The following is a 56,728-nucleotide window of genomic DNA, read 5'->3' on the forward strand; positions in this document are numbered from 1 at the left end:
GGGCGCGCTGCCCAACCTGCTGCCCGGCGGGCGCCCGGTCGACGACCCGCAGGCGCGGGCGCAGACGGCGGCGGCATGGAACATCTCCGCACTGCCCGCCGCCACCGGACGCGACACGGCGGCGATCCTCGACGCGGCGGGTTCGGGCGATGTGGGCGCCGTCCTCGTCGGCGGCGTCGACATCGCCGACCTGCCCGATCCGGACGCCGCCATGGCGGCTTTGCGCGCCGCACCGTTCGTGGTGAGCCTGGAGCTGCGCGAGAGCGCGGTCACCGCGGTCGCCGACGTGGTGTTCCCCGTGGCCCCTGTCGTGGAGAAGTCGGGTTCGTTCGTCAACTGGGAGGGGCGGCAGCGTCCGTTCCCCGCCGCGCTGCAGACCAACGCGAACGCCGACCGCAGGGTGCTGCACATCCTCGCCGACGAGATGGGTGTGGACCTCGGACTGCCCACGCCGGAGGCGGCCGCGGCCGAGATGGCGGAGCTCGGCCTGTGGGCCGGCGCGCGGCCGGCCGGTCCGGACGAGGCCGCGCTGGCCTCCCCCGTACCGGAGGCTGGCCAGGCGGTGCTGGCGAGCTGGCGCATGCTGCTCGACGCCGGTCGTCTGCAGGACGGGGAGCCGCATCTCGCCGGCACCGCACGCCCACCGGTGGTCCGGATGTCGGCCGGGACCGCCGCCGAAATCGGGTGTGCCGAGGGCGATCCCGTGCGCGTCGGCACCGAACGCGGTGACGTCGTCCTGCCGCTAGCCGTCACCGACATGGCCGACCGGGTGGTGTGGCTGCCGACGAACTCCCCCGGCGCCGCACTGCACCAGCGGCTCGGGGCCGGCGCGGGCGCCGTGGTGACGATCGGCCGGGCCACCTGATGATCCACCCCGACCCGACCCTGTTCGGCCACGACCCGTGGTGGCTGATCCTCGCCAAGGCTGTCGGCGTCTTCGCGTTCCTCCTGCTAACGGTGCTGGCGGCGATCCTCATCGAACGCAAGGTGCTCGGCCGCATGCAGATGCGCTTCGGGCCCAACCGCGTCGGGCCGAAGGGCCTGCTGCAGTCGCTGGCCGACGGCATCAAGCTGGCGCTCAAGGAAGGCCTCACCCCGGCAGGAGTGGACAAGCCGATCTATCTGCTCGCCCCGGTGATCGCGACGGTGCCGGCGTTCCTCGCCTTCGCCGTGATCCCGATGGGCGGCGCGGTGTCGGTGTTCGGCCACCGCACCGCCCTGCAGCTGACCGACCTGGCCGTCGCGGTGCTCTACATCCTCGCCGTCACCTCGGTCGGCGTGTACGGGATCGTGCTGGCCGGCTGGGCGTCCGGGTCCACCTACCCGCTGCTGGGCGGACTGCGGTCGAGCGCCCAGGTGGTGTCCTACGAGATCGCCATGGCGCTGTCGTTCGCGGCGGTGTTCCTCTACGCGGGCACCATGTCCACCTCCGGCATCGTGGCCGCGCAGGAACGCACGTGGTTCGTGTTCCTGCTGCTGCCTTCATTTCTCGTCTATGTCACGTCGATGGTCGGCGAGACGAACCGGGCGCCGTTCGACCTGCCCGAGGCCGAGGGCGAACTGGTCGGCGGGTTCCACACCGAGTACTCGTCGCTGAAGTTCGCGATGTTCATGCTCGCCGAGTACGTCAACATGACGACGGTCTCCGCGCTGGCCACCACGATGTTCCTCGGCGGCTGGCACGCACCGTGGCCGATCAGCATCTGGGACGGCGCCAACACCGGCTGGTGGCCGCTGCTCTGGTTCACCGCCAAGGTGTGGGCGTTCCTGTTCCTCTACATCTGGCTGCGCGGCACCCTGCCGCGGCTGCGCTACGACCAGTTCATGGCCATCGGCTGGAAGGTGCTCATCCCGGTGTCGCTGGCCTGGATCATGGTGGTGGCCACGGCCCACAGCCTGCGTGTACACGGCGAAGGAGCGTGGGCGACCGCCCTGCTCATCGGCGGCACCCTCGCCACCCTGCTGCTCGCCAGGACACTGTGGCGGGCGCAGCGTCCCGGCAACCAACGATTCATCGCCGACCCGGTCGCGGGCCCGGATTCCTTCCCGGTGCCGCCGTTGCCGCACGAACATGCCGCAGCGACGGCCGAGTCCACCCCCAAGGAGAAGACCGATGCCTAAGCTCTGGGACGCCGTCGCCGGATTCGCGGTCACCTTCACCACGATGTTCAAGAAGCCGATCACCGAGGAGTATCCGGAGAAACCCGGTCCGGTCGCCCCGCGGTACCACGGCCGCCACCAGCTCAACCGGTACGCCGACGGTCTCGAGAAGTGCATCGGCTGCGAATTGTGCGCATGGGCCTGCCCGGCCGACGCGATCTACGTGGAGGGCGCGGACAACACCGAGGCCGAACGGTTCTCGCCGGGCGAGCGGTACGGCCGGGTGTACCAGATCAACTACCTGCGCTGCATCGGCTGCGGTCTTTGCATCGAGGCGTGCCCCACCCGGGCGCTGACGATGACCAACGAGTACGAGATGGCCGACGACAACCGCGCCGATCTGATCTGGGGCAAGGACAAGCTGCTGGCGCCGATGCAGGCCGGGATGACGCCGCCGCCGCACGCCATGGCTCCCGGCGCATGCGACGACGACTACTACCTCGGCCGGATCGCCCCCGTCCCGGAGATCACCACGTGACCGATGCCGTGATGCTGCTCGCCGCCGAGGGCGCCACCCGCACCACCACCACCGAGGCCGTCATGTTCTGGGTGCTCGGCACCATCGCGGTCATCGGCGCGGTCGGGGTGGTGGCCGCACCGAAGGCCGTGTACTCCGCGGTGTCCCTGGCCGGCACGATGATCGTGCTGGCCATGCTCTACATCGCCCAGGACGCGCTGTTCCTCGGTGTCGTGCAGGTTGTGGTCTACACCGGTGCGGTGATGATGCTGTTCCTGTTCGTGCTGATGCTGATCGGCGTCGACCTGTCCGAGTCGCTGACGGAAACACTTCGCGGGCAACGGGTCACGGCGATCGCGGTCGGCGCCGGATTCGGCATACTGCTCATCGCCGGCATCGGCAGCGTGTCGACCACCGGGTTCACCGGACTGGCCGAGGCCAACGCGGGCGGCAATGTCGAGGGGCTGGCCGCCCTGATCTTCACCCGCTACCTGTGGGCCTTCGAACTGACCGGGGCGCTGCTCATCACCGCGGCGCTGGGCGCCATGGTGCTGGCCCACCGCGAGCGCTTCGAGCACCGGAAGACCCAACGCGAACTGGCCATCGAACGCTTCCAGACCGGCGGGCACGCGACGCCGATGCCCAATCCCGGTGTGTACGCCCGGCACAACGCCGTCGACATGCCGGGCCGGCTGCCGGACGGCTCGGCCTCCGAATCGTCGGTCAGCGCGACCCTGCAGCGGCGGCCCGTGCCCACGATGGACGTCGCACCGATCGACGGCAACGGTAGGAACGGCCACGCCAACGGCAGGAACGGTCGTCGATGAACCCCGACAACTACCTGTACCTGTCGGCGCTGCTGTTCACGATCGGCGCCGCGGGAGTACTGCTGCGCCGCAACGCGATCATCATGTTCATGTGTGTGGAACTGATGCTCAACGCGGCGAACCTGGCGTTCGTCGCATTCTCCCGGATGCACGGCCACCTCGACGGACAGGTGGTGGCGTTCTTCACCATGGTGGTCGCGGCCTGCGAGGTGGTGATCGGCCTCGCGATCATCATGACCATCTTCCGCTCCCGCCGCTCGGCCTCGGTCGACGACGCCAGTCTGCTGAAACACTAGGCGCGCATGACACTTCCGGTATGGCTGCTCATTGCCCTCCCGTTGGCGGGCGCCGCGGTCCTGTTGCTGGCCGGGCGTCGCACCGACCGGTGGGGCCACCTGCTGGGTTGCGCGGCGGCGATCGCGTCCTTCGTCGTCGGCGCGGTGCTGTTCGCGGGCATGCTCGGCCGCGAGGCCGAGGACCGCGCGGTGGTCGAGACGCTGTACTCCTGGGTGCCCGTCGCAGGCCTTCAGGTCGACTTCGGACTGCAGCTCGACCAGCTGTCGATGTGCTTCGTGCTGCTGATCACCGGGGTCGGCTCGTTGATCCACGTCTACTCCGTCGGCTACATGAAAAGCGACGTCGGTCGCCGAAGGTTCTTTGCGTACCTCAACCTCTTCCTGGCCGCCATGCTGCTGCTGGTGCTCGCCGACAACTACCTCGGGCTCTACATGGGCTGGGAGGGCGTCGGTCTGGCGTCCTACCTGCTCATCGGGTTCTGGTCGCACAAGCCGTCGGCGGCCGCCGCGGCAAAGAAGGCGTTCGTGGTCAACCGGGTCGGCGACATGGGCCTCGCGATCGCGCTGATGATCATGTTCGCCACCGTCGGCTCGGTGTCGTTCGCGACGGTGTTTGCCGGCGCCGACCAGCTTTCCGACGGCATGCTCACCGCCGTCGGTCTGATGCTGCTGCTCGGCGCGTGCGGCAAGTCAGCACAGGTGCCGCTGCAGTCGTGGCTCGGTGACGCCATGGAGGGCCCCACCCCGGTGTCGGCGCTGATCCACGCCGCCACCATGGTCACCGCGGGCGTGTACCTGATCGTGCGGTCCGGACCGATCTTCGACCTCGCTCCCACCGCGCAACTCGGCGTGGTCATCGTCGGCGCGGTCACCCTGCTCTTCGGCGCGATCATCGGCTGCGCGAAGGACGACATCAAGAAGGCGCTCGCCGCGTCGACGATGAGCCAGATCGGCTACATGGTGCTGGCCGCCGGACTCGGTCCCGCCGGATACGCGTTCGCGATCATGCACCTGCTCACCCACGGCTTCTTCAAGGCGGGGCTGTTCCTGGGCGCCGGTTCGGTGATGCACGCCATGGACGACGAGGTGAACATGCGCCGCTACGGCGGGTTGCGCACCGCGTTGCCGATCACCTTCGCGACGTTCGGACTGGGATACCTGGCCATCATCGGGATACCGCCGCTGGCCGGATTCTTCTCCAAGGACGGCATCATCGAGGCCGCGCTCGGCGCGGGTGGCGCCAAGGGGATCATCCTCGGCGGCACGGCGATACTCGGCGCAGGCATCACCGCGTTCTATATGACCCGGGTGATGCTGTTGACGTTCTTCGGTGAACGCCGGTGGGCGGACCACGTCCATCCGCACGAAGCGCCGAAAGTGATGACGTGGCCGATGATCCTGCTCGCGGTCGGTTCGGTGGGCTCCGGCGCGCTGTTCGCGATCGGCGGGACACTCGAACACTGGCTCGAACCCGTCGTCGGCAGCCACGAGATCCATCACGTGGCACCGGTGTGGGTGGTCACCGCGATCATCCTCGGCGTGGTGGCCGTCGGTATCGCGGTGGCCGTCCGTGCCTACGGCACCCGGCCGGTGCCCGCAGAACCGCCTGCCGGATCGGCACTCACCGCGGCGGCCCGGCGTGACCTCTACGGCGACGCCGTCAACGAGGCGGTGTTCATGCGTGGAGGACAGGTGGTGACCCGGGCGATGGTCGGCGTCGACGACAAGGGCGTCGACGGCGCCGCCACCGGACTGGCCGCGGTGGTCGGCAGGTCATCGGGTGCGTTGCAGCAGTGGCAGACCGGGTTCGCCCGGTCGTATGCATTGTCGATGCTCGCCGGCGCCGCACTGGTGATCGGCATGATCATGGCGGTACGGGTGTGGTGAGCGCTTTTCCGTGGCTGAGCGTGCTGTGGGCGGTGCCGATCCTGGGCGCAGGCGCCGTGATGCTGATGCCCGCGACCCGGCGGACACTGGCCAAGTGGGTGGCGCTTGCCGTCGCGGTGGCCGTGCTGGTGTTGACCGCCGTGATCGCCGTCCGTTTCGACCCCACCGGCGCGCAATACCAGTTCGTCGAATCACGCCGGTGGATACCGTCGTTCGGCACCGGATACATCCTCGGCGTCGACGGCATCGCACTGGCCCTCGTGGTGCTGACCGCTGTGCTGGTACCGCTGCTGATTGTCGCCGGCTGGAACGACGCAGGCGCGCAACGACGCTCGGTCCACACTTATTTCGCGTTGACCCTGGCCGTCGAGGGCATGGTCATGATGTCGCTGGTCGCGCTGGACGTGCTGCTGTTCTACGTGTTCTTCGAGGCGATGCTCATCCCGATGTACTTCCTGATCGGCGGCTTCGGCGGCGAGAACCGGTCCGCGGCGGCGGTGCGATTCCTGCTGTACAACCTGTTCGGCGGGCTGATCATGCTGGCCGCGGTGATCGGCCTCTACGTGGCGACGGCGGGCAGCGCCGCCTTCGACGCAGGCACCTTCGACTTCCGGGTCATCGTCGCCGCAGTGTCGTCCGGAGAGTTCGCCCCCAGCCCCGCGGTGCTGAACCTGCTGTTCCTCGGGTTCATGTTCGCGTTCGCCGTCAAGGCGCCACTGTGGCCGTTCCACCGCTGGTTGCCCGATGCGGCAGTGGAGGCCACGCCGGCCAGTGCGGTGCTGATGATGGCCGTGATGGACAAGGTCGGCACCTTCGGGATGCTGCGCTACTGCCTGCAGCTGTTCCCCGACGCCTCGACGCTGTTCCGGCCCGTGGTGATCACCCTGGCGGTGATCGGCATCGTCTACGGCGCGATCCTCGCGATCGGGCAGACCGACGTCATGCGGTTGATCGCCTACACCTCGATCTCCCACTTCGGCTTCATCATCCTCGGCATCTTCGTGATGACCAGTCAGGGCCAGTCGGGGTCCACGCTGTACATGGTGAACCACGGCATCTCCACCGCGGCGCTGTTCCTCATCGCGGGATTCCTGGTGTCGCGGCGCGGTTCCCGCATGATCGACGCCTACGGCGGTGTCCAGAAGGTGGCGCCGGTACTGGCAGGCACCTTCCTGGTGGCCGGGCTGGCGACGCTGTCGCTGCCCGGCCTGGCCCCGTTCATCAGCGAATTCCTGGTGCTGATCGGCACATTCACGCGGTACCCGGTGCTGGCGGTGATCGCCGCGACCGCGCTGGTGCTGTCGGCGGTGTACATCCTGTGGATGTACCAGCGGATGATGACCGGCCCGGTTCCCGACGAGCTGGCCGACGGCGCCCACCGGATCCGTGACCTGGTGCCCCGTGAACTCGTCGTCGTCGCACCGCTGATCGCACTGCTGCTGATCCTCGGCGTCTACCCGAAACCGGCTCTGGACGTGATCAACCCGGCGGTCGAGCACACGCTGACCACGATCGACCAGCGCGATCCGGCTCCGAGCGTCGCCGTGTCGACCGAAGCCGAAGGGGGCCGCTGACATGCCCACGCCGAGCGTCGAGTACGGCCTGCTGTCGCCGATGCTGATCGTGCTCGCCGCGGCCGTGCTCGGAGTTCTCCTCGAGGCGTTCCTGCCCCGGCGCAGCCGCTACGGAGCCCAGGTCGCACTGGCCCTCGGCGCCCTCGTCGCGGCGCTCGTCGCGGTGGTCGTGCTGGCGCGCAGGCACACCGAGAGCCGGGCGGTGATGGGCGCCGTCGTGGTGGACGCCCCCGCGCTGTTCCTGCAGGGCACCGTGCTGCTGGTCGCCGTGCTGGGAATCCTGCTCATCGCCGAGCGTCAGATCCCCGCCCGGGGCGAAACCGGGGACACAGCAGGTGGACTCGACTCCTTCACACCGCAGGCGTCGGCGATCACCGGCAGCGTCGCCGAGCAGTTGGCCACTAAGGCGGGGGTGATCCAGACAGAGGTCTTCCCGCTGACCATGTTCGCCGTCGGCGGCATGCTGCTGTTCCCGGCCGCCGACGACCTGCTCACCATGTTCATCGCGCTGGAGGTGCTGTCACTGCCGCTGTACCTGCTGTGTGGCCTTGCGCGACGGCGGCGGCAGCTGTCGCAGGAAGCGGCGTTGAAGTACTTCCTGTTGGGCGCCTTCTCCTCAGCGTTCTTCCTCTACGGCGCGGCCATGCTGTACGGCTACGCCGGCACGCTGGACCTGCGCGGCATCGCCACCGTCGTCTCCGCCGGGACAGGGCGACCGATCACGCTCGCGCTGATCGGCACCGGCCTGCTGCTGGTCGGTGTGTTGTTCAAGGTCGGTGCGGTGCCGTTCCACTCGTGGATCCCCGACGTGTACCAGGGGGCGCCGACCCCGGTGACCGCGTTCATGGCGGCGGCCACCAAGATCGCCGCATTCGGGGCGATGCTGCGCATCTTCTACGTCGCCCTGCCCGAACTGCGGGACGACTGGCGGCCGGTGCTGTGGGCGATCGCCATCCTCACCATGGTGATCGGCACGGTCACCGCCGTCACCCAGACCGACGTCAAACGCATGCTGGCCTACTCCGCCGTCGCGCATTCGGGCTTCGTCCTGACCGGCGTGATCGCAGAGAACCGGGCGGGCCTGTCCTCCACGCTGTTCTACCTGTTCGCCTACGGCTTCAGCACGCTGGGCGCCTTCGCCGTGGTGAGCCTGGTTCGCGACGCCAATGGCGAGGAGGAGACGGCGATGGCTCGCTGGGCAGGGCTGGGCCGGCGGTATCCGCTTGTCGGAGTGGTGTTCTCGCTGTTCCTGCTCGCGTTCGCCGGGATTCCGCTCACCAGTGGCTTCGTCAGCAAGTTCGCGGTGTTCAAGGCGGCGGGCGAAGGTGGCGCGATCCCGTTGGTGGTGGTCGGTGTGGTCGCCAGCGCCATCGCCGCGTACTTCTACGTGCGGGTGATCGTGCTGATGTTCTTCACCGAACCCCCCGACGACGCGCCGGAAGTGGTGGTGCCCAGCGGCCTGACGACGGCCGCGGTGACCATCACGGCCGCGGTCACCCTCGCGCTCGGCGCGCTACCGCAGCCGCTTCTCGATCTGGCCGACAACGCCGACCAATTCCTGCGCTGAGATGATCGGGCCATGACCGACCTCGACGCGCTCGTGCTGATCCTCGACCAAGGTGCCGTGCGGCTGATCACGATGAACCGGCCGCGGGCGCGGAACGCGTTGAGCCGGCGGCTGATTCGCGAGCTCTATACAGCGCTGACCGATGCCGACGCCGATGCCTCGGTGCGCGCGGTGGTGCTGACCGGCGCCGATCCGGCGTTCTGCGCCGGGGTCGACCTCAAGGAGGCCCAGCAGCTCGGCACGGCCTACTTCGAGGAGTTCCGTGAGCACAGCTGCATCAATGCCACCGGCCGGATGCGGACACCGATCATCGGGGCCGTCAACGGCGCGGTCTTCACCGGCGGCCTGGAGATGGCGCTGGGCTGCGACTTCCTGATCGCCTCGGAGCGGGCGGTGTTCGCCGACACCCATGCCCGGGTCGGCATCCTGCCCGGCGGAGGGATGACCGCGCGATTGCCCCACGTCGTCGGGTCGGCGATGGCGCGCCGGCTGTCGATGACCGGTGAGGTGGTCGACGCCGCCCGCGCCGAACGGATCGGCCTGGTCACCGAGGTCGTCGCCCACGACCGCCTCGTCGAACGGGCGTTGGAGTTGGCGCACCAGATCGCCGAGGTACCGGCGCCGACGATGGCCGGGTTGAAGGAGATCTACGCGCGCGGCCAGGAGCCCGTCCTCTCCCCCGCGCTGGCGGCCGAGCAGGAGATCGCGGCGGCGCAGACGCGGGACTTCGCGGACCTCGGTGAGCGGTTCAGCCGGGTGAGCGCGCGCAACAAGGGGCAGATCGCCGGGGAATAGCTCGCCGCCGGTCGCGGTTGTGGCGCGCATGACCACACTTTCCGGCAAGACCGCACTGGTGACCGGCGCCTCGCGAGGAATCGGACGCGCGATCGCGCGCCGACTGGCCGCCGACGGGGCCGTCGTCGCCGTGCATTACGGCAGCAACGACGCCGCGGCCGCGGAGACCGTCGACGCCATCCGCGCCGCCGGCGGCGAGGCATTCGCCGTCCGAGCGGAACTCGGCGTCGACAACGACGTCGAGACACTGTTCGCCGCACTCGAACACGGACTCGACGGTCGTCCTCTCGACATCCTCGTCAACAACGCCGCCATCGCCACCGCGGACGCCACCATCGAGAAGGCGACGCCCGAGCAGTTCGAGCGCGAGTTCGCGATCAACGTCCGGGCGCCGTTCTTCATCACCCAGCGAGCCCTGCCGCTGCTGCGCGACGGCGGCCGCATCATCAACGTCTCGTCGGGCGTCACCTGGTTCGCGACACCGCAGATCGTGTACTCGATGACGAAGGGCGCGCTGAACGTCCTCGGCCGGTCCCTGGCCAACACGCTCGGCGAGCGCGGCATCACGGTGAACAATGTGGCGCCGGGGGTCACCGACACCGACATGAACTCGTGGCTGCATGACAGTGCCGACGCGCAGCGGGGATTCACGAACATCACGGCGCTCGACCGGATCGGCAAGGCCGAGGAGATCGCCGACGCCGTCGCGTTCTTCGCGTCCCCCGACAGCCGCTGGGTGACGGGCCAGACGCTCGACGTCAACGGCGGGATGTACCTCGGACCGAAAGAGAAGCTGCTGCCGAGCTAGTCGTCAGCGCTGCCCTATGCCACCACGCCGCGCGCCACGATGGCCGTGGTCTGGTCGACCCAGGTGTCGTCGAGCGGGTGACCGGGCACTAGCAGCAGCCGGAGCATGGTGGCGCCACCGATGATCTCGACGAGCCGGTCGGGATCGACGTCGTCGTGCACCTCTCCGCGGCGCACCGCGTCGGCGAGCCGGGTGTGCACCGCGGCGAACACGCCGGCGAATCGGCCCATCACCCTGGCGTTCAGTTCGGCGTCAGCGGACATGTCGGCGATCAGGCCGGGCAGCGCCGCCCGCACCACCGGAGTGGTGAACACGTCGCGGGTGGCTTCGATCATCGCGCGCACGTCGGCGGCGATGTCGCCCGCGGGCGCCGTCAGCGCGGTCGGCGCCGCGGGGAACGCCGCCTCGTGCACCAGTTCGGCCTTGCTGGACCACCGCCGGTAGAGCGCGGTCTTGGTAGTGCCGGCCCGCTGCGCCACCGCCGCCATCGTCAGGTTCGAATAGCCGATTTCCACAAGCAGATCCGCGGTCGCGCGCAGTATGGCAGCGTCAATGCGCGGATCCCGGGGCCGACCGGCGCCGGGGGTCTTGTCAAGCGAAACAGGGTCTGCTTTCATAACGCTACCCACCGTATCGTAATTGCGGCAAAGGAAGGGTCTCATGCCCACAGAACCGGCTGTCGAAGACGTCGGCCGTCTGCAGCGCTCCGGCCGCGACACCAGCACGCTGCCCGATGTGCTGTCCCAGTGGCTGGCCACAGTGCTGCCCGGCGGGGTTGCGCCCCACGTCACCGTCGAGAGCGGCATCGATGCGAACGGGATGTCCTCGGAGACAATCGTGCTCACCGTGCGACGGGACGTCGACGGCGCTCCCGTCGAGGAGCGGTTCGTCGCCCGGGTCGCGCCGTCGGCGGAGGACGTGCCGGTGTTCGACTCCTACCGCCTGGACCACCAGTTCGAGGTGATCCGGCTGGTCGGCGAGTCGACCGACATCCCGGTGCCGCAGGTGCGCTGGCTGGAGCCGACGGGATCGGTGCTGGGCACCCCGTTCTTCCTGATGGACCATGTCGAGGGCATCGTGCCGCCCGACGTGATGCCCTACACGTTCGGCGGGAACTGGTTCTACGACGCGCCTGCCGAGAAGCAGCGCGAACTGCAGGACCGCACCGTCGAGGTGCTGGCCAAGCTGCACGCCGTGCCACAGCCGGAACAGACCTTCGGCTTCCTGGCCGAGGAGGCGCCGCAGCGGAATGCGTTGCGACGCAATCTCGATTGGCTGACATCGTGGTACGCGTTCGCCGTTCCCGACATCGGCCGCTCCGAGCTGATCGAGCGGGCGCTGGCGTGGCTGGAGGAACACTGGCCCGCCGAGATCGCCGACGCGGACCCGGTGCTGGTGTGGGGTGACGCGCGGATCGGCAACGTCCTCTACGAGGATTTCCGGCCCGTCGCCGTCCTGGACTGGGAGATGGCCACGCTCGGCCCGCGGGAAATGGATCTCGCGTGGATGATATTCGCGCACATGGTGTTCCAGGAGCTCACCGGCCTCGCCGGGTTACCGGGCATGCCGGACTTCATGCGCGAGGCCGACGTCAAGGCCACCTACACCGAACTGACCGGCGTCCCCGTCGGCGACCTGCAGTGGTTCTACGTGTACTCGGCCGTGATCTGGGCGTGCGTCTTCATGCGGACCAGTGCGCGGCGGGTGCGCTTCGGCGAGATCGAGGCGCCCCAGGACGTGGAATCGCTGTTCTACCACGGCGCCTTGCTGCGCCGACTGATCGGAGACGACGCCTGATGCTCGGACCCATGGACGAGTTCCCCGTTCACCAGATCCCGCAGCCGATCGCCTGGCCGGGCTCGTCGGACCGCAACTTCTACGACCGGTCCTACTTCAACGCCCACGACCGCACCGGCGACATCTTCGTCATCACCGGGATCGGGTACTACCCGAATCTCGGTGTGAAGGACGCTTTCATGCTGGTCAGGCGGGGCGACACGCAGACCGCGGTGCACCTGTCCGACGGCGTAGACCAGGACCGGCTGCACCAGCACGTCGGCGGCTACCGGGTGGAGGTCGACGAACCGCTGCAGCGGCTGCGAATCGTGCTCGACGAGACCGAGGGCATCGCGGCCGACCTGACCTGGGAGGGCCTGTTCCCCGTCGTGCAGGAGCAGCGGCACCTGCTGCGCACCGGCCACCGGGTGACCCTCGACGCGCAGCGGTTCGCACAGGTGGGGACGTGGAGCGGGCACCTCGTCGTCGACGGTGAGGAGATCGCCGTCGACCCCGCCCGCTGGATCGGGACACGGGACCGGTCGTGGGGTATCCGGCCCATCGGCGAGGCCGAACCGGCAGGCCGGCCGGCTGATCCGCCGTTCGAGGGCATGTGGTGGCTGTACGTGCCGATGGCGTTCGAGGACTTCGCGATCGTGCTGATCATCCAGGAGGAGCCGACCGGCTTCCGGTCGCTCAACGACTGCACCCGCATCTGGCGCGACGGCAGGGTCGAGCAGCTGGGCTGGCCGCGGGTGAAGATCCACTACACGTCCGGGACCCGGATCCCCTACGGCGCGACGATCGAGGCCACCACCCCAGACGGTGCGCCGGTGGTGCTGGAGGTGGAGTCGAAGCTGGCGGTGCCCATCCACATCGGCGGCGGCTACGGCGGCGACTCGGACTGGATCCACGGAATGTGGAAGGGCGACAAGTTCACCGAGCGGCTGACCTACGACATGACCGACCCGTCGGTATCGGGGCGGGCGATGTTCGGCGTCATCGACCACGTCGGGCGGGCGAGCTGCAGTGTCGGCGGCCAGACCGTCGAAGGGTGGGGCCTGTTCGAGCACGGGGCACTCGGCCGCCACGATCCGTCGGGCTTCGCGGACTGGCTGACCCTGGCGCCCTAGCGGAAGCGGCGGTGCAGCGACTGCTTCGATACACCGAGGATGCGGGCGATGTCCCCCCACGAGTAGCCGGCGGTGCGTGCCGCACGAATCGCCACGTCGTAGTTCTCGCGCGCGCGGTCGAGGTCGTCGCGAGCTGAATGGAGTCCGCGTCGGCATTCGCCCGACATGATCTCGGTGATGACCGGGTCGGGTTCGTCGACAGCAGGCCGGGGGTCGCGTGCTCCGCATTCGAGTTCCTCGAGGGTTCGGCGGCGCATCTCCTCGAGATCAGGGTGATTGGCCCACCATGGTTGCCACGGTTGGGGCGGACCGGGCGGCTCCGGCATGCCGCTCTCGTCGGGTGCCATGGGCGCAGTATGCGGAGGAGCACCGACAGGTCGGGTGCGGATTGGGCAGACATAAACGACCCGCGCCCGTCAACAAAAGGTGACGCACACAGGCGCACACACCACCCGCCGAGCGCGCCGCACCGACGCACCCCAACGACCCGCACCCGTCAACAAACGGTGACGCACGCAGGTGCACACACCACCCGCCGAGCGCGCTCAGGCGGTCTGGGTGACCGGCGCAGGCACCTTGCCGAACACCATCGACTCCTCGATGCGGTCGAAGCGGTGGTCGATGACGTCGAGGAAGTAGTTGTGCCGGACATGCCACGGCCGACGGGTGCCCGAGCGCGGCAACGCGTGCGGGGCCCGCTGAATGTAACCGGCCTGCAGGTCGAAGGTCGGCTTCTCCTTCATCGGCACCTCACCGAGATGCGGATAAGCGTGGGTGTAGCCGTGAGAGTCCATGTAGGCCAGCAGCTTTGCCACCGCCTTGGCGGTCATGTCGGCACGCAGCGTCCACGATGCGTTGGTGTAGCCGATGCACCACGCCATGTTCGGCACGTCCTCGAGCAGGTACTCCTTGTAGACGAACCGGTCGGTGGGTTTGATCTCGCTGCCGTCGATGCTGACTTTGATGCCACCGAGCGCCTGCAACTGCAGTCCCGTTGCGGTGACGATGATGTCGGCGTCGAGATGGCCGCCGGACTTCAGGGCGATACCGGTGGCATCGATGTGATCGATGTGGTCGGTGACCACCTCGGCCCGCCCGTCGCTGATGTGCTCGAACAGGTCGTGGTCGAGCACCAGGCACATCCGCTGGTCCCACGGGTTGTAGCGGGGATTGAAGTGGACGTCGACCTCGTAGTCCGGCGGCAGCGCCGCCATCGTCCGGTTCCTGATCAACTTCCGGCCGAACTTCGGCGCCTTGCGGAACATGAAGTAGGTGAGCACGTGGAACACCGCGTTGCGCAGCCGGACCACCGGGTGAGCCAACTTCGGCGGCAACAACTTCCGGATGAAGTCCACCATCGGGTCGATACGCGCCATCGACATCATGTACGTCGGTGAGCGCTGCAACATGGTGACATGCGCGGCCTCCTTGGCCAGCGCCGGAATCAGGCTGATCGCGGTGGCGCCACTGCCGATCACCACCACGCGCTTGCCGGAGTAGTCGAGGTTTTCCGGCCAGAACTGCGGGTGCACCACCTCGCCGCCGAACTGCTCGACACCGGGGAACTCGGGGGCATACGGCTCGTCGTAGTTGTAGTAACCGGTGCCGCAGAACAGGAAGCGGCCCCTGTACTGCTTCTCCTCGCTTCCGTCGGGCCCCTCGTGCACCGCGGTGACCGTCCAGGTGTCGGTGCTGGAGTCCCAGTCGGCCGAGCGCACGTGCGTGTTGAACCGGATGTGCCGGTCGATGCCGTTGTTGCGCGCCGCATCGGTCAGGTAGTCGCGGATATCCGCGCCCTCGGCGACGTTCTCGGGCCGTCGCCACGGCTCGTAGGGGAAGCTCAGGGTGAAGATGTCACTGTCGGACCGGATGCCGGGATAGCGGAACAGGTCCCAGGTGCCGCCGATACGCGCCCGCCGCTCCAGCAGGGTGTACGTCAGCTGGGGGTTCTTCTCGTGGATCCGGTAGGCCGCGCCGATCCCGGATATACCTGCCCCGATGATGATGACGTCGGAGTATTCGGCGTGTGCCATCCCGATGAACCTCCCTTGGTCCGCTCGGGTACCACGATAGGACTCAGCCCTTGAGCTCGTCGACTATCCGGGCCAACGCCTCGATCTCGATGGGTCCCGGCTGGTAGAGACAGATCCGGTCGGACACCCCGGCCACCCGGTCGCGGATGTGCGCGGCCACCTCGGCCGGCGTGCCGCACGCGGCGATCGTGTGCAGCACCTCGTCGTCGATCAAGGTGCCCATCTCCTGCCAGCGGCCCTGCTTGGACAGCGCGTGCAGGTCGGGCTGGAGATCGCCCCAGCCGTGGACCTCGAGCACCGGGCGGTACGCCGGGGTCGACCCGTAGAACGCCAGCAGTCTGCGGGCGGCGGCGTGGTCGGGGTTGTCGTCGCCGAGGACCGACACGATGATCTCGGGCACCACCGCGAACTCGTCGAGTTTGCGGCCCGGGCCCTCGCGCACGGCCGGCAGCGTCGCCTCCTCGAGGTACCGCCGCGATCCGAACGGCATCACCAGCAGACCGTCGGCGATCTCGGCGGTGGCCCTGGTCAGCCGCGGTCCCAGCGCGCCGACGTAGATGGGCGGTGGACCATAGGGATTCGCGCGCGGGGTGAATGTCGGCGTCATCAGCGTGTGCCGGTAGAACTCGCCGCGGAAGTCCAGCCGCTCCCCCGTCGACCAGGTCTGGAAGATCGCCCGCAGCGCCGCGACCAATTCGGTCATCCGGGCCACCGGACGGTCGAAGTCGGCGCCGAACCGCTTCTCGATCTGGGTGCGGATTTGGGTGCCCAATCCCAGCGTGAACCGGCCCTCGCTGAGCAACTGGTGATCGATGGCCTGGTGCGCGAGGTGGATCGGGTTGCGCGGAAACGCGATCGCCACGTTGGTCATCAGCTGCAGGCCGCCGACCGTCGAGGCGAGCGTCAGCGGCGCGAACACGTCGTGCGGCCCCTCGAAAGTGAACACGCCCGCCGCCCCGGCCTCGCGCAGTGCATGCGCCCGGTCGATCGCGTCCGTCGGGCCGAACAACGCCGTCATGACCTCCACGGCGTGAGAGCCTAGTCGGATGACCATGCCAGCCGAGGCGGATGTCGTCGTGGTGGGCGCGGGATTCGCCGGATTGTCGGCCGCCCGCGAGCTGATCCGGCTCGGCCGGGAGGTGGTGGTGCTGGAGGGCCGCGACCGCGTCGGCGGCCGGTCGCTCACCACCACCATCGCCGGCACCCCGATCGACCTGGGCGCGACGTTCGTCGGGCCCACCCAGGACGCGGTCACCGCCCTGGCAGCGGAGCTGGGCTGCCCCACCGTGCGGACCCACAGCCGCGGCAAGAACCTCATCCGCTGGCGCGGCAAGGTCCGGTCCTACCGCAGCACCGTCCCGCGGCTGTCGATCATCGAACTGGTCGACGTGTCGCGGATCCAGTGGCGGTTCGAACGGCTGTGCCGGCAGGTGAAGGTGGCCGAGCCGTGGGCGTCGCCCGCGGCGCACCGCCTCGACGAGCAGACCCTCGAGAGCTGGCTGCGTTCGGTGCACGCCAGCGCGTCGACCCGCGACCTGATGGCGATCATGGCGCGCGTGACGTGGGGCTGCGAGCCCGACGCGGTGTCGATGCTGCACGCCGTGCGCTACGTCAAGGCCGCGGGCGGGATCGGGCGGATGCTCGACGTGGAGGGCGGCGCACAACAGGACCGCTTCCCGGGAGGGACTCAGGAGATCGCGCTGCGGATGGCCGAACAGCTGGGTGCCCGCGTCGTGCTGAGCACGCCGGTGCAGCGCATCGAACGCCACGACGACGGCACGGTCACCGTGCACGGCGCGTCCGGCACCTCGACGACGGCGAAGGCGGTCGTCGTCGCCGTCGCACCCGCCCACCGGGACGCCATCACCTTCGAGCCGGCCTTGCCAGAGGGCTTGCGCGAGCTGGCCGCGCACTGGCCGCAGGGCCGGCTGAGCAAGGCCTACGCCGCCTACGAGACGCCGTTCTGGCGGACCGGCGGCTGCTCGGGCGAGGCGCTGTCCGACGAGGGCCCGGTGTTCATCACCTTCGATGTCAGCCCGGGCGACGGGCCCGATGCGGACGGCCCCGGCATCCTGCTCGGCTTCACCGATGCGCGGACGTTCGATGCTCTACCGCCGCAGGACCGCCGCCACGAGGCGCTTGGCGGCTTCGCGGCGCTCTTCGGCGACCCGGCACTGTCGCCGATCGACTACGTCGACCACTGTTGGGGCGCCGAGGAGTTCGCGCCCGGCGGGCCGACCGCGGCCGTGCCGCCGGGGTCGTGGACCACCTATGGTCCTACGCTGCGCCGGCCGGTCGGGCCGATCCACTGGGCGGGCACCGAGACCGCCGACGAGTGGACGGGTTTCCTCGACGGCGCCGTGCGGTCGGGACTGCGCGCGGCGGCCGAGGTGCACGCCGCCCTCGGCTAGGAGGTGGCGCGGCGGTCGGCCGCCGAGGACTCCAAGAGCTCGCGTAGGTGGCGGTTGACCTCTTCGGGGCGCTCGAGGATCGCGCAGTGGCCGCCGCTCAGTTCGACGAACGCCGCGAGGTTGGGGGCGTTCTCAGCGATCCGCCGCGACGACGTGATCGGCAGCAGCCGGTCCTTCTCGCTGCCGATCACCAGAGTGGGCACCGTCAGGTCCTGCAGGCCGATGTGATCCCTGCCCATCGCGTCGACCAAGATGCGGGCCCAGCCGCCCCGACCCGCCGGCGGTGTGTTCACGAACAGTTCGTAGACGAAGTCGGCGACCGACGGGTCGGCGTCCCGCCCGACCGCGAGCGTCGAGACGAAGCGGCGGCTCGACCGTTCGGCGGCCCGCAGCGCCGGGACCGCACCGAACGTCTTGAGCAGCGTGCCACCGGCGCGCACCCGTGCGGCCGACAACCGCTCCGGCACGGGCAGGAACTTCACATCGCGCAGCAGGTCGCCGGTCGTGGTGTTGATCAGCGCGGCGCCGCGGACACGTTGCGTCACCCGCTGTGGATATCGCTCCGCCCATGACGTGATCGCGATGCCGCCCATCGAGTGGCCGGCGACGACGGCCCGCTCGTCGGCGGACACGGTGGCGGCGAGGACTGCGTCGAGGTCGGCGGCCAGGTAGTCCAGGCTGTAGTTGCCCCGCCGCGCGGGCACCCCGCTGCGGCCGTGACCGCGGTGGTCGAAGGCGATCACCCGGTAGTCGCGGGCCAGGTCGGCGATCTGGTACGCCCACACCCGGATGGCGCAGGTGATTCCGTGGGCCAGCACGATCGGCGGCGCGTCGTCCGGGCCGAACACCTCGGTGTGGATGCGGACGCCGTCGATCGACCGGACCGGCACGATGTGGCCGGTCGGGAGCGATCTCGCGGCGGCGAATCCGCCACTGTCACTGCGGTCACGCCGTCCCATGATTCGCTCCGATCGCCGCCGGCAACGCTGCCGGGACTGCCAGATTAACTCCCGGTGACCAGAACCGGTTTGACGACCCGGCCGGATTTCGCCGCGGACCAGCCGTCGCCGAAGTCGTCGAACCGGTACCGCGTCACCACCTTCTCCAGCGGTAGCTCGCCGCTGCGGACCAGGCCGGCCAGCCGCGGGATGAACGTGTGCGGCTCGCTGTCACCCTCGACGACGCCGCGCACGGTCAGGCCGCTGCCCATGATCAGCCCGACGGGCAGCGCCGCGGTCGGCGCGCCGAGGCCGACGATCGCGAGCGTTCCGCGTGCCCGCAGCGCCGTCAGCGCCCCGGCCAGGACGTCGGGGATCGCGGTGGTGTCGATCGCGGCGTGCGCACCGCCGCCGGTGAGTTCGACGATCTCGGCGGTGGCGTCCGCGGAGGTGGGGTCGACGGTGGCGGTCGCGCCCAACTCCGCGGCGAGGGCGCGGCGCTCGGGCACCGGGTCGACCGCGACGATGTCCCCACACCCGGCGATCCGGGCGCCCATCACCGCCGACAACCCGACCGCGCCGACGCCGTAGACCACGAGGGTGTCGCCGCGCTGCGGCGCGATCGTGTTCAGCACGGTGCCCACGCCGGTCTGCACGCTGCAGCCCAGCGGGGCGGCCAGCGCGGGGTCGAGGTCGTCATCGACCGGCACGGTGTTGCGGGCGGAGGCCAGTGCGTAGGTGGCCAGGCTGGACTGGCCGAAGAAGCCGCCGGTGATCGCCTCGTCGCCCAGGTGCAGCGCGTCGCGCGCCCCTCGCAAGTTGAGGTCGGTGGAACGCCTGCAGTAGGCGGGTCGACCCTCGACGCAGTTCGGGCACTCACCGCAGCTGGCGAAGGTCAGCACCACCCGCCGGCCGACGGCCACACCGGCGGAGGGGCCTGCCGCCTCGACGGTGCCAGCCCCCTCGTGGCCGAAGACCATCGGCATCCGCCGCTGCGGCCAGCGTGCCGCCACGCTGATATCGGTGTGGCAGATGCCGACCGCGTCGATGCGCACCAGCACCTCGTCCCCGACGGGCGGGCGGATCCGGATTCCGGTCAGCTCCGGGTCGGCCCCAGCGTCGAGCAGCACCGCGGCACGGGCATCGATCACCCGGGAAGGTTAAATGTTCAACGTCGACGACAGGAAGGCGGCCATGCGCGCGATCCAGATTGCCCGGCTCGACGGTCCGCAGGCGGCGGAAGTCGTCGACATCGACGAACCCGGTGCCGACGGCGCTGTCCTCATCGACGTGCACGCCGCCGGGGTGGCGTTTCCCGACGCGCTCCTCAGCCGCGGCCTCTACCAGTACAAGCCCGACCTGCCCTTCGTTCCCGGCGCGGAGATCGCCGGGGTGGTGCGCAGCGCCCCCGCCGATTCCGGTGTCTCCGCGGGCGACCGGGTGGCGGGCCTGACCATGCTGTCCGGCGGGATGGCCGAGGTGGTGGCGCTGCCCGCGGAGCGGGTGTTCACGCTGCCCGACAACGTCTCCTTCGAGGCCGGCGCCGGTCTGCTGTTCAACGACCTGACCGTGCACTTCGCCCTGCGTACCAGGGGCCGCCTCGCGGAGGGTGAGACCGTCCTGGTGCACGGCGCCGCCGGCGGCATCGGCACCTCGACGCTGCGGCTGGCGCCGGCGTTGGGTGCGTCGCGCACCATCGCGGTGGTGAGCACCGAGGACAAGGCGGACATCGCCCGCGCGGCCGGGGCGTCGGACGTCGTGCTCGCCGACGGCTTCAAGGATGCGGTCAAAGAGCTCACCGGGGGCCGCGGCGTGGACGTGGTGGTCGATCCGGTCGGCGGCGACCGGTTCACCGACTCGCTGCGCTCGTTGGGCGTGGGCGGGCGGCTGCTGGTGGTCGGGTTCACCGGCGGTGACATCCCGACGGTGAAGGTGAACCGACTGCTGCTCAACAACGTCGACGTGGTCGGCGCGGGCTGGGGCGCGTGGACGTTCTCCCATCCCGACTACATCCGGGAGCAGTGGGCCGAACTGGAGCCGCTGCTGGCGTCGGGCAAGGTGTCCGCGCCTGCGCCGGAGGTCTATCCGCTGGAGCGGGCGGCCGACGCCATCGCGGCGCTGGAGAACCGCACCGCGAGGGGCAAGGTCGTCGTCGCGCTGCGCTGAGCGGGACTGACCTCGCGGGAAAGCCTCGCCCGCGCAACGCCCGCCATACACTCGGAGCACAGCGGCAGCCTGCTCAACGAGGAGCGTAGAACCATGACCTTGATCGACGCGGAGCCGACGGCCCGCACCAGCTTCGATGACGATGTCGAAGCCACCCAGACCTACTTCGACAGCCCCAGGTTCGAGGGGATCATCCGGCTGTACACGGCGCGGCAGGTGGTCGAACAGCGCGGCACCATTCCGGCCGACTATCCGGTGGCGCGGGAAGCTGCCGCCGCCTTCTACCCGCGGCTGCGCGAGCTCTTCTCCGAGCACAAGAGCATCACCACCTTCGGCCCCTACTCGCCGGGGCAGGCCGTGACGATGAAACGGATCGGCATCGAAGGCATCTACCTCGGCGGGTGGGCGACCTCGGCGAAGGGGTCCACCAGCGAGGATCCCGGACCCGACCTGGCGAGCTATCCGCTCAGCCAGGTGCCCGACGAGGCCGCCGGGCTGGTGCGCGCCCTGCTCACCGCCGACCGCAACCAGCAGTACCTGCGGCTGCGGATGAGCGAGGAACAGCGCGCGACGACGCCTGCAGTCGACTACCGGCCGTTCATCATCGCCGACGCCGACACCGGCCACGGCGGTGATCCCCACGTGCGCAACCTGATCCGTCGCTTCGTGGAATCCGGTGTGCCGGGCTACCACATCGAGGACCAGCGTCCGGGCACCAAGAAATGCGGCCACCAGGGCGGCAAGGTGCTGGTGCCCTCGGACGAACAGATCAAGCGCCTCAACGCCGCCCGCTTCCAGCTCGACATCATGGGGGTGCCCGGCATCATCGTGGCGCGCACCGACGCCGAGGCAGCCAACCTGATCGACAGCCGCGCCGACGAGCGAGATCAGCCGTTCCTGCTCGGGGTCACCAACGTGAACGTGCCCCCGTACAAGGCGTGCTTCCTCGCGATGATGCGCCACTTCTACGACAGCGGCATCAAGGAGATCAACGGCCATCTGCTGTACGCCATCGCCGACGGCGAGTATGCGGCTGCGCACGCGTGGCTCGACCGCCAGGGCATCCTCGCCGCGATCGACCAGGCCGCATCGGACTGGAAGGACGGCGACCCCGCCAACGAAAAGCTCTACGACGGAATCGAATCGAAGCTCGTCGATGCCTGGCAGGTCGATGCCGGAGTGATGACCTACGGCGAGGCGGTCGCCGAGCTCATCTCGTTCCGGGAAGGCGAGGGCGACGGGCTGGACATGTCCGTCGCCGACTGGCGGGCATTCGCCGAGCGGGCCTCGCTCTACAGCGCCACCGAGAAGGCCCGTGAACTCGGCCTGGTCGCGACGTGGGACCCGGAACTGGCCAAGACGCCGGAAGGCTACTACCAGATCCGCGGCGGCATCCCCTATGCGATCGCGAAATCGCTTGCCGCGGCCCCGTTCGCCGACATCCTGTGGATGGAGACCAAGACCGCCGACCTCGCCGACGCGAAGAAGTTCGCCGAGGCGATCCACGCGCAGTTCCCCGACAAGATGCTGGCCTACAACCTGTCGCCCTCGTTCAACTGGGACACCACCGGCATGAGCGACGACGAGATGCGGGTATTCCCCGAGGAACTCGGCAAGATGGGGTTCGTCTTCAACTTCATGACCTACGGCGGCCATCAGATCGACGGCGTCGCCGCCGAGGAGTTCGCCACCGCGCTCCGCCAGGACGGCATGCTCTCGCTGGCCCGTCTGCAGCGCAAGCTGCGCCTGGTGGAGTCGCCGTACCGCACGCCGCAGACCCTGGTCGGCGGACCGCGCAGCGACGCCGCGCTCGCCGCCTCGTCGGGCCGCACGGCGACCACGAAGTCGATGGGTGAAGGCTCCACCCAGAGTCAGCATCTGGTGCAGACCGAGGTGCCGAAGAAGCTGCTCGAGGAATGGCTCGCGTTGTGGGGTGAGCACTATCAGCTCGACGAGACCCTGCGCGTGCAACTGCGGCCCCGCCGCGCCGGCGGCGAGGTGCTCGAACTCGGCATCTACGGCGACGGTGAGGACAAGCTCGCCGACGTGCTCGTCGACCCCATCAAGGACCGGCACGGACGCAGCATCCTCACGATCCGCGACCAGAACACCTACGCCGAGAAGCTGCGGCAGAAGCGCCTGATGACGCTCATCCACCTGTGGCTGGTGCACCGGTTCAAGGCAGCCGCGTTCTACTACGTGACGCCGACCGAGGACAACGTGTATCAGACGGAGAAGATGAAGTCGCACGGCATCTTCAGCGACGTGCACGAGGACGTCGGCGAGATCATCGTCGCGGAGGTGAACCAACCGCGGATCGACGAGCTGCTGGCGCCCGACCGCGAGGCGCTGCAGCGGCTGATCCGCAAGGAGGACTAGGCCGGCCCCGGTTCCCGGCGGGCTGCGGGTTCACGACCCACGGTCGCCGCACCTGGCGGAGTTCGGCGGAATCCCCACCTACGAGCCGGACGAACGCTGGTGCGCGACGGGAACTTTCACGCCGTTCCAACATCCGGTGACGATGACGACGGGCGCAGTGGTGGCGGGACTCGAGCACCACCACTCGGCCGTCGGCACCATCGATTTCGACCTCACAGGCACCGCAGCGCGATTGACGGCATTCGCCCGCCCGGACGGGTCGATGCATCTGCTGTTCACCGACGCCACCAGCGGGGTGACCACCTATCCGGGCGCTCGGTCGCTGGCGGTGGTCGGGCCGGATGAGTCCGGGCAGGTGGTGCTCGACTTCAACCGGGCGGCGAATCTGCCGTGCTCGTTCACCGACTTCGCGACGTGCCCGGTGGCACCGCCGGAGAACAGACTCGCCGTGGCGGTCGAGGCGGGCGAGCAAGACCCGCGGCGCTAGCGGTCCGCCTCGGTGAGCCCGGGGGGCTCGCTCGCCGGGCTGGTAGCGAAAAAACTTGCGTCACAATGGTTTCTGCTGTCACACGGTGGGCCGTTTCTGTCAGACCCTCGCACTAGCGTTCGAAGTATGGACAGGGAGAAGGTGGTGGCGGCGTTGGAGGCGTGGGATGCCGCGCGTGCCGCGTTCGCCGCCCTGCCCCTCGACAACCTCTCCGCCGCGGACCTTCTCGCGGTGTACGAGCGGCGTGCGCACGCGCACCGTCAGGACGCCGCGGTGGATCACACCGTTCTCGCGCACCTGAGCCGGCAGTTCCGGCCCGAGGCGTACGGCAACACCAGCCTGCGTGATGTGTTGGCCCAGCGGCTACATCTGGACACTGCCGATGCGACGCGACGCCTCTCCGCGGCTGAGACGTTGGGGCCGCGGTGGACGTTCACGGGGGAACGTCTCGACCCGGTGTGGGTGCACACCGCCGCCGCGTTGCGGGCGGGGGCGATCGATCCCGCACACGTCGAGGTGATCCGTAGATGCCTCAAGAAGCTGCCCGGTTGGGTGGACGCGACCACCCGGGCCGACGCCGAACGCGACCTCGCGGGCTGGGCTCAACGGATGCCGCCGCAGGATCTCGAGGTGGCCGCGGTGTACCTGCTCAACGCGATCGACCCCGACGGTGCCGAACCCGATCACGATGAGCAGCAGCACCGCCGCAACCTGGTCATCGGTAAGCAGCAGCCAAATGGCATGACACCGATCAAGGGTGACCTCGACCCGGAGACCGCTGCGCTGTTGGACGTGATCATCACCAAATACGGCCCCCCGGGTCAGAATCTGCCTGAGGACCCGGGTGCCGGTGAGACCATCCCGCGGGAGGTCTTCGGGATCGCTGACCCGCGTACCCGCGAGCAGCGCCACCATGACGCGCTGAAGATCGCGTTACGTGACGTCGTCGCCTCGGGATCCATGGGGCAGGTCAACGGGATGCCGGCCACCATCGTGGCCACCACCACGGTCAAGGATCTCGAGTCCCGGACGGGGTATGCCGACACCGCCAGCGGCCGCAAGCTTCCGATCCGGGATCTGATCCGCCTGGCCGGGCAGTCGCAGCATTATCTGGCGGTGTTCGACGACCACACCGAGGAAGTCCTGTACTTCGGGCGGGCACGGCGGTGTGCATCGACGGCGCAGCGGTTGGCGCTGTTCGCCCGCGACAAGGGTTGCACCCGACCGGGCTGTACCCGCCCGGCATTCGACTGCCAGGTCCATCACGCTCAACAGGACTGGTGCGACGGCGGTTTGACGGACACCACGGACATGGCGCTGGCCTGCGCACCGGACAATCACCTCATCGAGAACACCGACTGGGCCACCCGCCGCCGCAACGGCCGAACCGAATGGATCCCCCCACCACCCCTCGACACCGGACAGACGAGGGTCAACAACCACCACCACCCCCGCCGCTACCTCGCCGACCATTCTGACGATGACGGTGAGGCGGACTAGCCGGGATCGCCGCCCGCTCGGGTCATACCTCCATCCGTGACCCGACGAGAATCGTGCGATCCCACGGCAATCTGAAGTAGCCGGCGGCATCGGCGGTGATGAAGGATGTCGCGATGAACAGCCGCTTGCGCCATGGCGCCATCGTGGGCTCGTCGCCCGCCGACAGGTCGAGCTTCGACAGGAAGTAGGACGCCTTATCGACGTCGATGCGCCCCTCCGTCTGCGATGGATCCAGTAGTCGCAGCGCGGCGGGGACGTCGGGTCGTTCCATGTAGCCGTACCTCGCCGTCACATGGAGGATTCCGTCGTCGGCGTGCCCGAGGTCGTTGATCACCATGCGGTCGCTGTCCGAGACCCTGGGCACCGGTTGGGTTTCGAGCGCCAGCACCACGACATGTTGGTGCAGGACGTGGTTGTGCTCGACGTTCGCACGCAACGCCAGCGGAGCGCTGTCGTCACCGCGGTTCAGGAAGACGGCGGTGCCCGGGATGCGCGGCAGCGGCGGTTGCCGATCGGCACACGCGTCGACGAAGTCGCGCAACGGCCCTTCGATCTCGGCTCGCTTCTCGGTGACCAGCCGACGTCCACGCTGCCAGGTGGTCATCACCGTGAACGCGGCGATGGCGATCAACAGCGGCAGCCACGAACCGTGCAGCAGCTTCGTCAGGTTCGCTGCGAGGAAGAGGAAGTCCACCGAGAGCAACACTCCCCCACCGATGAGCACCAGCCACAGCGGCACCTTCCACCGCGAGTGCGCGTAATAGAGGAACAGCGTCGTGACGATGGTGATCGTGCCCGTGACCGCCATACCGAACGCGTACGCCAGCGCGGACAAACTCCGGAAGGCGAACACCAGGGTCAGCACCGCCACGAGCAGCAGCGTGTTGATGAACGGAACATAGACCTGACCGATCACCGACGCGGACGTGTGCGCGATACGCAACCGCGGCAGGTAGCCGAGTTGCATCGCCTGCGACGCCACCGAGAACGCACCGGTGATCACGGCCTGGGAGGCGATGACGGTGGCCATGGTCGCGAGCACCACCAGGGGGATCAGGGCCCACGACGGCGTCAGCAGGAAGAACGGCGCACGCACCGCTTCGGGGTCGCCCAGCAGCAGTGCACCCTGGCCGAGATAGCTCAATGTGCACGCCGGCAGCACGGCGCCCAACCACCCGACGGTGATCGCGCGGCGGCCGAAGTGCCCCATGTCTGCGTACAGGGCTTCGGCGCCGGTGACGGCCAGGACGATCGCCGCCAGCGAGAAGAAGGCGATGTGGAAGTGGCCCACCAGGAATTCGAGGGCGTACGTCGGCGACAGCGCCTTCAAGATCTGCGGATGGGTGACGATGCCACCGACGCCGCACGCGCCGATCACCGTGAACCACACGACCATCACCGGACCGAAGAACCGGCCGATCGCGGCGGTGCCGCGGCTCTGCACCGCGAACAGGCCGATGATGATCACGGCCGTGATCGGCACCACGAAGTCCTCGAAGTCCGGTGTGACGACCTTGAGGCCCTCCACCGCCGACAGCACCGAGATCGCGGGGGTGATCATGCTGTCGCCGAAAAACAATGAGGCGCCGAAGATCCCGAGTGCCGCCAACATCAGCGCGGTGCGCTTGCCCTGCCGTTGACCCCATTTCCTGAGCAGCGTGATCAGCGCCATGATCCCACCCTCCCCGTGGTTGTCGGCGCGCATGACCAGCGTGATGTAGGTGAGGGTGACGATGAGCATGACCGACCAGAAGATCGTCGAGACGACGCCGTAGACATTGGTGTCGTTGAGCGGGACCGGATGCGGATCGGTCGGGTCGAAGACCGTCTGCAGGGTGTAGATCGGGCTGGTCCCGATGTCGCCGAACACCACACCGAGTGCTGTCAGCACCACGACCGGTCGCGCCGACGGGCGGTGTGGCGGGTCCTGCTCCGCCACATCGGACAAGCGCTGCGCCATCGTGCAACCCCCTCTGCGGCCCGGCAGCGGTCGCCGGCTGGACCCGTCCCGACATTATGTGCAACGTCGGGCTTCCCCCGGCCATGAACCGGAAGGTTTCGAGCCGGCCTCGACGAGTCGTCACCGTCGCGCTACGCAACAGGACGGCGACGTCGAAGTGCCGTTGAGGCGTTCGTCGTTCGGACGCAACCGAATACGTTCTGCGAACGGCGCCTCGGGCTGCCGTTGCGGTCGTCGGTCGGACCGGCGTGTTGGGTTCACCGGCGGTGTCGAACGTGTGTTCTAATGTCCCGGACCGCGAGCCTGCGCATTGCGGGCGATGATCAGAAGGAGTTCGCCGTGACGTTGACCGTAGACACTCTGGCAGGAGATGCGTTGCCGGCCGCCTCGGACACTCCCGAGGTCCCGCTCGCTACTGAGACTCCTGCCGGGAAGCCCGAGAAGGCGCCGGCCAAGAAGGCGACCAAGAGGACCAAGACGCTCGAACTCACCCTCACCGTCACCGGTACCGCGGACGGCGAATGGAGCGCCGAACTCAAGCGGGGCAGCAACTACCTGGTGCGTGGCCTCGCCGTCGCGGCTGCCGCGGTCTCTCGCGCCGCCAGGGAACTGCACGACGATCTCTCCGCCCCGATCGACGAGGTCATCGAGGAGGCGCGTGCCCAGCAGGCCGCCAGGGTCGCCGCCCTCGAGGCCGAACTCGAGGCTGCCCGAAAGGTTCTCGCCGACCTGGACTGAGGTGTCGCGCTCCGGGCAGAGTATTCAGCCATCAGTGTTCAAGAAGCGCCACGCCCGCGTCGCGGCGTGCAGATTGAACCGGGTGTCCACGTTGCGGAGGTCGTGCCCAGTGAGTTCGGCGATGCGTGCCAATCGGTAACGCAGCGTGCTGCGATGAATGTGAAGGGCAGCCGCGGATTCGTCGTAATTGCCACCGCACTCCAGGTAGTCACTCAGGGTCATCACCAGTTCGGAGTTCTTGCCGACGTCGTAGTCCAGTAGTACGCCCAGCCATTCGCGCACAAACCCTTCGACCTCGCCGCCGCCGTCTGCGGCGTCGACAAGCCGATAGAATCCCAGCTCGTCGAACGCCGCTGCGCCTTGTGGACTCATCGAGCGCAGCCGGATGCTCATGGCCCGACGGGCTTCCGTGAAGGACTGCGGAAAGTCATCGGGTACCAGACATCGAGACCCGATGCCTATGACGCTCGTGGTTTCGCCGAGAACTTCGCTGATAGTGCGATAGAGCGCTTGTGGGTCCGGGCGGCCGTCGGTGAGCAGTACCACCAGGCCGGCACTGCGCCCTTGCAGATAGCTCAGATTCAGCGCAGTTGCGGCGCGCCCGGCGGCGGTTGCCAGCGCATTCTCGGTGGGACCGGTACTTCGCACCACCACTACGTAATGGGGGCACCGCAGGTCGTGGTCAAGGGCGTCGGCACGAGCGTACGCGCCGTCCCGATCGGTACCCGCCAACAAATCGTCGACAAGATCGCGGCGCAGGTTGAGTTCGATGTCAGCGACGGCTCGCTGGTGCGAAAGCTCCAGTGCTAAGACGATCGCACCGTAGTGCAGGGCGAACAAGTCGTCCTCGGTAACGGTGTCGTCCGGATCGTTCAGCGCGAGAACACCGAGGACCTCGGCCCGGGGCTGGACGAGTGTGAGGACCCGCCGTCCGATTCGCGCTCGGCCGTTCCGTGCGGCGAGGTCGTGCAGTAAGAGATGACGCTGGTCCGCCTCTTGTTTGGGGTAGGGACGCGGTAATCCGGGACCGGCCCAGCACAGCAGATTGCCGAACCGATCTTCGACAGCCACTGAATGCCCGGTCAGATCATTCAGGGCATCCGCGATTCCTTGCTCGCCCGTCCCCCCGGACAATGTAGTGCTCAATACTTCGTGCACCCTCGACTGCCGTTGCAGACGCTCGACCGTTGTGGCGAGTTCACGGTTCGCTACCTTCAGATCGCCAACTGTTCTTGTCAGGTGCGCCGCATCACTGGCGGAGCGGTCATGCGCCGCAGCGTGGGCCAGGGCGGCGCCGGCCTGCTGGGCGAGAATGCTCAGCAACCGGCTCGCGTCTTTCGAAGGTGGACTGGTGGCGCTGACCACCAAGCATCCGTTGATGGCGCGTCGGTGACGCATTGGGTACGCCCACCCCCACCGGCCGTTTTCCGCCTCGATCTGGCCATCCCCGTTCGATCGGCGGTGCCGTTCGATGTCACGGTGTTCCTTCGCGGATGAGGGAAACTGAACGAATTCGCCGTTGACCGACCGATAACTGGCCTCGAACTGGCAGGGCCCGAGGCCGCGAATGGCGGCCGAGGCGACGAGGAAGATCTCGCCGGCATCCGAGTCGCTGAAAGTGACATCAGAAAGCGCGGCAAGTCCAGCGGACAAAGCCTGTTCGGACTTTGGGGTGCCCTGTGACGGGCTGAGCGCATCATCTCTCATCGTGGAATCCTAGGCTAGGCTCCTCCCGGACCCAGCGCGGTCACCATGTGCATACCCAAGGTCGGCGTTTTGAAACCGGATCCTCCCTTCCGCGGAATACTCCGGCTCACCGCACATTTCCCGCTTTACCGGTGCCGATCTGCGGGCGCCGCCACAGCTCCCACGCGAGTCGCATGACGCCGATCGCGGTGAGTATGGTCAGCGACAAGACGGCCGGCACAGAAGTCGCCACGGGATACACCATGAGAGACGCGGCGGCAGCGAGCAGCCGATCGACGACAAGCTGGTGGTGGTCACGCCAGCGGTAGGCGACCTCGGTGGCGTAGAACAATGCCACCCCTCCGGTGAGGGCGAGGGCGGCCAGCGGCGCCAACGGCTCGTCGATGTGTTCCACCGAAACCCGCGCCCCGAGGGCGAAAAAGACAACGCCGGCGACGAGCGGCAGGTGCAGGTAGCTGTAGGCGTCGCGCGCCAACTGTGCCCGTTCGACAGCGGGTGTTTGCCGCAGACGCTCCTCGGCGCCGGTGGTGAGGCCGAAGTAGGTCCACCACAGGGTGCCCGTGATCAGCACCCCGAGAACCACAGCGCCGAGGACGCCTGGGTGGTGCACGCTTTCGGACGCGCCCGCTCCCAGTGAGATGATCGCCTCGCCCAGCGCGATGATGATGACCAAACCGTGGCGCTCGATGAAATACGCAGGTACGACCCGAAAGCCGTTGATTCCGGCGATGAGGGGACTGCCGAAGTCGGCCGCCGCCGCCGCGACCCACAGCAACTCACGGTAGGGGGAGTCCACAAATGCAGCGGCAACGATCACGACCGGGCCGACAAGCAGGCCCGGCACCAGTCGGCGGATCGCCGACGCCAATTCAGCCTCGCCCCGGGACGCCGACGCAATGAACATGCCGGCGTTGATAAGACGGACGGCGAACAATGCAAGCGCGAAAACGAGGGCACCGGTGGTGAATGCGGTCGGCAGCGCGATCACCGCGATGAACATCGCCGCCATCGCGACGATGACCATAGTCGTGTGGATCACCCGCGCGATTTCGAACAAGTTGGTCAGCCAGGCGTAGCACACCCACGCCCACCAGAGGGCGAGTAGAGCGAGCACACCTCGGCCGAAGCCCTGCCAGGAGATGTCATGGAGCATCAGATGGGTGACCTGCGACATCGCGAAGACGAACGTGAGGTCGAAGAACAACTCCAGGTAGCCCACCGACCGCTCATCCGATTCCTGTGATTCGTCGGATTGGGGCTCGCTGCCGGCAGATCCTCCGGCGTCGTCGCCGTCGTGAACCGTCATCGTCGACCGGTGGTCATGATCGTGGGCTGTTTTTGTCCACCAGTGATGTTGTTCGCCGACAACACCTTCTCGGAGTGGTGGCGCGCAGCACCTCATCCGGGTCGGTGCTGATAGTGACGCGACCCTCGATCAGGACGAAGGCGTATGGCGGGCGATCGTCGTCGATGCACAACGCGACCCGTGGATCGCGAAGCACCGCCCGGCCCTTGACGGACTTGGACGCGGTGGTGATCAACAGATCGTCGCCTTCGAGAATGAACCACACCGGAACGACGTGCGGGCGACCGTCCCGGCGAGTGGTGGCCCACTTGGCCGTCCTGGTTTCCGGCGGTGACGAAACCGCGATACTCGGCGGCCGACATCGGTGGCATGACAACCTCCAGTGAAATCGTGAGTCAGGCGGCCACATCGGCACGCGTCACAGCGGAGCCGGTGGGCCATCTAGTCGGTACTTCGCCCTTTTAGTGTGCGATCCCGAAGTGCCGCAGGGAGTGGGCCAGCGAGCCGAATCTTCGGGGCGAAATTAGGCCTGTCAGTGCAACACGAGGGCCGCGCCGTAACGAGGATGTCGTCATCGACGGGAATCTGAGATGTTACGCCGTCAAGTCAGGTGCCCGGAACGGCTGGGTGCGCCGCAAGCAGTTGTCCGCTGCATGGTCCCACTTGCGCGCTCTGGCGCCTCTCGACCTGGTGGGGTGAACCGGCTCGGCGAAATTGCGCCTGGCGGCCCGGTTCGGTGTTGCCGACGACAGGCCAAAGTTGGGGCGTTGGCCTGTTTGGGCCGTTCTGGAACGTTGAAACGGAGGAAGCGAGTGACCCATCCGTCGGGTATTCCGGTGTTCGAACGGTTCTTTCGCTCGGTCGCCAACATCAAGATCGACAAAAACGATGTTCGTCGCTTCCGGGAGTTCGTCGACGAGCAGATTGACGACATTGCCATCGCAGGGCGCAACTCCGCCAAGTGGAACGGGCGTGACGTGATTGTGCCGCAGGATCTTCCGATCACGAAGGGCGTCCAGGAGCGGATGCGCGAATTCGACAAGCTCGACGAGGCCGAGGAGATCCGTGGGCTACTGCGCCAGGTGGTGCGTCGCCCACCCGGCGACGTCACGTTCGCAGAGGACACCGAGGAGCTGCTGCCGGAGCTATTCGGGGCGTTGGGCATTGCGCTGGCCCGATCGTTTCGCGTGGTGGACCCGGCGGTGTCCAACCCATCGACTGAACATTGGAATCGGGTGTTCACGATGTTTCGACTGGTGTTCTGATGTCCGGCGGCCGGGCCCCACAGTGAAGGCATTCTTTGGACGACCACCGCTAATAGAAGTAAGGGGTAATTGATATGACTTTGCCACTACAGCGCTCCGCTGATCAGGCGGAGAGATGGCGGCCGTTGCGCGAGTTCGAGAATCTCTACACCGAGATGGATCGGCTTACCCAGTCGGTGTTCGGCGGACGCAAGGGTGAAGGTGCCTGGTTACCCGAGGCCGACATCATCGAGACCGATAGCGCCTACATCATCGAGGTCGAGCTTCCAGGAGTGTGGCACCAAGACGTCGATGTCGCGCTGAATGGGAATGAGTTGGTGGTGACCGGCGAGGTGAAGGACCGCAAGCGCGAGGGCTTGTTCCGCCGCCGTACGCGAAAGGTCGGTGAGTTCGAGTTTCGTGCCACGCTGCCAGGCCAACTCCGGGAGGACGAGGCCGAGGCGTCGTTGGCGTATGGCGTGCTGAAACTTTATGTGCCGAAAGCGGAAAGCACGAAGTCACGCAAGATTCCGGTGAGTGAGTCGGGAGAGGACTCAAGCTAGGTGTCCGTGGCGCCTGGCTCACGATCGGCCTCACTGAGGAACCGCCACGCCCGCGTCGCGGCATGGAGGTTGAACCGGGTATCGACCTTGCGGAGGTCGTGGCCAGTGAGTTCGGCAATGCGCGCTAGCCGGTAGCGGAGCGTGCTGCGATGAATGTGAAGGGCGGCTGCGGCGTCGTCGTAGTTTCCACCGCATTCCAGGTAATCGCTGAGCGTTAGGACCAGCTCGGAGTTCTTCCTCTTGTCGTAGTCCAGCAGTGCGCCCAGCCATTCGCGCACGAAAGTTTCGACCGTCGCGCCATCATGGGCGCCGGCGATCAAACGATAGAAGCCGAGCTCGTCGAATGCCGCTGCACCTTCAGGATTGGCCGAGCGCAGCCGGATGCTCATAGCGCGACGGGCTTCCACAAAGGACTGCGGAAAGTCCTCGGGCACCAGACATCGAGAGCCGATACCGACGACGCTGGTGGTCTTGCCAAGGATGTCACTGATCGTGCGGTGCAGCGCCGGGGGGTCCGGGCGCCCGTCGATGAGCAGCACGACCAGACCCGCGTGGCGCCCTTGCAGGTAGGTCAGATTCAATGCGGTTGCGGCACGCCCGGCGGCGGTTGTCAGCGTGTTCTCGGTCCGACCGGTACTTTGCGCAACCACCACGTAGTGAGGGCGCCGCAGGTCGTGGTTCAGGGCGTCGGCACGCGCGTAGGCCCCTTCCCGCTCGGTGCCTGCCAAGAGGTCGTCGACAAGATCGCGGCGCAAGTTGAGTTCGATCTGAGCGACGGTTCGCTGGTGGGAAAGTTCCAGTGCTAGCACGGTTGCGCCGTAATGCAGGGCGAACAAGTTGTCCTCGGTCACCGTGTCGTCCGGGTCGTTCAAGGCGAGGACACCGAGGATCTCGGTCCGGGGCTGGACGAGTGTGAGTACTCGCCGTCCGATTCGAGCTCGACCATTCTGCGCGGCCAGCTCGTGCAGTAGGAGCTCGCGCTGGTCCGCCCGTTGCTTGGGGTAGGGGTCCGGTAGGCCGGGTCCGGCCCAGCAATGCAGGTTGCCGAACCGATCCTCAATAGCCACCGAATGCCCTGTCAGGTCGTTCAGTGCGTCCGCGATTCCCTGCTCGCCCGTCCCCGCGCCTACTGCCGTGCTCAATGCTTCGTGCACCTTCGTCTGCCGCTGTAGCCGCCCCACCGTTGCGGCGAGTTCACGGTTTGCTACTTCCAAATCGGCGACTGTTTTTGTCAGCTGTGCCGCGTCGCCGGAGACCCGGGCATGAGTTGCGGCATGGGCCAGGGCAGCGCCGGTCTGCTGGGCCAGTTCAGCAGGAGTCGCTCCGGCGGCAGCTAAAGCAACCTCCGCGGTTGGATCCAGGAGAGTCATCAGAGATTCCTCCGCCGACCTGTTGGAGAAGTCGGTGGCGTGGGTCTAACCCGGAGTTGGAGCAACTGGGGACACGGATCGCTGTCGGAATCGAGAGCTGCCTACCCAGTGTGCTCCTGTATCACCATCCGCACCACCCCGTGGGGCAATAACCCGGGGGACGCATGCTCTTGGTCGAGGGGTGAACCAAGTAAGTCGTGCGCACTGGCCTCGGACGAACGTCCACACGGTGTCCAGTGGATGACCCCGTCCACGACGACAGGGCCGAGCACGCGCGACAGGGTGTCGCGATCTTTGCGGATATTGGCATTGCCGCCACTGGATAGTGTGGGTTGCGCGCTCGACACAAATGGTCAGCAACTGGGTTGCGTCTTTCGACGGAGGTCTGGTGGCACTGACCACGAAACACCCGTTGATGGCGCGTCGGTGTCGCAGCGGAAAGGCCCATTGCCACCGGCCGTCTTTCGCCTCGACTTGGCCATCCCAGTTGTACCGGCGGTGCCTTTCGAAGTCGCGGTGTGCTGGCTGAGATTGTGGAAACTGAATGAATTCGCCGTTGACCGATCGGTAGCTGGCTTCGACCTGGCAGGACCCGAGTCCGCCGACGGCGGCCGTGGCGACGCGAAAGATCTCGCCGGCATCGGAGTCACTTAAACTCACGCGCGTCAGCGCAGTCAGTCCAGCTGACAGTGCCTGCTCGGCCTCGCGGGTGCCCTGTGACGGGTTGTGCGACTGAGCGTTCATTTTGGAGCCCTGGGCTCGGGTTCTCTGGAGCCCACCCCCTTCTAGGAAAGGGCTACCCGATGGCCGCGTTCCGAAGCGGATTTCCGGTCCGGAAGTTACCCGGCGTGCGCTGATTAGCCCGCGTCGTCGCTGCGGATCTCACGACCACCCCTCGCGGCCGGCCGATCCCCCGGCGGCCTTAACGTCGTAGACCGTCATCTTCGACCGGTGGTCATGATCAACGACTGTCCTGTTCACCGGTGATGTTGTTCTCCGAGACCACCTTCTCGGGGGTGATCCGCACCAGCAGCATCCCCTCCCCGCCATTGAGTCGGCCGTACTCCTGCGCCCGCTCCGCCCCGACATATCGGCGGGCGTTGAGAGTGGCGGCGCGCAGCACCGCATCCGGGTCGGTGCTGACGCTGGCGCGACCCTCGATCAGGACGAACGCGTACGGCGGGCGGTCGTCGTCGATGCACAGCGCGACCCGTGGATCGTGGAGCACCGCTCGGCCCTTGACCGATGTGGACCCGGTGGTGATCAGCAGATCGTCGCCTTCCAGAACGAACCACACCGGCACGACGTGTGGGCGACCGTCGCGACGACTGTTGGCCCACTTCGCCGTACGGGTTCCGGCGGTGACGAAATCGCGGTACTCGGTATCCGACATGGGTGGCATGACTATCTCCGGGTTGAAGTCGGGAGTTCGGTATCGGCACCGCCGCGCGTGGCAGCGGGTCACGGCTACATCGCTGTTGCGGCCGCCTTGGCAATGGCTTTGTCCTGCTCCCCGGTGCCGCCACTGACGCCGACCGCCCCGATGATCTGGTCGTTGTGCCACAGGGGCACACCACCGGCGAAGATCATGATGCGTCCGCCGTTGGAGGCGTGGATTCCGTAGAACTGTTCGCCCGGCGACGCGTTGGACGCGAGGTCCTCGGTCGAGGTGTCCAGCGCTCGCGCGGTGAAGGCCTTGTTGATCGAGATGTCGATGCTGCCGATCCAGGCGCCGTCCATTCGCACGTGGGCCACGAGGTTGCCGCCGGCATCGACCACCGCGATGTTCGACGGCGACTCGATCTCGGCGGCCTTGGACGTGCCGGCGGCGATCACCCGCTGCGCGTCGTCGAGGGACACCGAACTCTTACTCACGGTCATGATGCACTCTCTCCGGTTGCCATTGTTTGAGCTCCTTTCGGTTCGGGTCGTCTCACGGGTGGAGGATGACCTTGGTCCATCCGTCGTCGCGAGCGTCGAAGTGCTGATAGCCCGTAGGAGCGTCGTCGAGCGGCAGTTCGTGGGAGACGATCCATGACGGCTTGGCCCTGCCCTCGTGGATGAGGTCGCGAAGCTGGCGGTTGTAGTGCTTGACGTTGGCCTGCCCGGTGCCGATCTTTTGACCCTTGAACCAGAACTTGCCCATGTCGAAGGCGATCTTGCCCTCCTGCTCCAGCTTGTCGGGCGCATTGGGGTCCTGCGGTAAGAAGATGCCCACCACTCCGATGTGCCCGGTGAACCGCACCGAATCGACCAGCCGGTTCATGGTCATGGCCGAATCTTCGTGTCCCTGAGGGTCATGAGCTTGGTAGCCGACGCATTCGCAGCCCTTGTCGGCGCCCTGTCCCCCGGTCAGCTCCAGCACCTGCTCCACCGGATCACCCTGGGAATCGTCGATCGGGATGACGCCGATCTGTTCGGCGAGGCGCAGACGGTCGGGGTGACGGTCGACGATCATCACCTTGCTGGCACCCTGAATCATCGCCGAGTACGCGGCCATCAAACCCACCGGGCCGGCTCCGTACACGACCACGGAGTCACCGGGCTGCATGTCGGCCAGGCGGGTGCAGTGCCATCCTGTCGGAAAGATGTCGGAGAGCATCACGTAGTCGGTTTCCTTCTCCTGCGCGTCCTCGGGTAGGCGCAGACAGTTGAAGTCACCGAAGGGCACCCGCAGATACTCGGCTTGCCCGCCCCAGAACGGTCCCATCCCGGCGAACCCGTACGCGGCGCCGGCCATCTTCGGGTCGGGATGCACGGTCTGGCAATACGCCGTCAGACCCTCTTCGCAGTTGCGGCAGAAACCGCAACCGATGTTGAAGGGCAGGCACACCCGGTCCCCTGGAGATACCTTGACGACTGCATTGCCGACCTCGGCGACGATGCCCAGATTCTCGTGCCCGAGGACCATTCCCGGCTCCAGGTCGGTGCGGCCCTCGTACATGTGCAGGTCCGACCCGCAGATGTTGGTGGCGGTGATCTTCACCAGCACGTCGGTCGGGTGCTCGATCTTGGCATCCGGAACGTCTTTGACGACGACGTCACGCGGTCCGTCGTACACAAGTGCTTTCATTCGCGAGCCTCCCTGGTGTGATGTCGCTCTGTCCGTGCCTGCCTCCTTGTAGTGTGCGTGCCCGAGGCGGCCCCGGGGACTGGGCCAGTGAGCCGAATATTCGGGGCCGAGTTCGCCCTGTCAGTACAGGCCGCGCAGATCATCCCGAGTCCGGCGGCGACCGTGGGCCATGGAAGGCGGCGGACACGGCACACCGGGACGAACTTTCGACCTCACGTTCACACCAGCGGGACCAGGACATCGGCGGCGCGACGGCCGAGCCTTGGACAGCAGGCGCCAGCACCAACAGCGCAACGACGGACGAGGCTGCGGTAGTCGTCCCGAAGGAAATGGAGTCTCCTATGGCGAATACATTGCAGGGCAAGCGGGTCGCGATCTTGGCTGCGGACGGCGTGGAACGCGTCGAGTTGGAGACCCCGCGCGAGGCGGTGAAGGACGCGGGCGGGGAAACCGAACTGTTGTCATTGAATTCGGGTGAGATTCAGGCGCGCAACAACGACCTCGAATCGGCGGGAACGTTCACCGTCGACCGACTGGTCGCCGACGCATCGGTCGACGACTACGACGCGTTGTTGCTGCCCGGCGGAACTGTCAATCCCGACAAGCTTCGCATCGATGACACAGCTGTCTCTTTCGTGCGTGACTTCGTGAGCTCGGGAAAGCCGGTGGCGACGATCTGCCACGGCCCGTGGACGCTGGTCGAGGCTGGGGTCGTCGACGGCCGGACACTCACGTCCTATCCCAGCGTGCGCACCGACCTCCGCAACGCCGGCGCCACTGTCGTAGACGAGGAAGTCGTCATCGACGGGAACCTGATCTCCAGTCGGTCACCCGACGACCTGCCCGCATTCTGCGATGCGATCGTCGACGCATTCGCCCAGTCCCCGGCGGGCGCAGTGGGACGGTGACGTCGACGTCCGTCTCGCCATTGCGGCCGGATCCTCTGCTCCTCCGGTCATCAACCACCTAGGAAGAAAGGCCACCATGGCTACCAAGGCATTGCTCGTACGGCTCGAAGCCAAGCCCGGCAAGGAAAGCGCGGTCGAGGAATTTCTGGTCTCTGCGCTCCCGCTCGTCGAGCAGGAACCCGACACGAAACCGTGGTTCGCAGTTCGGTTCGGCCCGTCGACGTTCGGCATCTTCGACGCCTTCCCCGACGACGCGGCACGCGAGGCTCATCTGGGCGGCGCTGTCGGAAAAGCCCTCGCGGAGAAGGCCGACGAGCTCTTCGCCTCGCCACCCGACATCAGCAGCCTCGACGTCCTCGCCAACAAGCTGTGACGCCGCAGCGGTGGTGACCGTTGTCGGCGGCGAGGCGCGCCCCAACACCCACCTGCAACCAAAATCGATTTCATTGGAGGAAGCGTGAAGGCCATGACGTACCGCGGTCCCTATAAGGTCCGCATCGAAGAGAAGGACATTCCGGCGATCGAGCATCCGAATGATGCGATCGTGCGGGTGAAGTTGGCGGCGATCTGCGGATCCGACTTGCACCTTTATCACGGCTTGATGCCGGATACCCGGGTCGGTCACACCTTCGGACACGAGTTCATCGGGGTCGTGGAGAAGGTCGGTTCGTCTGTGCAGAACGTCAAGCCGGGCGACCGGGTGATGGTTCCGTTCAACATCTATTGCGGATCCTGTTACTTCTGCGCCAGGGGCCTCTACTCCAACTGTCACAACGTGAATCCGAACGCCACCGCCGTGGGCGGAATCTACGGCTACTCGCATACATGCGGTGGCTACGACGGCGGCCAGGCCGAGTTCGTGCGGGTGCCGTTCGCCGATGTCGGTCCTTCGGTGATCCCTGAGTGGATGGAGGACGAAGATGCGTTGCTGTGCACCGACGCGTTGGCGACGGGCTACTTCGGCGCACAGCTCGGTGACATCGTCGAAGGAGACACCGTTGTCGTCTTCGGGGCCGGGCCGGTCGGCCTCTACGCGGCGAAGAGCTCCTGGTTGATGGGGGCCAGCCGAGTCATCGTCATCGACCACCTCCAGTACCGGTTGGAAAAGGCCCGCAGTTTCGCGAACGCTGAAACCTACAACTTCGGCGAATACGACGACATCGTGCTGGAGATGAAGAAGGCGACCGATTTCCTCGGCGCCGACGTGGCGATCGACGCTGTCGGCGCAGAAGCGGACGGCAATCTGCTGCAACACGTGACCACGTCGAAATTCAAGATGCAGGGCGGATCCCCGATCGCTCTCAACTGGGCGATCGATTCAGTCCGCAAGGGCGGGACAGTCTCGGTGGTAGGCGCGTACGGGCCGCTGTTCAGTGCGGTGAAGTTCGGCGATGCCATGAACAAAGGCCTCACCATCCATACCAACCAGTGCCCGGTGAAGCGGCAGTGGCCGCGACTCTGGTCCCATATTCAGAACGGCTACATCAAGCCGAATGAGATTGTCACGCATCGCATCCCGCTTGAGCACATCGCGGAGGGTTATCACATCTTCTCCTCCAAGTTGGACGACATCATCAAGCCGGTCGTTCTCGTCAACCAGAACTGAACACAGGAGAACCGATATGACTCAGGCATCAGAACGCGTGCCCGCCTACTCGCCGGATCATCCCCCGGTGCCCGACAGCGACGAATTACGGGCCCGTATTCCGGGTTGGGGCGCTGATCTGGACAAAAAGGATCGACCGTCAGTTCCCAAGCTGAAATTCCTCGATACGGGTGCTCATTGGGACTTTCCCGAACGCCAGCCCGAGAAGTGGCCGCGTGAGCGGTCCATCGAGCATCGCTTCCTGACCCCGGTGTTCGGAACCGCGCAGCCTCCCGCTGGGCTGTCGGGCGTCCTGCGCAGATTCGCGTACAAGTTCAGCGAGGGTCGCGCCGCGCACTGGATGATTTTGCTCTACGCGGACCGCGTCGACGCCGGCGAGCACCACCTCCGCTCGCTGCTGAGCTTGCGTCCGGACAACCCGATCACCGAGACGGGCATCAAGACCGAGTTCACCCACAACGGAATCCGGTCGAGGATTGGCCGGAATCGGGTCGACGTAAAGCACATGTGGGTGGATCCGATCATCGTCGCCGGCCCGTGGCTTCTGTCCATCTATCTCGTGAGAAGACTGTTCAAACGCAAGAAGTAGCGAGGAGTCGGTCAGATTCATCATCTGCAACTTGCTATCCTTCGGCCCACAGAACTGAGGCCACAGGAGGGCGCCGTGAACAGGCCGACCGGGCGGGAGCCCGACAAGGTCGGGCGGCCGAGACACCTCGACGACGATACCGAGCGCCGCAAGATCATGGACGCCGCTGTGCAGGTGATCGCCCGCAACGGCTACGGGCAGATGTCTGTTGGCGACGTCCTGGCCGAGGCACAGCTCTCGACGACCAGCTTTTACCGGCACTTCCACTCCAAGGACGCGCTGCTAGCCGCCGTAATCCGTCGGGACGGCGAATCGGCGCAACGCGCGATGCAGCAGACGATCGGAGCCGCAGCTGGGCCCGTCGCGGGTCTACTGGCCTGGCTGGATGGGCTGTTGGACCACTTCTATGAACCCAGAAAGGCTGCGCGCACAGCACTTTTCACCAGTCCCGAGATCCTCAGTTCCTTGAGAATGAACAGCGAGGTCATGGAGGAGATGCGCTCGATCCTCACCCAGCCGCTGGTCGACGTGCTCCGCGCCGGGCACCGGGCAGGCGTCCTGCATTCGCCCAAGCCGGCGGCGGACGCCGTCAGCCTGTTCGCTCTGGTCAGCAGCACCGCCACATCACCACGCGGTTACCCTGGCAACCGAAAAAGGGCGCGAGCGCACGTGTTACGGTTCGCGTGGCCGGCGCTGGCCATCTCCGGCGACCCAGCACGCGTCGCCCGATCGAGTCAGCGCTCACGCCAGCCTCGTAAGGAGCATGCATCCTGAAATCGGGCCGCCGCCGTTGGACACCACGGCAACCTCCGGCCTACCGGGGACCTGTCGTGCGCCTGATTCTCCCCGCAGCTGCAAGACCGCCTCGTGGAGATAGCCGTATCCGTGCAGCCGTCCACCCGACAGCTGACCCCCGTTGGTGTTCAGCGGCAGTTCGCCGTCAAGCGCGATACGGGTGCCGCCCTCGATGAAGGGCCCGCTTTCGCCGTGCCCACAGAAGCCGAGAGCCTCCAACCACGACATCGTCAACCAGCTGAATCCGTCGTACAACTCCGCGACGTCGACATCGCCGGGCCGCAATTCGCTTCGTGACCACATGTGCGCGGCGGAGGTGCGCGCCGGCATCGTCGTCAAGTCTGGCCACTGCTCCCAGGACGGGCGGCCGCCGAGGGCGGTCCCGACGGCGTCGACCTGCGCAACCAGATGGTCCACGTCCGCTGCGTGTTCGACCGCAGACACCACCAGGGCGGTGGAGCCGTCGACAGGAACATCGCAGTCGTACAAGCGAAACGGTGACGACACCATCCTCGAGCTCAGATAATCGTCGAGGGTCAACGGCGCGCGGAACACCGCCGCCGGGTTGAGCGCAGCATTCCGACGGGCATTCAGCGCGATCTGTGCCATCTGCTCTTGTGTTGTCCCGAATTCATGAAAGTGTCGCCGGGCGTAAAGCGCTAGCCAGTTCGCCGCGGAGTAAGCGCGGAACGGGATCAACCACTGCTGTGGCCCGTCGACTTGGCCGCTACCCACGCCGATGCCAGAACGCCGCCCGTTGCCCTGTGCGGTTGACTCGGTGACGGTGCGGTACACCAGGACATGGCGGGCCAGTCCCATCGATACAGCCATCACCGCGTTGATCACCGCCTGCAGCTGTCCCGGACCCTCGGCGCCGCCGCTGTGCCAGCGCAGCGACAAGCGCAACGCGTCGTGCACTTCCGGCGAGCTGGGGCCAGAGAACCCGGCAAAACCGGTGACTCCTCCCGGATAGGTTGCCAAACCGTCGATTTCGGCAACCGTCAGTCGCGCATCGGCGATGGCGGCAAGCGCGGCGTCGATTGTCAGATCGAGCGCGTCACGACCGAGCCGCCGCCCCACCTGCGATTGGCCTATACCGGAGATGACGGCTCGGCGCTCGGCGTCGGTCACGACGTGACCGGCCGGAACACCGGGAGGTGGATCGGCGTGTGGTCCTCGAAGACGACCTCGACCCGCATTCCCATACGCATGGCATCTGGTGCGACGTCAACGATGCTGGTCATCAGCCGAAGGCCAACCTGCTCGTCCATCTCCACCACGCCGATGATGTAACTATCGGCGGTACCGTCCCACGGCTGATGGTTGACCGTGTACGAGTAGACCGTTCCACGACCTCCAACGACGCGTGGAGCGACATCGCGACCCCCACAATTGGGGCAGTACGACGTCGGCGGATGGACGAAATACGAGCACGCCGAACAGCACAGGAAGCGTAGGCGGCCGTCCGCGCCCGAGGTCCAGAAGAATGCGCTCGGACCTTCTGTTGCAGGCAAGACACGATGCGGTTTGTCGGGCAAGGTGTCTCCATCCTTCGCTACACCCTTGCGTTCATGGACTGCCACAGACTATACAAATCATATTTGTAAAATGGTTTGACTGCCGAACACCGACGGGTGCGCCGCATTGCATCGTGAAGAATCCGCATCCAGGATCACCACTCGGCCTGCATCAGGACTACATCAGCATGCGGGACTGCAAAGGGAGTTCTGTGACTAAGGAGTACGAGACGTCAGGCCTGAACCTGTTGGCGGCGCCGAGGTTGACCCGGCACCCTCCGCCCGCATACCGGATGCTGCGCGAGTCTTCCCCGGTGATGCGAGTCGATGGCATCGGCGTGCTGGTCAGCACGTGGGACCTGGTGGACAAGGTCCTGCACGAGCCGGAGCTGTATTCGTCGGCGTTGACGTCGGGCATGCTGACGACCCTGCACGAAGCACGAGCGTAGCTCCGTGCATCTCGAGCGACGAGAAAGCTCCACGACGTGGTTGGAGCTGAACCGACCGCAATCGCTCAACGCTTTCACAGTCGCCGGATACCGCGGCTTGCGAGAAGCGCTGGACCGGCTCGCCACCGACGACACGGTTTGTGTGGTCGTGCTGACCGGACGCGGACGCGCGTTCTCGGCCGGTGCCGACCGATCGCTGCTCGACGCGGCGTTGCCCGACACCGAGCGACGACTCGCCGGTGAAGAATTCGGACACCTGCTGGAGACTCTGGGTGGTTTTCCGAAGCCGTTGTTCGCTGCGGTCAACGGCCTGGCCGTCGGATTCGGCTGTTCGATGCTGCTCTACTGCGACGTCGTTATCTTGGCCGAAACCGCCAGACTTCGGTTTCCATTCACCGCGCTGGGCATCGTGCCCGAGGCGGGCAGCTCGGCACTGCTACCCGCAAGGGCGCGCTGGACCGATGCGATGTGGGCGTTGCTTTCCAGCGAGTGGATTGATGCCGCTGACGCCGTCCGCACCGGCCTGGCCTGGCGCAGCGTGCCAGATGCCGACCTCCTCGAGGAGGCTGCACGCGCATCGGCCGTGGTCGCCGCCAATGATCCGCGGTCGGTAGCCGCCACCAAACGTCTCCTGATGTCCGGCCTTTTCGGTGAGGCGCGACAAGCGGTTCGGCGTGAGCTCGACGAGATGCAGGCACTTCAGTGGACGGCTCGCAGCGCGGAGAGCCGTTCAGCCGGGGCGCCATACGACGCGCCGTCGGCGTGAGAGAACTTGCGGCAATGCCGACATTGGTGACCGTGAACCACATTGGCAACGTCGTGCGCGCCGGCACATCGGCCCCGCGCTGCTGACTCCGGGTGGAGCGCACCCCACCGAACGGCCTCGCGCCTTCGGGTGTCAGTGTCCGTGGGTCGGATTGAGAATGCCGGGGATGACGAAGCCGCGTAGCAATGCGCGGTGATCGGGACTGGTCTGCTGGTCCACACGTTCATCGTGCGTACTCTGACCGTGCCTGCCATCGCGACCCTGCTGGGGGAGGCGAGCTGGTGGCCGACGCACCGCGGGTAGGTCGCCCCGGAGTGCTGGAGAAGGTCGAGCACATCGAACAGTGCGTGCCGGTCGTTACGCTTGCAAGCGGACGCGCGCGACAGAGTTTGTGAAGTTCGTTGCCGGGTATCTGCGTCGCAATCCATCGAGAAAAGACAAACCCGTGGCAATTCATGAGCCTGCGTAGAGTCGTGCACTCGATGTCCAGCGTCGCGCTCACCATGGTCCACGCCTGGAACGGGCCGCGCACGCCCCTGGGCCGATTCCGCCCAATCCCCGCGTCAGTTCGCGAGCCAGGTGGAGCGCACCACCGATGCTGACCGCACTGCTGTGGGGGCTGGTCGCCTCTTCCTCGTTGATCGTCGGCGCACTCGCCGGTGTGGCCTGCACCTGGAATCAGCGCCTCATCGGGCTGGTGCTCGGCTTCGGCGCCGGTGCCCTCATCGCGAGTATCTCGTTCGAACTGGCGGAGGAGGGATTCCGTGTCGGCGGCGCGGTGCCAATGGGGCTCGGTCTGGCGGCCGGTGCAGTGACGTTCTCCGTCGCCGACAAGGTCGTCGACCGCCTCGGCGGCGACACCACCCGTGCGGCGGGGGTACCTCTGCTGCTCGGCGCGCTGCTCGACGGCATCCCCGAGCAGGCCGTGCTCGGTATCGGCATCGCCGATGGCGCCTCAGTGAGCCCGACTCTGCTGCTCGCCATTTTCGTGTCGAATCTCCCCGAGTCGATCGGGTCTGCCAGCGACCTGCGCAGGGCTGGTCGTCGCGTCGGGCGCATCGTGCTCGGTTGGGCGGCAGTCGCGGCACTGTGCGCGGTCGCCACCGTCGGCGGATACCAGTTCCAGGAGACCGCCGGAGCGGCGCTGCGGGGCGGAATCGACGGATTCGCCGCGGGTGCGCTGCTGGTCATGCTCGTCGGATCGATGATTCCGGAAGCGACCGAGAAAGCGCACGAACAGGCCGGTTTGGCCGCGGTGCTCGGCTTCGCGCTGGCGGCCGGGATGTCGCTGGCCCAGTAGGCCCCGTGGCGCGTCGCAGGCCGAGCGGCACTATGCCTCTCCAGGCCCATATGCGACCCGCAGTTGTGCTCTACCGGGCCGAAGTGCGGTGGGCGATGGCACCCGCAGAATTGGCGATCCAGTGGAGCTTCGACCTCACCACTCGACTGGGGCGTTCGAAAGGCGGCCGAGAATGAAACAAGCTCGATCTGTAGCGCTGCGCTCCGGTGAGGAGATCGCGGCCATAGGACAGGGAACCTGGCATTTCGCCGAGAGCGCTGGGCGGCGGGACGACGAGGTCGCCTCGATCCGGCTCGGTATCGACTTGGGGATGACGCTGATCGATACCGCCGAGATGTACGGCAACGGCGCGGCGGAAGTCTTGGTCGGAGAGGCGATTGCCGGACGGCGTAGCGAAGTGTTCCTCGTCGACAAGGTGCTCCCCCACCACGCGACCCGGGAAGGCACCGTCCGCGCGTGCGAGGCAAGCCTGGGCAGACTCGGCACCGACCACATCGATCTCTACCTTCTGCATTGGCGGGGCACCATCCCGCTGGCGGAGACGATCAAAGGTTTCGCCGACTTGGAACGCGCGGGGATGATCCGGCACTGGGGAGTGAGTAATTTCGACATGGACGACATGGTCGAACTCGCAGGCCTCCCAGGCGGCGACGAGGTTCAGACGAATCAGATCCTCTACAACCTGACCCGCCGAGGCCCCGAGTACGCGCTGCTGCCGTGGCTGGCCGAATACGGCGTCCCGGCCATGGCCTACTCACCGATCGAGCAGGGCCGACTGCTCGACCACCCGGCGCTGCAGCCAATTGCAGAGCAGTACAATGCAACTCCAGCACAGATCGCGCTGGCCTGGGTGCTTCACCACGACGGCGTCAATGCCATCCCACGTGCCGGAACACCTCCCCACGTTCGGCAGAACGCCGCCGCCCGCGACATCGAGCTGAGTCGCACCGACCTCGACGACCTCGACCGAGCGTTCCCGCCGCCTACGCGGCCGCATCCGCTCGAAGTTCTGTGAACGGCGGCCTTGAGCTGTGGACCTCGCTATGCCGTCGGAATGCATCCTCTCGTGCTGTCAGGACCAATTCCGGTCGAGATTTCCGGCCCATTGGGAGCACGCGGTCATCGAAATCGACTGTCAGACTAATTGTTCGGAGGCCATCAGCGGGCGGTACGGACCACCGTGAATTGCTCGTCGAGCCTCCGGTACCGCCACCCTCGGGACCTAGGAGAAGCCATGGCTTTGATGCGATTCGATGCGTTTCGGGAATTCGACCGGCCGGCCGACCAAGCGACGGCCGGCGCGCGCAACGCGCGTAGGTGCAGTGATGGCTGAGCCTTCGGCCGTGGCGACTTCGGCGATGCGGCGCAATGAGCCGGCCCGCCAGGTGATCGCCACGTTCGACAACTACGCCGATGCCGAACATGCGGTCGACTACCTGTCCGATCACCAATTCGAGGTGCACCGGGTGGCGATCGTCGGCCGCGATCTGGAGTACGTGGAACAGGTTCTGGGCCGATTGAACTACGGCGGCGCGGCGCTGCGCGGTGCCGGCTCGGGGGCCGTCGTCGGCGCGCTGACCGGCTGGATCTTCGGGCTCTTCAACTGGATCGACCCACTGGTTTCGGCGTTGGTGCTGGCCGGCTACGGCCTGGCCTTCGGCGCGATCTTGGGCGCCTTGTTCGGACTCCTCGTCCATGCGCTGCAGCGTGGCCAGCGCGATTTTCGCTCCATCAGTGGGCTGCGGCCCAAGTATTACGACGTCGTCGCGGACGTGGAGGTTGCCGATCGCGCGCTGCAACTCCTCGCCGGCGGCAATCGAAAGGAATGACGATGGCAACAGCGGTAGGTATCGATCTTGGGACGACGAACTCGGTGATCGCCGCCTGGCAGGGCGGGGAACCAGTGGTGATTCCCAACACCGAGGGCGCACGAACCACACCCTCGGTGGTGGCCTTCACCGAGAACGGCGAGCGTCTGGTCGGGCAACTGGCCAGACGGCAGTCGATCATGAACCCGAAGGGCACCATCTACTCGGCGAAGAGGTTCATCGGGCGCCGCTTCGACGAGATATCGGAGGAGGCCAAAGGGGTCAGCTTCGACGTCGTCGACGGCGAGGGTGGCGCCGCCCGCTTCGACGTTCGCGGCAAGCAGTACTCGCCCGAAGAGATCAGCGCCCAAGTGCTGCGCAAACTCGTCGACGACGCAGGCAAGTTCCTCGGTGAACGGGTCAAGGAAGCGGTGATCACCGTTCCGGCGTATTTCAACGACGCGCAACGCAATGCCACCAAGGATGCCGGCCGGATCGCCGGGCTGGAGGTGCTGCGCATCATCAACGAGCCCACGGCCGCGGCGCTGGCCTACGGGCTCGACAAGAAGGGACACGAAACCGTGCTGGTCTTCGACCTCGGCGGCGGCACCTTCGATGTCAGCCTTCTCGACGTCGGCGACGGGGTGGTCGAGGTTCGCTCCACCGCAGGTGATTCGCATCTGGGTGGCGACGACTTCGACCGCCGGCTCGTGGACTATCTGGCCGACGAGTTCCAGCGCGAGAACAACATCGATCTGCGTCAGGATTCGCAGGCACTGCAGCGGCTGTTCGAGGCGTCCGAGAAGGCCAAGGTCGAACTGTCGTCGGTGACGCAGACCCAGGTCAATCTGCCGTTCGTCACCGCCGACGCCAACGGCCCCAAGCACCTCACCATGACCATCAATCGGTCGAAGTTCGAGGAGCTCACCCATGATCTGGTCGAGCGCTGCATGGGTCCGGTCAAGCAGGCGATGCAGGACGCCAAGGTGACGGCCAACGACATCGACGAGGTCATCCTGGTCGGTGGATCGACCCGCATCCCGGCCGTCCAGGCCCTGGTCCGCCGGCTCACCGGCGGCAAGGACCCGAACATGACCGTCAACCCTGACGAGGTCGTCGCCATGGGTGCCGCGATCCAGGCGGGCGTGCTCAAGGGTGAGGTCTCTGACGTCCTGCTGCTCGACGTCACCCCACTCTCCCTGGGAGTGGAGACGGCCGGCGGCGTGATGACCAAGATCATCGAACGCAACACCACCATCCCGGCCCGCCGCAGCGAGGTGTTCAGCACCGCAGCAGACAACCAACCGGCGGTGGACATCGTCGTGCTGCAGGGGGAACGCGAGATGGCGCGGGACAACCGTGTACTCGGCAGGTTCAAACTGGAGAACATCCGACCGGCCCCGCGCGGTGAGCCACAGGTCGAGGTCACCTTCGACATCGACGCCAACGGAATCCTGAATGTCACCGCGCGGGACAAGGACACCGACGCCGAGCAGAGCATCACCATCAGCGAACAGTCGAACCTCGATCAGAGCGAGGTCGAGCGGATGCTCGCCGAGGCCGAGGCGCACCGCCGCGAGGACGAAGAGATGCGCAGGCAGGTCGATGCGCGCAATGAGCTCGATTCGGCGGCTTACCAAGTCGAGCGCCGCCTCGCCGAGCTCGGTGACTCCGCGGCGCCACATGATCGAGCCCGCGCCGAGATGCTGGTCGCCGACGCTCGGCAAGCCGTCAAGGATGAGGCACCGCTGGAGCGGGTGCAATCGCTGACATCCGAGCTGCAGCAGGCGCTCTACGGGCTGCAGCCCGCCCCGGCCGCCAACGGCAACGGCAACGGCAACGGACAGCCAGGCCCGTCGAGCAACGGCCACGGTGCACCGGTCGGCGACGACGACGTGGTCGACGCCGAGTTCGATCGGGGCTGACCCGCCATGGTCAGTCCGACGGAACATTCGACCGACGAGGACCGTGACGTGGCCAGCGGAGGTCCGCCGGAACAGGTTGCTTCCCAGACCGATTCGGATGCGGAGCTCGCCAAGCTCGAAGATCGTTGGCGACGGTCGGTCGCGGATCTGGACAACCTGCGGAAGCGATATGCCCGCGAACTGGACCGCGAGCGGTCGGCGGAGCGATCCAGGGTCGCGGCGACCTGGTTGCCCGTCGTCGACAACCTGGAGCGGGCGGTTGCCCACGCGGGTGACAAGTCCGACGCGGTTGTCGAGGGCGTGCGAAGCATTCTCGGCGAAGCGCTGCAGGTGCTGGAGCACCTCGGTTATCCGCGCGACGCGGAGTCGGGGGTGCCATTCGACCCGCAGCGTCACGAGGTGGTCGGCGTCGTCGAGCACGCCGACAGCACACCCGGGACAGTCGTCGAGGTGGTCCGCCCGGGTTACGGACAAGGTTCGAGCCAACTACGGCCGGCGGCCGTAGTGGTGAGCCGACGGGAGGAGTGAGATCGAGTGGCCCGCGACTACTACCAAGTCCTCGGGGTGTCGCGGGACGCGAGCGCCGACCAGCTCCAGCAGGCGTTCCGCACGCTGGCCCGTAAATACCACCCCGATGTCAACAAGGATCCTGCGGCCGAGGACCGGTTCAAAGAGATCAATGAGGCCTATCACGTGTTGTCGGATCTCGACACCCGCAAGCGCTACGACCGATTCGGCCAGGACTTCCGGCAGGTGCCCGAGGACTGGGAAGAGCGAGCAGCTGCGGGGGCCGGCGGCTTCGGCGGCGGAAGACGATCCGGCACAAGGGCGTACAACGGTCAGGGCTTCGGCGGTGCGGGCGGCGGCATCAACATCGAAGACTTGTTCGGCGACATGTTCGGCGGCGGTGGCGGATTCGGGCCGATACCGGGCGCCGACCAGGAAGCGGAGCTGGAGCTGACCCTCGAGGAGGCCTACCGGGGCGGCAAGCGGCAACTCTCCTTGGATGGCCGCACCTACGGGGTCACCATTCCCGCGGGCGTCATCGACGGTCAGCGAATCCGGCTCGCGGGAGAGGGCGGCCGGGGTAGCGGTGATGGCCCGGCCGGAGATCTGTACCTGAGGGTGCGCATCAAGCCGCATCCGCACTTCCGGCTCGACGGACGCGACGTCATCGTCGATCTACCGGTGTCGCCGTGGGAGGCGGTGCTGGGGACCACTGTCGCCGTCCGAACTCCCGGCGGGGAAGCCAAGGTCAAGGTGCCTGGAGGCTCGTCGACGGGCCGTCGGTTGCGTCTGCGCGGCGAAGGGATGCCCAACCCGCGCGGCGCCGCCGGCGACCTCTACGCAGAGATCAAGGTGGTGGTGCCACCGACACCGACGGCGCGAGAGCATGAGCTGTTCCAACAACTGGCGGCGGAGTCCACGTTCGACCCGAGGAGGGGACCATGACCGCAACACGGTATGTCCTCGCGCGGCGGCCCGGTATGCAACTCGACGAGTTCGCAACGCGTTGCGCATTACATCCCGACATGGTGCGCAGATTTGTAGCGCTCGGACTCGTCGCCTGCCGGCAGGATGCCCGCGGCGAACCCTCATTCGAACCGTCGGCGTTGGTGACGGTGGCGCGCATCCAGCGGTTGAGGACAGGTCTGGGACTCAACTACGCGGCAATTGGACTGGTGCTCGACCTGCTGGACCACATCGAAGAGCTGGAATCCACTTCTCGCCGAAGGAGGACATCGCCGTGGACATCAACAAGCTGACTCAGAAGTCACAGGAAGCGTTGACCGAAGCGCAGAGCATCGCGACCCGGATGGGTCACACCGAGGTCGACGGCGAACATCTCTTGATGTCTCTTATCGACCAGCCCGAGGGTCTCGTCCCGCGACTGCTGGATCAGGCGGGCGCCGACACTGCGGCCCTGCGCGCGGACCTGGAACGCGAGCTGAACCGGCGACCGAAGGTGAGCGGTCCAGGCGCCGCGCCGGGCCAGGTCTCTGTCAGCAGGCGGCTGGCGAACCTGTTGGAGGCCGCCGAGCGGGAAGCCAAGCGGCTAAAAGACGATTACGTGTCGGTGGAGCACCTCGTCATCGCGCTTGCCGAAGAGGGTTCCTCGAGCGCGGCCGGACGGATGCTGGCCTCCCATGGCGTCAACCGGGAATCGTTCCTGGGCGCGCTGACCAAGGTCCGTGGCAACCAGCGGGTCACGTCAGCGTCGCCCGAGGGGGCCTACGAGGCGCTGGAGAAGTACGGCCGCGACCTGGTCGCCGAGGCCCGCGCCGGAAAGCTGGATCCGGTGATAGGTCGAGACGCCGAGATCCGCAGAGTAATTCAGATCCTCAGCCGTAAGACGAAGAACAATCCGGTTCTCATTGGCGACCCCGGAGTCGGCAAGACGGCGATCGTGGAGGGCCTGGCCCAGCGGATCGTTCGCGCCGATGTCCCGGAAGGTCTGCGGGACAAAACAATTTTTTCCCTCGACATGGGCTCGCTGGTGGCAGGTGCGAAGTATCGAGGTGAGTTCGAGGAACGGCTGCAGGCCGTGCTGTCTGAGGTGAAGGCCGGCGAGGGGCGAATTCTGCTGTTCGTCGATGAGTTACACACCGTGGTCGGCGCAGGCGCGACGGAGGGGTCGCTGGACGCCGGCAACATGCTGAAGCCGATGCTTGCCCGCGGTGAGCTGCACATGATCGGTGCCACCACCCTGGACGAATATCGCAAGCACATTGAAAAGGACGCCGCGTTGGAGCGCCGGTTCCAGACCGTGCTGGTCGACGAACCTGACGTCGAGGACACCGTTTCGATCCTGCGCGGGCTGCGCGAACGCCTCGAGGTGTTCCACGGGGTGAAGATTCAGGATGCCGCACTGGTGGCGGCGGCAACGCTGTCGCACCGCTACATCACCGACCGCTTCCTGCCCGATAAGGCGATCGACCTGGTGGACGAGGCGTGTGCGCGGCTACGCACCGAAATCGACTCGATGCCGGCGGAGTTGGATGAGATCACCCGTCGGGTCACCCGGCTCGAGATCGAGGAGGCGGCACTGGCCAAGGAGACCGACGCGGCCAGCAAGTCGCGGCTGGAGGAACTTCGCAAGGAACTGGCCGATCTGCGATCAGAGGCCGACGCCCAGCACGCCCAGTGGGATGCCGAACGGCAGGCGATCCGGCGGGTACAGGAACTTCGCGGACAACTCGAGCAGCTCCGGCGCGAGGCCGAAGAAGCCGAACGCAACTATGACCTCAACCGGGCGGCCGAGTTGCGCTATGGCCAGATCACCGAACTGGAACGCAAATTGCAAGCGGCCGAGGAACAGCTGACGTCCAAGCAGGGCGAAAAGCGTTTGCTCCGCGAGGTCGTCACCGAGGACGAGATCGCCGAAATCGTGGCGGCATGGACCGGCATACCGGTCGCGCGATTGCAGGAGGGCGAACGGGAAAAGCTGTTGCGGCTCGACGAAATACTGCACGAGCGGGTGATCGGCCAGGACGAGGCGGTCCAGCTGGTCGCCGATGCGGTGATTCGGGCCCGCTCCGGAATCCGCGATCCGCGCCGCCCGATCGGCTCGTTCATCTTCCTCGGGCCCACCGGGGTGGGTAAGACCGAGCTCGCGAAGACGCTGGCGGCCGCCTTGTTCGACAGAGAGGACAACACGGTCCGGCTTGACATGAGCGAGTACCAGGAGCGGCACACGGTGAGCCGGTTGGTCGGTGCACCGCCGGGATACGTCGGCTACGAGGAGGGCGGTCAGCTCACCGAAGCGGTGCGTCGCAAGCCCTACTCGGTCGTACTGCTCGACGAGATCGAGAAGGCGCACGCCGATGTGTTCAACACCCTGCTTCAGGTGCTCGACGACGGCCGGCTCACCGATGCACAGGGACGTCACGTGGACTTCCGCAACACGGTGGTCATCATGACCTCCAACATCGGATCGCACCACCTGCTCGACGGCGTCACCGCGGACGGCGAGATCAAGCCCGACGCGCGCGACCGGGTGATGGCCGAGCTGCGCGGACATTTCCGGCCCGAGTTCCTCAACCGCGTCGACGACATCGTGCTGTTCGCTCCGCTGTCAATGGCACAGCTCGAGCGGATCGTCGAGCTACAGCTTGCCGAGCTACGGGATCGTCTGGTGGAAAGGCAAATCGAACTCGACATCACCGTGGACGCTCGCCGGATGATCGCCGAACGTGGCTACGATCCGGTGTACGGGGCACGGCCGCTACGCCGCTACATCGCCCACGAGGTGGAAACCAAAATCGGCCGGGCGTTGCTACGCGGCGATGTCGCGGGCGGTGGCAAGATCCGCGTCACCGTGGAGAACGGCGAACTCAGGGTCGGGTATTCGGAACCCGCCCTGGCGGCCTGACGGAGGAGTGCCGTGGCATCGGAAATCGTGACATGCCCGCATTGCGGAAAACGAAACCGCGTACCTGCGGCGGCTGCGGGAAAGCCCCGGTGCGCCAACTGTCACCAGTGGCTGCCGTGGATCGCGGCGGCCGGCGACGGGGACTTCGCGGAGGTCGCCGAAACGGCCTCGGTTCCAGTCCTTGTCGACCTGTGGGCGCCCTGGTGCGGACCGTGCCGCATGGTGAGTCCGGCGCTGGAGCAGCTTGCATCCGAACGCGCCGGACGACTCAAACTGGTCAAGGTCGACGTGGACAGTGCACCGGCGATCTCGCAGCGGTTCACGGTGCAAGCGGTGCCGACGCTGCTGGTCCTCGACAACGGGCAGGTGCTGGCGCGGCAAGCGGGAGCTGCTCCCGTTGCGGCACTACGAAGTTGGTTGGACCAGGCGCTGTCGGCCGACCGTGGGAAGGAAGCAAGGCCATGACATCAGTGAACATCGATCCACATGTGGCGACCATCCGCCCGGTGCGCCCGCGCACGAACGGCTGTGAGGAGTGCTTGCGGCTGGGCACACCGTGGGTTCACCTGCGGCTGTGCCTGACGTGCGGGCACGTCGGGTGCTGCGACTCGTCACCGATGCGGCATGCCCGGGCACACGCGCACACGGTAGAACACCCGATCGTGCAGTCCATCGAACCAGGCGAGAATTGGCGCTGGTGCTATGTCCACGAAGACTATGTCTGAGGCCGTCCTCGACCAGCGCGAATCGCCTCCGCTGGCCGAAACCCCCGACATTCACGGCGCCTACCCGCGGCTGTCCGAGGATCAGATCGCCACCCTCGAGGCAGGCTGTGCCCGGCGAACCGTCAGCGCGGGCGAGGTGCTCGTTCGCGAAGGTGAAAGCGCCGAGCACTTCTTCGTCATCGTGGCAGGCAAGGTGGCCGTCAGCGTGACAGACGATGCGGGCAACCAGCGCGTGACCCGGGTGCACGGCCCCGGGCGGTTCCTCGGCGAGTTGGGCGACCTCGAGGGCCAGGCAGCGTTCTACACCGCGGAGGTGGTGGAACCCGGTGAAGTGCTGATGGTCCCGACCGAACGGGTGCGGGATCTGGTCGCCCACGATCCAGCTCTCAGCGATCTGATCCTGCGCGCATATCTCTGGCGGCGTTGCCTGCTCATTCAGGAGGGATCCGGATTCCGGATCATCGGCTCCTGCTACTCGCCGGACACCACTCGGCTACGTGAATTCGCCGCACGAAATCGGTTGCCGCACCGCTGGTTCGACCTTGAGCGTGACCCCCAGGCCGAACGCCTGCTGCAGCGGTTCGGGGTGAGCGCCCAGGACACACCGGTGGTGATATGGGGCGGTGTGGTGCTGCGCAACCCGACCAACACAGAGCTGGCCCGGCGGGTGGGACTGCCGGTGCCCGACGCGGCGCCCGACGAATCCGACGTCATCGTGGTGGGTGCTGGTCCCGCTGGGCTCGGCGCCGCGGTGTACGCAGCATCCGACGGCCTGGCCACCGCGGCCATGGAACGGATCGCGACCGGCGGGCAGGCTGGAACGTCGTCGAGGATCGAGAATTATCTCGGATTCCCCGGTGGAATCTCCGGGGGCGACCTCGCTGAACGTGCTGCCCTGCAGGCCGAGAAGTTCGGAGCACGGATCTCGGTGTCCGCCGAGATCATCCGGCTGGAATCGGACCACGGCCAGTACCAGCTGACGCTCGCGGACGGCGGGACGATGGTGGCCAGGGCCGTAGTACTGGCCATGGGAGCCAGGTATCGAAGACTCGCTGTCCCGGGGATCGAATCGTTCGAGGGCAAGGGCGTGTACTACGCCGCCACGGTTCAGGAGGCGTTGATGTGCGGCACCGGGCCCATCGTCATCGTCGGAGGTGGCAACTCCGCGGGCCAGGCTGCCGTGTTCCTCGCCGCACAGGCCTCCCGGGTATTCGTGGTGATCCGCGGCGACGACCTGAACAAAGACATGTCCCGGTATCTCGTCGACCAGATCAACGCGAACCCCCGCGTGACCGTCCGGACGCGCACCGAGATCCGGGAAGTGCGCGGCAACGATGCACTCGGAGCGGTGGTGACCGAGGACAACCGAACGGGCCAACGGCAGTCGATCCAGACGCGCGCCTTATTCGTCTTCATCGGCGCAGATCCCCACACCTCGTGGCTCGCCGGCGCAGTCCAACTCGACGAGCGCGGCTTCGTCCCGACCGGCACCGCTGCGCTCTACTCGGACGCTGACGGCGATCAGGGGCGACCGCCCCGTCAGCCGATGAAGTTGGAGACCAGCCAGCCCGGTGTGTTCGCGGTGGGCGACGTGCGCAGCGGCTCGGTCAAACGGGTGGCCTCCGCGGTCGGCGAGGGATCGATGGCGATCCGCCAAATCCACGAGTACTTCGGGACCTGACCGGCGGAGCGGTCCTCGGCCGATCTCCTGCCCGGGCATATCCACGCGGCTGGCATCCGCGATCAGAACAGCCGCCGGCGAGGCCATGGGGGCACGATGACCCGCAGCAGAGGAAGCGCCACGACGACCGCAAGTGCCGTCAGCAGGCTGCTCGCCCACACCGGGCCGAGGTGACCGACATGCGTGCCGAAGCTTGCCGCGGCGATGGCAGGACCGCCTGCCGCGCCGATGTTCAACGCCGCGGTCGCATACGACCCGCCCATCGTCGGGGCGCCAACAGCCTGGTAGAGCACCCTGGCGATCAGCGTGCTGCCCACCCCGAAGGACAGTGCTCCCTGCACGAACACCGACAGCACAAGGGTCGCAGGCTCGGTGGCGAGGGTCGCCATGGCGACCCAGCCGAGCAGCAGCAGCGGACCACCCACACCGATCACCGCTCCCGGATGCCGATCGGACAGCCGCCAGGCGACGGCGACTCCGATGAACGACCCGAAACCGAAGAGCAGCAGCACAATCGGGACCCACAGCTCGCCCATGCCCGCCGTCGAGGTGACGATCGGCGCCACGTAGGTAATGGTGGCGAACGATGCGCCGTTGAACAGGGCACCGACCAGCATGGTCAGAACGAGTACGGGGTTGGTGAGCTGCGCGAACTCCGACCGCAGCGACAGGTGGCGCGGACCCTGTCTCGGGAAGTCGCCGGCCGGATTCGGGACGACCTTCGTGACGCCGACTGCAGCGGGCAGGCACAGCAGCGCTATGGCCCAGAACGGTGCCCGCCAGCCGAGCAGCTCGCCGAGCGCCGCACCGGCGGGGACCCCGGCGATCATCGCGACCGTCGTGCCCGACAACAGCACCGCGACAGCGCGCCCCTTCCGATCGGCCGGTACGAGGGTGGCCGCCACGGTGAGCGCCACGGCCAGGAAAGCGGCGTTGGCCAGCGCAGCGGCGATCCGGGTGACGAGCAGCACGGCGAAACTCGTGGTGAGGGCGCCGACGGCATGTGCACCGGCGAACAGCAGCACGAAGCCGAGCAGACAGGTGCGGGCGGGCCACTGACGTGACAACGCCGCCATCAGCGGCGCACCGACAGCCATCCCCGCCGCGAAAGCGGAGGTGAGAAGTCCCGCGG

At 66.9% G+C, this 56,728-nt stretch carries 54 protein-coding genes and 2 pseudogenes (1 of these 56 cut by a window edge); 39 read left to right on the plus strand and 17 right to left on the minus strand.

Annotation, left to right across the window (positions count from 1 at the left end; translation table 11 throughout):
- From H7I41_RS27505 to H7I41_RS27550, 10 genes are all read left to right on the plus strand, one after another.
- Nucleotides 1-865: molybdopterin dinucleotide binding domain-containing protein (locus tag H7I41_RS27505; protein ID WP_264015816.1), on the plus strand; the 865-nt coding region annotated here is incomplete at its 5' end.
- Nucleotides 865-2,121 (plus strand): NADH-quinone oxidoreductase subunit NuoH, encoded by a 1,257-nt coding sequence (gene nuoH, locus H7I41_RS27510; RefSeq protein WP_264015817.1) that lies wholly within the window; start codon nucleotides 865-867, stop codon nucleotides 2,119-2,121. The genes H7I41_RS27505 and nuoH, both read left to right, overlap by 1 nt.
- Nucleotides 2,114-2,638, plus strand: coding sequence for an NADH-quinone oxidoreductase subunit NuoI (gene nuoI, locus H7I41_RS27515; protein ID WP_264015818.1), 525 nt, complete (start codon nucleotides 2,114-2,116; stop codon nucleotides 2,636-2,638). Before nuoH ends, nuoI begins: the two co-directional genes overlap by 8 nt.
- 11 nt (nucleotides 2,639-2,649) lie before the next feature.
- The gene (locus tag H7I41_RS27520) at nucleotides 2,650-3,444 is read left to right on the plus strand and encodes an NADH-quinone oxidoreductase subunit J (protein WP_264015907.1); all 795 of its coding nucleotides are present in this window, start codon (nucleotides 2,650-2,652) and stop codon (nucleotides 3,442-3,444) included.
- Complete coding sequence (nuoK, locus tag H7I41_RS27525) at nucleotides 3,441-3,740, plus strand: NADH-quinone oxidoreductase subunit NuoK (RefSeq protein WP_264015819.1); 300 nt, start codon at nucleotides 3,441-3,443, stop codon at nucleotides 3,738-3,740. Before H7I41_RS27520 ends, nuoK begins: the two co-directional genes overlap by 4 nt.
- Before the next feature lie 6 nt (nucleotides 3,741-3,746).
- A complete protein-coding gene (gene nuoL, locus H7I41_RS27530) occupies nucleotides 3,747-5,627 on the plus strand; it encodes an NADH-quinone oxidoreductase subunit L (protein WP_264015820.1) in 1,881 nt (626 codons plus the stop codon).
- On the plus strand, nucleotides 5,621-7,201 hold the full coding sequence (locus H7I41_RS27535) for an NADH-quinone oxidoreductase subunit M (protein ID WP_264015821.1): 1,581 nt from the start codon (nucleotides 5,621-5,623) through the stop codon (nucleotides 7,199-7,201). Before nuoL ends, H7I41_RS27535 begins: the two co-directional genes overlap by 7 nt.
- A 1-nt stretch (nucleotide 7,202) precedes the next feature.
- Nucleotides 7,203-8,768 (plus strand): NADH-quinone oxidoreductase subunit NuoN, encoded by a 1,566-nt coding sequence (nuoN, locus tag H7I41_RS27540; RefSeq protein ID WP_264015822.1) that lies wholly within the window; start codon nucleotides 7,203-7,205, stop codon nucleotides 8,766-8,768.
- A gap of 12 nt (nucleotides 8,769-8,780) precedes the next feature.
- Complete coding sequence (locus H7I41_RS27545; protein WP_264015823.1) at nucleotides 8,781-9,563, plus strand: enoyl-CoA hydratase; 783 nt, start codon at nucleotides 8,781-8,783, stop codon at nucleotides 9,561-9,563.
- Between the two features lie 28 nt (nucleotides 9,564-9,591).
- Entirely contained in the window at nucleotides 9,592-10,371 is a 780-nt protein-coding gene (locus tag H7I41_RS27550) for an SDR family NAD(P)-dependent oxidoreductase (protein ID WP_264015824.1), read from the plus strand.
- Between the two features lie 14 nt (nucleotides 10,372-10,385).
- On the opposite strand, the gene H7I41_RS27555 is transcribed toward H7I41_RS27550, so the two are convergent.
- A complete protein-coding gene (locus H7I41_RS27555; protein ID WP_264015825.1) occupies nucleotides 10,386-10,988 on the minus strand; it encodes a TetR/AcrR family transcriptional regulator in 603 nt (200 codons plus the stop codon).
- 43 nt (nucleotides 10,989-11,031) lie between these two features.
- On the opposite strand from H7I41_RS27555, the gene H7I41_RS27560 reads away from it, so the two are divergent.
- The gene (locus tag H7I41_RS27560) at nucleotides 11,032-12,168 is read left to right on the plus strand and encodes a phosphotransferase family protein (RefSeq protein WP_264015826.1); all 1,137 of its coding nucleotides are present in this window, start codon (nucleotides 11,032-11,034) and stop codon (nucleotides 12,166-12,168) included.
- The gene (locus H7I41_RS27565; protein WP_264015827.1) at nucleotides 12,168-13,280 is read left to right on the plus strand and encodes an Rv3169 family protein; all 1,113 of its coding nucleotides are present in this window, start codon (nucleotides 12,168-12,170) and stop codon (nucleotides 13,278-13,280) included. The genes H7I41_RS27560 and H7I41_RS27565 overlap by 1 nt, the downstream gene beginning before the upstream one ends.
- On the opposite strand, the gene H7I41_RS27570 is transcribed toward H7I41_RS27565, so the two are convergent.
- From H7I41_RS27570 to H7I41_RS27580, 3 genes are all read right to left on the minus strand, one after another.
- Nucleotides 13,277-13,627, minus strand: a complete 351-nt coding sequence (locus tag H7I41_RS27570; protein ID WP_264015828.1) for a hypothetical protein — start codon at nucleotides 13,625-13,627, stop codon at nucleotides 13,277-13,279. The two genes, H7I41_RS27565 and H7I41_RS27570, sit on opposite strands and share 4 nt — an antisense overlap.
- Before the next feature lie 198 nt (nucleotides 13,628-13,825).
- Complete coding sequence (locus H7I41_RS27575; RefSeq protein ID WP_264015829.1) at nucleotides 13,826-15,313, minus strand: flavin-containing monooxygenase; 1,488 nt, start codon at nucleotides 15,311-15,313, stop codon at nucleotides 13,826-13,828.
- Nucleotides 15,314-15,356: 43 nt separating this feature from the next.
- A complete protein-coding gene (locus H7I41_RS27580) occupies nucleotides 15,357-16,331 on the minus strand; it encodes a TIGR03617 family F420-dependent LLM class oxidoreductase (protein WP_264015908.1) in 975 nt (324 codons plus the stop codon).
- 28 nt (nucleotides 16,332-16,359) lie between these two features.
- Between H7I41_RS27580 and H7I41_RS27585 the strand changes: the two genes are divergently transcribed.
- Complete coding sequence (locus H7I41_RS27585) at nucleotides 16,360-17,724, plus strand: flavin monoamine oxidase family protein (protein ID WP_264015831.1); 1,365 nt, start codon at nucleotides 16,360-16,362, stop codon at nucleotides 17,722-17,724.
- Here H7I41_RS27585 and H7I41_RS27590 read toward each other — a convergent pair.
- Together H7I41_RS27590 and H7I41_RS27595 are read right to left on the minus strand one after the other, a co-directional pair.
- The gene (locus H7I41_RS27590; RefSeq protein WP_264015832.1) at nucleotides 17,721-18,683 is read right to left on the minus strand and encodes an alpha/beta fold hydrolase; all 963 of its coding nucleotides are present in this window, start codon (nucleotides 18,681-18,683) and stop codon (nucleotides 17,721-17,723) included. The two genes, H7I41_RS27585 and H7I41_RS27590, sit on opposite strands and share 4 nt — an antisense overlap.
- Nucleotides 18,684-18,727: 44 nt before the next feature.
- Nucleotides 18,728-19,813, minus strand: a complete 1,086-nt coding sequence (locus H7I41_RS27595) for an NAD(P)-dependent alcohol dehydrogenase (RefSeq protein ID WP_264015834.1) — start codon at nucleotides 19,811-19,813, stop codon at nucleotides 18,728-18,730.
- Nucleotides 19,814-19,856: 43 nt separating this feature from the next.
- On the opposite strand from H7I41_RS27595, the gene H7I41_RS27600 reads away from it, so the two are divergent.
- From H7I41_RS27600 to H7I41_RS27615, 4 genes and pseudogenes are all read left to right on the plus strand, one after another.
- Nucleotides 19,857-20,828, plus strand: a complete 972-nt coding sequence (locus tag H7I41_RS27600; RefSeq protein WP_264015909.1) for an NADPH:quinone oxidoreductase family protein — start codon at nucleotides 19,857-19,859, stop codon at nucleotides 20,826-20,828.
- A 93-nt stretch (nucleotides 20,829-20,921) separates the two neighbouring features.
- On the plus strand, nucleotides 20,922-23,207 hold the full coding sequence (gene aceA / locus H7I41_RS27605) for an isocitrate lyase ICL2 (protein WP_264015835.1): 2,286 nt from the start codon (nucleotides 20,922-20,924) through the stop codon (nucleotides 23,205-23,207).
- 22 nt (nucleotides 23,208-23,229) lie between these two features.
- Nucleotides 23,230-23,694: pseudogene (locus tag H7I41_RS27610) on the plus strand (DUF1684 domain-containing protein); the annotation flags it as partial.
- A 126-nt stretch (nucleotides 23,695-23,820) separates the two neighbouring features.
- Nucleotides 23,821-25,194: an HNH endonuclease signature motif containing protein gene (locus H7I41_RS27615; protein WP_264015836.1), complete on the plus strand. Its 1,374-nt coding sequence runs from the start codon at nucleotides 23,821-23,823 to the stop codon at nucleotides 25,192-25,194.
- 22 nt (nucleotides 25,195-25,216) lie between these two features.
- On the opposite strand, the gene H7I41_RS27620 is transcribed toward H7I41_RS27615, so the two are convergent.
- On the minus strand, nucleotides 25,217-27,154 hold the full coding sequence (locus H7I41_RS27620) for a potassium transporter Kup (RefSeq protein ID WP_264015837.1): 1,938 nt from the start codon (nucleotides 27,152-27,154) through the stop codon (nucleotides 25,217-25,219).
- 339 nt (nucleotides 27,155-27,493) lie between these two features.
- On the opposite strand from H7I41_RS27620, the gene H7I41_RS27625 reads away from it, so the two are divergent.
- Nucleotides 27,494-27,892 (plus strand): DUF6319 family protein, encoded by a 399-nt coding sequence (locus H7I41_RS27625; protein ID WP_264015838.1) that lies wholly within the window; start codon nucleotides 27,494-27,496, stop codon nucleotides 27,890-27,892.
- A 24-nt stretch (nucleotides 27,893-27,916) separates the two neighbouring features.
- Here the strand turns inward: H7I41_RS27625 and H7I41_RS27630 are convergent, their stop codons facing one another.
- The 3 genes from H7I41_RS27630 to H7I41_RS27640 form a co-directional block, all read right to left on the minus strand.
- Nucleotides 27,917-29,599 (minus strand): PucR family transcriptional regulator, encoded by a 1,683-nt coding sequence (locus H7I41_RS27630; protein WP_264015839.1) that lies wholly within the window; start codon nucleotides 29,597-29,599, stop codon nucleotides 27,917-27,919.
- Between the two features lie 106 nt (nucleotides 29,600-29,705).
- Complete coding sequence (locus H7I41_RS27635; protein ID WP_264015840.1) at nucleotides 29,706-30,905, minus strand: low temperature requirement protein A; 1,200 nt, start codon at nucleotides 30,903-30,905, stop codon at nucleotides 29,706-29,708.
- A 13-nt stretch (nucleotides 30,906-30,918) separates the two neighbouring features.
- Nucleotides 30,919-31,314 carry a PPOX class F420-dependent oxidoreductase gene (locus H7I41_RS27640; RefSeq protein WP_264015910.1) on the minus strand — a complete coding sequence of 132 codons (396 nt, stop codon included), beginning with the start codon at nucleotides 31,312-31,314 and terminating at the stop codon, nucleotides 30,919-30,921.
- Between the two features lie 403 nt (nucleotides 31,315-31,717).
- On the opposite strand from H7I41_RS27640, the gene H7I41_RS27645 reads away from it, so the two are divergent.
- Nucleotides 31,718-32,170 (plus strand): DUF1931 family protein, encoded by a 453-nt coding sequence (locus H7I41_RS27645; protein WP_264015841.1) that lies wholly within the window; start codon nucleotides 31,718-31,720, stop codon nucleotides 32,168-32,170.
- 125 nt (nucleotides 32,171-32,295) lie between these two features.
- Nucleotides 32,296-32,712, plus strand: coding sequence for an Hsp20/alpha crystallin family protein (locus H7I41_RS27650; protein WP_264015843.1), 417 nt, complete (start codon nucleotides 32,296-32,298; stop codon nucleotides 32,710-32,712).
- On the opposite strand, the gene H7I41_RS27655 is transcribed toward H7I41_RS27650, so the two are convergent.
- From H7I41_RS27655 to H7I41_RS27670, 4 genes are all read right to left on the minus strand, one after another.
- Nucleotides 32,709-34,082 (minus strand): PucR family transcriptional regulator, encoded by a 1,374-nt coding sequence (locus H7I41_RS27655; protein WP_264015844.1) that lies wholly within the window; start codon nucleotides 34,080-34,082, stop codon nucleotides 32,709-32,711. The genes H7I41_RS27650 and H7I41_RS27655 overlap by 4 nt on opposite strands.
- Nucleotides 34,083-35,043: 961 nt before the next feature.
- Nucleotides 35,044-35,475, minus strand: coding sequence for a PPOX class F420-dependent oxidoreductase (locus H7I41_RS27660; protein WP_264015845.1), 432 nt, complete (start codon nucleotides 35,473-35,475; stop codon nucleotides 35,044-35,046).
- A gap of 74 nt (nucleotides 35,476-35,549) precedes the next feature.
- Entirely contained in the window at nucleotides 35,550-35,963 is a 414-nt protein-coding gene (locus H7I41_RS27665; protein WP_264015846.1) for a GlcG/HbpS family heme-binding protein, read from the minus strand.
- A 52-nt stretch (nucleotides 35,964-36,015) separates the two neighbouring features.
- Nucleotides 36,016-37,155, minus strand: a complete 1,140-nt coding sequence (locus H7I41_RS27670; RefSeq protein ID WP_264015847.1) for a glutathione-independent formaldehyde dehydrogenase — start codon at nucleotides 37,153-37,155, stop codon at nucleotides 36,016-36,018.
- Between the two features lie 341 nt (nucleotides 37,156-37,496).
- On the opposite strand from H7I41_RS27670, the gene H7I41_RS27675 reads away from it, so the two are divergent.
- The 5 genes from H7I41_RS27675 to H7I41_RS27695 all read left to right on the plus strand — a co-directional run bounded on the left by H7I41_RS27675 (nucleotide 37,497) and on the right by H7I41_RS27695 (nucleotide 41,032).
- Nucleotides 37,497-38,063 (plus strand): type 1 glutamine amidotransferase domain-containing protein, encoded by a 567-nt coding sequence (locus H7I41_RS27675; protein ID WP_264015848.1) that lies wholly within the window; start codon nucleotides 37,497-37,499, stop codon nucleotides 38,061-38,063.
- 76 nt (nucleotides 38,064-38,139) lie between these two features.
- Entirely contained in the window at nucleotides 38,140-38,436 is a 297-nt protein-coding gene (locus tag H7I41_RS27680) for a putative quinol monooxygenase (RefSeq protein WP_264015849.1), read from the plus strand.
- A gap of 84 nt (nucleotides 38,437-38,520) precedes the next feature.
- Nucleotides 38,521-39,669 carry a zinc-dependent alcohol dehydrogenase gene (locus H7I41_RS27685; RefSeq protein ID WP_264015850.1) on the plus strand — a complete coding sequence of 383 codons (1,149 nt, stop codon included), beginning with the start codon at nucleotides 38,521-38,523 and terminating at the stop codon, nucleotides 39,667-39,669.
- A 16-nt stretch (nucleotides 39,670-39,685) separates the two neighbouring features.
- The gene (locus H7I41_RS27690) at nucleotides 39,686-40,258 is read left to right on the plus strand and encodes a hypothetical protein (RefSeq protein WP_264015851.1); all 573 of its coding nucleotides are present in this window, start codon (nucleotides 39,686-39,688) and stop codon (nucleotides 40,256-40,258) included.
- Nucleotides 40,259-40,333: 75 nt separating this feature from the next.
- Nucleotides 40,334-41,032, plus strand: a complete 699-nt coding sequence (locus H7I41_RS27695; RefSeq protein ID WP_264015852.1) for a TetR/AcrR family transcriptional regulator — start codon at nucleotides 40,334-40,336, stop codon at nucleotides 41,030-41,032.
- Here the strand turns inward: H7I41_RS27695 and H7I41_RS27700 are convergent.
- Together H7I41_RS27700 and H7I41_RS27705 are read right to left on the minus strand one after the other, a co-directional pair.
- On the minus strand, nucleotides 41,000-42,184 hold the full coding sequence (locus tag H7I41_RS27700) for a thiolase family protein (protein WP_264015853.1): 1,185 nt from the start codon (nucleotides 42,182-42,184) through the stop codon (nucleotides 41,000-41,002). The two genes, H7I41_RS27695 and H7I41_RS27700, sit on opposite strands and share 33 nt — an antisense overlap.
- Nucleotides 42,181-42,591 (minus strand): Zn-ribbon domain-containing OB-fold protein, encoded by a 411-nt coding sequence (locus H7I41_RS27705; RefSeq protein ID WP_264015854.1) that lies wholly within the window; start codon nucleotides 42,589-42,591, stop codon nucleotides 42,181-42,183. The genes H7I41_RS27700 and H7I41_RS27705 overlap by 4 nt, the downstream gene beginning before the upstream one ends.
- 293 nt (nucleotides 42,592-42,884) lie before the next feature.
- Here H7I41_RS27705 and H7I41_RS27710 point away from each other — a divergent pair, with 293 nt between their 5' ends.
- The 14 genes and pseudogenes from H7I41_RS27710 (at nucleotide 42,885) to H7I41_RS27770 (ending at nucleotide 55,596) form a co-directional block, all read left to right on the plus strand.
- Nucleotides 42,885-43,019, plus strand: coding sequence for a hypothetical protein (locus tag H7I41_RS27710; RefSeq protein ID WP_264015855.1), 135 nt, complete (start codon nucleotides 42,885-42,887; stop codon nucleotides 43,017-43,019).
- 4 nt (nucleotides 43,020-43,023) lie between these two features.
- Nucleotides 43,024-43,785: an enoyl-CoA hydratase/isomerase family protein gene (locus H7I41_RS27715; RefSeq protein ID WP_264015856.1), complete on the plus strand. Its 762-nt coding sequence runs from the start codon at nucleotides 43,024-43,026 to the stop codon at nucleotides 43,783-43,785.
- A 192-nt stretch (nucleotides 43,786-43,977) separates the two neighbouring features.
- Nucleotides 43,978-44,088 (plus strand): annotated as a pseudogene (locus H7I41_RS30440) (MMPL family transporter); the annotation flags it as partial.
- 292 nt (nucleotides 44,089-44,380) lie between these two features.
- Nucleotides 44,381-45,085, plus strand: a complete 705-nt coding sequence (locus tag H7I41_RS27720) for a ZIP family metal transporter (protein ID WP_264015857.1) — start codon at nucleotides 44,381-44,383, stop codon at nucleotides 45,083-45,085.
- Between the two features lie 172 nt (nucleotides 45,086-45,257).
- Nucleotides 45,258-46,100, plus strand: a complete 843-nt coding sequence (locus H7I41_RS27725; RefSeq protein ID WP_264015858.1) for an aldo/keto reductase — start codon at nucleotides 45,258-45,260, stop codon at nucleotides 46,098-46,100.
- A gap of 310 nt (nucleotides 46,101-46,410) precedes the next feature.
- Nucleotides 46,411-46,914, plus strand: coding sequence for a YflT domain-containing protein (locus H7I41_RS27730; RefSeq protein WP_264015859.1), 504 nt, complete (start codon nucleotides 46,411-46,413; stop codon nucleotides 46,912-46,914).
- Between the two features lie 2 nt (nucleotides 46,915-46,916).
- A complete protein-coding gene (gene dnaK, locus H7I41_RS27735; protein ID WP_264015860.1) occupies nucleotides 46,917-48,818 on the plus strand; it encodes a molecular chaperone DnaK in 1,902 nt (633 codons plus the stop codon).
- A 6-nt stretch (nucleotides 48,819-48,824) separates the two neighbouring features.
- Nucleotides 48,825-49,346 (plus strand): nucleotide exchange factor GrpE, encoded by a 522-nt coding sequence (locus H7I41_RS27740; RefSeq protein ID WP_264015861.1) that lies wholly within the window; start codon nucleotides 48,825-48,827, stop codon nucleotides 49,344-49,346.
- Nucleotides 49,347-49,352: 6 nt separating this feature from the next.
- Nucleotides 49,353-50,270, plus strand: coding sequence for a DnaJ C-terminal domain-containing protein (locus H7I41_RS27745; protein ID WP_264015862.1), 918 nt, complete (start codon nucleotides 49,353-49,355; stop codon nucleotides 50,268-50,270).
- Nucleotides 50,267-50,584, plus strand: a complete 318-nt coding sequence (locus H7I41_RS27750; RefSeq protein WP_264015863.1) for a chaperone modulator CbpM — start codon at nucleotides 50,267-50,269, stop codon at nucleotides 50,582-50,584. The genes H7I41_RS27745 and H7I41_RS27750 overlap by 4 nt, the downstream gene beginning before the upstream one ends.
- Nucleotides 50,566-53,190 (plus strand): ATP-dependent chaperone ClpB, encoded by a 2,625-nt coding sequence (gene clpB, locus H7I41_RS27755; RefSeq protein WP_264015864.1) that lies wholly within the window; start codon nucleotides 50,566-50,568, stop codon nucleotides 53,188-53,190. Before H7I41_RS27750 ends, clpB begins: the two co-directional genes overlap by 19 nt.
- Before the next feature lie 12 nt (nucleotides 53,191-53,202).
- Nucleotides 53,203-53,655: a thioredoxin gene (gene trxA / locus H7I41_RS27760; RefSeq protein ID WP_264015865.1), complete on the plus strand. Its 453-nt coding sequence runs from the start codon at nucleotides 53,203-53,205 to the stop codon at nucleotides 53,653-53,655.
- Complete coding sequence (locus H7I41_RS27765; protein WP_264015866.1) at nucleotides 53,652-53,915, plus strand: UBP-type zinc finger domain-containing protein; 264 nt, start codon at nucleotides 53,652-53,654, stop codon at nucleotides 53,913-53,915. Before trxA ends, H7I41_RS27765 begins: the two co-directional genes overlap by 4 nt.
- On the plus strand, nucleotides 53,893-55,596 hold the full coding sequence (locus H7I41_RS27770) for an FAD-dependent oxidoreductase (protein ID WP_264015867.1): 1,704 nt from the start codon (nucleotides 53,893-53,895) through the stop codon (nucleotides 55,594-55,596). Before H7I41_RS27765 ends, H7I41_RS27770 begins: the two co-directional genes overlap by 23 nt.
- Before the next feature lie 62 nt (nucleotides 55,597-55,658).
- On the opposite strand, the gene H7I41_RS27775 is transcribed toward H7I41_RS27770, so the two are convergent.
- Nucleotides 55,659-56,728, minus strand: the 3' portion of a protein-coding gene (locus tag H7I41_RS27775; protein WP_264015868.1) for a Cmx/CmrA family chloramphenicol efflux MFS transporter. It continues 115 nt past the right edge of the window; the window shows 1,070 of its 1,185 coding nt (coding positions 116-1,185); the start codon falls outside the window, past its right edge; its stop codon occupies nucleotides 55,659-55,661.

The organism is [Mycobacterium] manitobense, from assembly GCF_025821665.1.
Lineage (GTDB): Bacteria > Actinomycetota > Actinomycetes > Mycobacteriales > Mycobacteriaceae > Mycobacterium > Mycobacterium arseniciresistens.

Excerpts from the sequence above, each read along its gene's own strand:
- nuoH (WP_264015817.1), top strand. The coding sequence starts at position 865 with ATGATCCACCCCGACCCGACCCTGTTCGGCCACGACCCGTGGTGGCTG.
- nuoI (WP_264015818.1), top strand. The coding sequence starts at position 2,114 with ATGCCTAAGCTCTGGGACGCCGTCGCCGGATTCGCGGTCACCTTCACC.
- H7I41_RS27520 (WP_264015907.1), top strand. The coding sequence starts at position 2,650 with ATGCTGCTCGCCGCCGAGGGCGCCACCCGCACCACCACCACCGAGGCC.
- nuoK (WP_264015819.1), top strand. The coding sequence starts at position 3,441 with ATGAACCCCGACAACTACCTGTACCTGTCGGCGCTGCTGTTCACGATC.
- nuoL (WP_264015820.1), top strand. The coding sequence starts at position 3,747 with ATGACACTTCCGGTATGGCTGCTCATTGCCCTCCCGTTGGCGGGCGCC.
- nuoN (WP_264015822.1), top strand. The coding sequence starts at position 7,203 with ATGCCCACGCCGAGCGTCGAGTACGGCCTGCTGTCGCCGATGCTGATC.
- H7I41_RS27545 (WP_264015823.1), top strand. The coding sequence starts at position 8,781 with ATGACCGACCTCGACGCGCTCGTGCTGATCCTCGACCAAGGTGCCGTG.
- H7I41_RS27550 (WP_264015824.1), top strand. The coding sequence starts at position 9,592 with ATGACCACACTTTCCGGCAAGACCGCACTGGTGACCGGCGCCTCGCGA.
- H7I41_RS27555 (WP_264015825.1), bottom strand. The coding sequence starts at position 10,988 with ATGAAAGCAGACCCTGTTTCGCTTGACAAGACCCCCGGCGCCGGTCGG.
- H7I41_RS27560 (WP_264015826.1), top strand. The coding sequence starts at position 11,032 with ATGCCCACAGAACCGGCTGTCGAAGACGTCGGCCGTCTGCAGCGCTCC.
- H7I41_RS27565 (WP_264015827.1), top strand. The coding sequence starts at position 12,168 with ATGCTCGGACCCATGGACGAGTTCCCCGTTCACCAGATCCCGCAGCCG.
- H7I41_RS27570 (WP_264015828.1), bottom strand. The coding sequence starts at position 13,627 with ATGGCACCCGACGAGAGCGGCATGCCGGAGCCGCCCGGTCCGCCCCAA.
- H7I41_RS27575 (WP_264015829.1), bottom strand. The coding sequence starts at position 15,313 with ATGGCACACGCCGAATACTCCGACGTCATCATCATCGGGGCAGGTATA.
- H7I41_RS27580 (WP_264015908.1), bottom strand. The coding sequence starts at position 16,331 with ATGACGGCGTTGTTCGGCCCGACGGACGCGATCGACCGGGCGCATGCA.
- H7I41_RS27585 (WP_264015831.1), top strand. The coding sequence starts at position 16,360 with ATGACCATGCCAGCCGAGGCGGATGTCGTCGTGGTGGGCGCGGGATTC.
- H7I41_RS27590 (WP_264015832.1), bottom strand. The coding sequence starts at position 18,683 with ATGGGACGGCGTGACCGCAGTGACAGTGGCGGATTCGCCGCCGCGAGA.
- H7I41_RS27600 (WP_264015909.1), top strand. The coding sequence starts at position 19,857 with ATGCGCGCGATCCAGATTGCCCGGCTCGACGGTCCGCAGGCGGCGGAA.
- aceA (WP_264015835.1), top strand. The coding sequence starts at position 20,922 with ATGACCTTGATCGACGCGGAGCCGACGGCCCGCACCAGCTTCGATGAC.
- H7I41_RS27615 (WP_264015836.1), top strand. The coding sequence starts at position 23,821 with ATGGACAGGGAGAAGGTGGTGGCGGCGTTGGAGGCGTGGGATGCCGCG.
- H7I41_RS27620 (WP_264015837.1), bottom strand. The coding sequence starts at position 27,154 with ATGGCGCAGCGCTTGTCCGATGTGGCGGAGCAGGACCCGCCACACCGC.
- H7I41_RS27630 (WP_264015839.1), bottom strand. The coding sequence starts at position 29,599 with ATGAGAGATGATGCGCTCAGCCCGTCACAGGGCACCCCAAAGTCCGAA.
- H7I41_RS27635 (WP_264015840.1), bottom strand. The coding sequence starts at position 30,905 with ATGACGGTTCACGACGGCGACGACGCCGGAGGATCTGCCGGCAGCGAG.
- H7I41_RS27640 (WP_264015910.1), bottom strand. The coding sequence starts at position 31,314 with ATGTGGCCGCCTGACTCACGATTTCACTGGAGGTTGTCATGCCACCGA.
- H7I41_RS27655 (WP_264015844.1), bottom strand. The coding sequence starts at position 34,082 with ATGACTCTCCTGGATCCAACCGCGGAGGTTGCTTTAGCTGCCGCCGGA.
- H7I41_RS27660 (WP_264015845.1), bottom strand. The coding sequence starts at position 35,475 with ATGTCGGATACCGAGTACCGCGATTTCGTCACCGCCGGAACCCGTACG.
- H7I41_RS27665 (WP_264015846.1), bottom strand. The coding sequence starts at position 35,963 with ATGACCGTGAGTAAGAGTTCGGTGTCCCTCGACGACGCGCAGCGGGTG.
- H7I41_RS27670 (WP_264015847.1), bottom strand. The coding sequence starts at position 37,155 with ATGAAAGCACTTGTGTACGACGGACCGCGTGACGTCGTCGTCAAAGAC.
- H7I41_RS27675 (WP_264015848.1), top strand. The coding sequence starts at position 37,497 with ATGGCGAATACATTGCAGGGCAAGCGGGTCGCGATCTTGGCTGCGGAC.
- H7I41_RS27680 (WP_264015849.1), top strand. The coding sequence starts at position 38,140 with ATGGCTACCAAGGCATTGCTCGTACGGCTCGAAGCCAAGCCCGGCAAG.
- H7I41_RS27690 (WP_264015851.1), top strand. The coding sequence starts at position 39,686 with ATGACTCAGGCATCAGAACGCGTGCCCGCCTACTCGCCGGATCATCCC.
- H7I41_RS27720 (WP_264015857.1), top strand. The coding sequence starts at position 44,381 with ATGCTGACCGCACTGCTGTGGGGGCTGGTCGCCTCTTCCTCGTTGATC.
- H7I41_RS27725 (WP_264015858.1), top strand. The coding sequence starts at position 45,258 with ATGAAACAAGCTCGATCTGTAGCGCTGCGCTCCGGTGAGGAGATCGCG.
- H7I41_RS27730 (WP_264015859.1), top strand. The coding sequence starts at position 46,411 with ATGGCTGAGCCTTCGGCCGTGGCGACTTCGGCGATGCGGCGCAATGAG.
- dnaK (WP_264015860.1), top strand. The coding sequence starts at position 46,917 with ATGGCAACAGCGGTAGGTATCGATCTTGGGACGACGAACTCGGTGATC.
- H7I41_RS27740 (WP_264015861.1), top strand. The coding sequence starts at position 48,825 with ATGGTCAGTCCGACGGAACATTCGACCGACGAGGACCGTGACGTGGCC.
- H7I41_RS27750 (WP_264015863.1), top strand. The coding sequence starts at position 50,267 with ATGACCGCAACACGGTATGTCCTCGCGCGGCGGCCCGGTATGCAACTC.
- H7I41_RS27765 (WP_264015866.1), top strand. The coding sequence starts at position 53,652 with ATGACATCAGTGAACATCGATCCACATGTGGCGACCATCCGCCCGGTG.
- H7I41_RS27770 (WP_264015867.1), top strand. The coding sequence starts at position 53,893 with ATGTCCACGAAGACTATGTCTGAGGCCGTCCTCGACCAGCGCGAATCG.